General features: G+C 43.9%; 55 protein-coding genes (2 of these 55 cut by a window edge). 21 read left to right on the top strand and 34 right to left on the bottom strand.

The features are described 5' to 3' along the window. The 6 genes from ispH to murJ form a co-directional block, all read right to left on the bottom strand. Window positions 1-219, bottom strand: the 5' end (the start) of a protein-coding gene (gene ispH, locus HOP38_RS02280) for a 4-hydroxy-3-methylbut-2-enyl diphosphate reductase (protein WP_198557331.1). It extends 738 nt beyond the left edge of the window; the window shows 219 of its 957 coding nt (coding positions 1-219); its start codon is at window positions 217-219; its stop codon lies off the left edge, out of view. A gap of 29 nt (window positions 220-248) precedes the next feature. Further along, on the bottom strand, window positions 249-680 hold the full coding sequence (fkpB, locus tag HOP38_RS02275; RefSeq protein ID WP_038225509.1) for an FKBP-type peptidyl-prolyl cis-trans isomerase: 432 nt from the start codon (window positions 678-680) through the stop codon (window positions 249-251). Window positions 681-809: 129 nt separating this feature from the next. Then, window positions 810-1,313 carry a signal peptidase II gene (gene lspA, locus HOP38_RS02270; protein ID WP_031493672.1) on the bottom strand — a complete coding sequence of 168 codons (504 nt, stop codon included), beginning with the start codon at window positions 1,311-1,313 and terminating at the stop codon, window positions 810-812. 115 nt (window positions 1,314-1,428) lie between these two features. Continuing rightward, window positions 1,429-4,257: an isoleucine--tRNA ligase gene (gene ileS, locus HOP38_RS02265; RefSeq protein ID WP_006075371.1), complete on the bottom strand. Its 2,829-nt coding sequence runs from the start codon at window positions 4,255-4,257 to the stop codon at window positions 1,429-1,431. 62 nt (window positions 4,258-4,319) lie between these two features. After that, on the bottom strand, window positions 4,320-5,255 hold the full coding sequence (gene ribF, locus HOP38_RS02260) for a bifunctional riboflavin kinase/FAD synthetase (RefSeq protein ID WP_006075372.1): 936 nt from the start codon (window positions 5,253-5,255) through the stop codon (window positions 4,320-4,322). Between the two features lie 69 nt (window positions 5,256-5,324). Beyond that, window positions 5,325-6,887, bottom strand: coding sequence for a murein biosynthesis integral membrane protein MurJ (murJ, locus tag HOP38_RS02255; RefSeq protein ID WP_198557330.1), 1,563 nt, complete (start codon window positions 6,885-6,887; stop codon window positions 5,325-5,327). Window positions 6,888-7,145: 258 nt separating this feature from the next. Between murJ and rpsT the strand changes: the two genes are divergently transcribed. Then, the gene (gene rpsT / locus HOP38_RS02250; RefSeq protein WP_031493675.1) at window positions 7,146-7,406 is read left to right on the top strand and encodes a 30S ribosomal protein S20; all 261 of its coding nucleotides are present in this window, start codon (window positions 7,146-7,148) and stop codon (window positions 7,404-7,406) included. 64 nt (window positions 7,407-7,470) lie between these two features. On the opposite strand, the gene HOP38_RS02245 is transcribed toward rpsT, so the two are convergent. Further along, on the bottom strand, window positions 7,471-7,770 hold the full coding sequence (locus HOP38_RS02245; protein ID WP_006075375.1) for an ArsR/SmtB family transcription factor: 300 nt from the start codon (window positions 7,768-7,770) through the stop codon (window positions 7,471-7,473). Between the two features lie 177 nt (window positions 7,771-7,947). Continuing rightward, on the bottom strand, window positions 7,948-8,841 hold the full coding sequence (nhaR, locus tag HOP38_RS02240; protein ID WP_006075376.1) for a transcriptional activator NhaR: 894 nt from the start codon (window positions 8,839-8,841) through the stop codon (window positions 7,948-7,950). A gap of 406 nt (window positions 8,842-9,247) precedes the next feature. On the opposite strand from nhaR, the gene HOP38_RS02235 reads away from it, so the two are divergent. Beyond that, the gene (locus tag HOP38_RS02235) at window positions 9,248-10,393 is read left to right on the top strand and encodes a Na/Pi symporter (RefSeq protein ID WP_031493676.1); all 1,146 of its coding nucleotides are present in this window, start codon (window positions 9,248-9,250) and stop codon (window positions 10,391-10,393) included. Between the two features lie 60 nt (window positions 10,394-10,453). Here HOP38_RS02235 and HOP38_RS02230 read toward each other — a convergent pair whose 3' ends face one another. Next, window positions 10,454-11,023, bottom strand: coding sequence for a Slp family lipoprotein (locus HOP38_RS02230; protein WP_006075636.1), 570 nt, complete (start codon window positions 11,021-11,023; stop codon window positions 10,454-10,456). A 245-nt stretch (window positions 11,024-11,268) separates the two neighbouring features. On the opposite strand from HOP38_RS02230, the gene HOP38_RS02225 reads away from it, so the two are divergent. After that, window positions 11,269-11,592, top strand: a complete 324-nt coding sequence (locus tag HOP38_RS02225) for a hypothetical protein (RefSeq protein WP_006075637.1) — start codon at window positions 11,269-11,271, stop codon at window positions 11,590-11,592. A gap of 114 nt (window positions 11,593-11,706) precedes the next feature. Continuing rightward, complete coding sequence (locus tag HOP38_RS02220; protein ID WP_198557329.1) at window positions 11,707-12,447, top strand: SDR family NAD(P)-dependent oxidoreductase; 741 nt, start codon at window positions 11,707-11,709, stop codon at window positions 12,445-12,447. Between the two features lie 41 nt (window positions 12,448-12,488). Here the strand turns inward: HOP38_RS02220 and HOP38_RS02215 are convergent, their stop codons facing one another. The 5 genes from HOP38_RS02215 to rppH are packed head-to-tail and all read right to left on the bottom strand — an operon-like array spanning window position 12,489 to window position 17,784. Continuing rightward, the gene (locus HOP38_RS02215) at window positions 12,489-13,340 is read right to left on the bottom strand and encodes a thymidylate synthase (protein ID WP_006075639.1); all 852 of its coding nucleotides are present in this window, start codon (window positions 13,338-13,340) and stop codon (window positions 12,489-12,491) included. 11 nt (window positions 13,341-13,351) lie between these two features. Further along, complete coding sequence (lgt, locus tag HOP38_RS02210) at window positions 13,352-14,167, bottom strand: prolipoprotein diacylglyceryl transferase (protein ID WP_006075640.1); 816 nt, start codon at window positions 14,165-14,167, stop codon at window positions 13,352-13,354. A gap of 33 nt (window positions 14,168-14,200) precedes the next feature. After that, a complete protein-coding gene (locus HOP38_RS02205; RefSeq protein WP_006075641.1) occupies window positions 14,201-14,992 on the bottom strand; it encodes a sulfite exporter TauE/SafE family protein in 792 nt (263 codons plus the stop codon). Window positions 14,993-15,013: 21 nt separating this feature from the next. After that, the gene (gene ptsP, locus HOP38_RS02200) at window positions 15,014-17,263 is read right to left on the bottom strand and encodes a phosphoenolpyruvate--protein phosphotransferase (RefSeq protein WP_124940656.1); all 2,250 of its coding nucleotides are present in this window, start codon (window positions 17,261-17,263) and stop codon (window positions 15,014-15,016) included. A gap of 2 nt (window positions 17,264-17,265) precedes the next feature. Continuing rightward, complete coding sequence (gene rppH, locus HOP38_RS02195) at window positions 17,266-17,784, bottom strand: RNA pyrophosphohydrolase (RefSeq protein WP_038225527.1); 519 nt, start codon at window positions 17,782-17,784, stop codon at window positions 17,266-17,268. A gap of 628 nt (window positions 17,785-18,412) precedes the next feature. Between rppH and mutH the strand changes: the two genes are divergently transcribed. Continuing rightward, a complete protein-coding gene (gene mutH / locus HOP38_RS02190) occupies window positions 18,413-19,078 on the top strand; it encodes a DNA mismatch repair endonuclease MutH (RefSeq protein WP_031493629.1) in 666 nt (221 codons plus the stop codon). 20 nt (window positions 19,079-19,098) lie between these two features. Here mutH and HOP38_RS02185 read toward each other — a convergent pair whose 3' ends face one another. Further along, window positions 19,099-19,404, bottom strand: coding sequence for a DUF6482 family protein (locus HOP38_RS02185; protein WP_006075661.1), 306 nt, complete (start codon window positions 19,402-19,404; stop codon window positions 19,099-19,101). A 146-nt stretch (window positions 19,405-19,550) separates the two neighbouring features. On the opposite strand from HOP38_RS02185, the gene HOP38_RS02180 reads away from it, so the two are divergent. Continuing rightward, complete coding sequence (locus tag HOP38_RS02180) at window positions 19,551-20,585, top strand: NADP(H)-dependent aldo-keto reductase (protein WP_198557328.1); 1,035 nt, start codon at window positions 19,551-19,553, stop codon at window positions 20,583-20,585. Between the two features lie 52 nt (window positions 20,586-20,637). Here HOP38_RS02180 and HOP38_RS02175 read toward each other — a convergent pair whose 3' ends face one another. The 8 genes from HOP38_RS02175 to xerD form a co-directional block, all read right to left on the bottom strand. After that, complete coding sequence (locus tag HOP38_RS02175; protein ID WP_124940654.1) at window positions 20,638-20,889, bottom strand: DUF1127 domain-containing protein; 252 nt, start codon at window positions 20,887-20,889, stop codon at window positions 20,638-20,640. Between the two features lie 114 nt (window positions 20,890-21,003). Then, window positions 21,004-21,129 (bottom strand): hypothetical protein, encoded by a 126-nt coding sequence (locus HOP38_RS26130; RefSeq protein ID WP_256200709.1) that lies wholly within the window; start codon window positions 21,127-21,129, stop codon window positions 21,004-21,006. Window positions 21,130-21,477: 348 nt separating this feature from the next. Further along, a complete protein-coding gene (locus HOP38_RS02170; RefSeq protein ID WP_006075402.1) occupies window positions 21,478-22,806 on the bottom strand; it encodes a sigma-54-dependent transcriptional regulator in 1,329 nt (442 codons plus the stop codon). Between the two features lie 216 nt (window positions 22,807-23,022). Then, window positions 23,023-24,540, bottom strand: a complete 1,518-nt coding sequence (lysS, locus tag HOP38_RS02165) for a lysine--tRNA ligase (protein ID WP_124940653.1) — start codon at window positions 24,538-24,540, stop codon at window positions 23,023-23,025. A 34-nt stretch (window positions 24,541-24,574) separates the two neighbouring features. Continuing rightward, a protein-coding gene (prfB, locus tag HOP38_RS02160) for a peptide chain release factor 2 (RefSeq protein ID WP_096441785.1) occupies window positions 24,575-25,673 on the bottom strand; the annotation gives its coding sequence in 2 pieces (ribosomal slippage) (window positions 24,575-25,597 and window positions 25,599-25,673; 1,098 coding nt in all). 104 nt (window positions 25,674-25,777) lie between these two features. Further along, window positions 25,778-27,517, bottom strand: coding sequence for a single-stranded-DNA-specific exonuclease RecJ (gene recJ / locus HOP38_RS02155; protein ID WP_006075405.1), 1,740 nt, complete (start codon window positions 27,515-27,517; stop codon window positions 25,778-25,780). A gap of 42 nt (window positions 27,518-27,559) precedes the next feature. After that, window positions 27,560-28,345 (bottom strand): bifunctional protein-disulfide isomerase/oxidoreductase DsbC, encoded by a 786-nt coding sequence (gene dsbC / locus HOP38_RS02150; RefSeq protein ID WP_038225545.1) that lies wholly within the window; start codon window positions 28,343-28,345, stop codon window positions 27,560-27,562. A gap of 29 nt (window positions 28,346-28,374) precedes the next feature. Further along, window positions 28,375-29,283: a site-specific tyrosine recombinase XerD gene (gene xerD, locus HOP38_RS02145; RefSeq protein WP_423250078.1), complete on the bottom strand. Its 909-nt coding sequence runs from the start codon at window positions 29,281-29,283 to the stop codon at window positions 28,375-28,377. Between the two features lie 156 nt (window positions 29,284-29,439). Here xerD and fldB point away from each other — a divergent pair, with 156 nt between their 5' ends. Continuing rightward, a complete protein-coding gene (gene fldB, locus HOP38_RS02140) occupies window positions 29,440-29,958 on the top strand; it encodes a flavodoxin FldB (protein ID WP_171391544.1) in 519 nt (172 codons plus the stop codon). Between the two features lie 76 nt (window positions 29,959-30,034). Here fldB and brnQ read toward each other — a convergent pair whose 3' ends face one another. Next, window positions 30,035-31,345: a branched-chain amino acid transport system II carrier protein gene (brnQ, locus tag HOP38_RS02135; protein WP_006075410.1), complete on the bottom strand. Its 1,311-nt coding sequence runs from the start codon at window positions 31,343-31,345 to the stop codon at window positions 30,035-30,037. A 297-nt stretch (window positions 31,346-31,642) separates the two neighbouring features. On the opposite strand from brnQ, the gene HOP38_RS02130 reads away from it, so the two are divergent. Both HOP38_RS02130 and srmB read left to right on the top strand, forming a co-directional pair. Beyond that, on the top strand, window positions 31,643-32,365 hold the full coding sequence (locus tag HOP38_RS02130; protein ID WP_096441789.1) for a tRNA1(Val) (adenine(37)-N6)-methyltransferase: 723 nt from the start codon (window positions 31,643-31,645) through the stop codon (window positions 32,363-32,365). A 99-nt stretch (window positions 32,366-32,464) separates the two neighbouring features. Beyond that, window positions 32,465-33,688, top strand: coding sequence for an ATP-dependent RNA helicase SrmB (gene srmB / locus HOP38_RS02125; RefSeq protein WP_006075412.1), 1,224 nt, complete (start codon window positions 32,465-32,467; stop codon window positions 33,686-33,688). A gap of 99 nt (window positions 33,689-33,787) precedes the next feature. Here the strand turns inward: srmB and yaaA are convergent, their stop codons facing one another. Further along, window positions 33,788-34,561, bottom strand: coding sequence for a peroxide stress protein YaaA (gene yaaA / locus HOP38_RS02120; RefSeq protein ID WP_038225586.1), 774 nt, complete (start codon window positions 34,559-34,561; stop codon window positions 33,788-33,790). Between the two features lie 107 nt (window positions 34,562-34,668). Further along, window positions 34,669-36,105, bottom strand: coding sequence for an alanine/glycine:cation symporter family protein (locus tag HOP38_RS02115; protein WP_038225549.1), 1,437 nt, complete (start codon window positions 36,103-36,105; stop codon window positions 34,669-34,671). Between the two features lie 704 nt (window positions 36,106-36,809). On the opposite strand from HOP38_RS02115, the gene HOP38_RS02110 reads away from it, so the two are divergent. The 10 genes from HOP38_RS02110 (at window position 36,810) to HOP38_RS02065 (ending at window position 46,329) form a co-directional block, all read left to right on the top strand. Beyond that, window positions 36,810-36,995 (top strand): DUF3545 family protein, encoded by a 186-nt coding sequence (locus HOP38_RS02110; protein ID WP_006075440.1) that lies wholly within the window; start codon window positions 36,810-36,812, stop codon window positions 36,993-36,995. A 182-nt stretch (window positions 36,996-37,177) separates the two neighbouring features. Then, window positions 37,178-38,065 (top strand): helix-turn-helix domain-containing protein, encoded by an 888-nt coding sequence (locus HOP38_RS02105; protein ID WP_062456790.1) that lies wholly within the window; start codon window positions 37,178-37,180, stop codon window positions 38,063-38,065. A gap of 133 nt (window positions 38,066-38,198) precedes the next feature. Continuing rightward, window positions 38,199-40,343, top strand: coding sequence for a TonB-dependent siderophore receptor (locus tag HOP38_RS02100; RefSeq protein WP_198557327.1), 2,145 nt, complete (start codon window positions 38,199-38,201; stop codon window positions 40,341-40,343). 6 nt (window positions 40,344-40,349) lie between these two features. Next, window positions 40,350-41,090 carry a siderophore ferric iron reductase gene (locus tag HOP38_RS02095; RefSeq protein WP_198557326.1) on the top strand — a complete coding sequence of 247 codons (741 nt, stop codon included), beginning with the start codon at window positions 40,350-40,352 and terminating at the stop codon, window positions 41,088-41,090. Window positions 41,091-41,409: 319 nt separating this feature from the next. Beyond that, the gene (locus HOP38_RS02090; protein WP_088876712.1) at window positions 41,410-42,192 is read left to right on the top strand and encodes a DUF3450 domain-containing protein; all 783 of its coding nucleotides are present in this window, start codon (window positions 41,410-41,412) and stop codon (window positions 42,190-42,192) included. Next, a complete protein-coding gene (locus HOP38_RS02085; RefSeq protein WP_423250077.1) occupies window positions 42,192-43,550 on the top strand; it encodes a MotA/TolQ/ExbB proton channel family protein in 1,359 nt (452 codons plus the stop codon). The genes HOP38_RS02090 and HOP38_RS02085 overlap by 1 nt, the downstream gene beginning before the upstream one ends. Beyond that, window positions 43,540-44,118 (top strand): MotA/TolQ/ExbB proton channel family protein, encoded by a 579-nt coding sequence (locus tag HOP38_RS02080; protein ID WP_062456778.1) that lies wholly within the window; start codon window positions 43,540-43,542, stop codon window positions 44,116-44,118. Before HOP38_RS02085 ends, HOP38_RS02080 begins: the two co-directional genes overlap by 11 nt. Further along, window positions 44,115-44,519, top strand: a complete 405-nt coding sequence (locus HOP38_RS02075; protein ID WP_006075432.1) for an ExbD/TolR family protein — start codon at window positions 44,115-44,117, stop codon at window positions 44,517-44,519. The genes HOP38_RS02080 and HOP38_RS02075 overlap by 4 nt, the downstream gene beginning before the upstream one ends. Further along, the gene (locus HOP38_RS02070; protein ID WP_198557325.1) at window positions 44,519-45,145 is read left to right on the top strand and encodes an energy transducer TonB; all 627 of its coding nucleotides are present in this window, start codon (window positions 44,519-44,521) and stop codon (window positions 45,143-45,145) included. Before HOP38_RS02075 ends, HOP38_RS02070 begins: the two co-directional genes overlap by 1 nt. After that, window positions 45,142-46,329 (top strand): tetratricopeptide repeat protein, encoded by a 1,188-nt coding sequence (locus HOP38_RS02065; RefSeq protein ID WP_198557324.1) that lies wholly within the window; start codon window positions 45,142-45,144, stop codon window positions 46,327-46,329. The genes HOP38_RS02070 and HOP38_RS02065 overlap by 4 nt, the downstream gene beginning before the upstream one ends. 61 nt (window positions 46,330-46,390) lie before the next feature. Here the strand turns inward: HOP38_RS02065 and HOP38_RS02060 are convergent, their stop codons facing one another. The 3 genes from HOP38_RS02060 to nfo all read right to left on the bottom strand — a co-directional run bounded on the left by HOP38_RS02060 (window position 46,391) and on the right by nfo (window position 48,916). Then, window positions 46,391-46,942 carry a hemerythrin domain-containing protein gene (locus tag HOP38_RS02060; protein ID WP_006075429.1) on the bottom strand — a complete coding sequence of 184 codons (552 nt, stop codon included), beginning with the start codon at window positions 46,940-46,942 and terminating at the stop codon, window positions 46,391-46,393. A gap of 100 nt (window positions 46,943-47,042) precedes the next feature. After that, window positions 47,043-47,717 (bottom strand): uracil-DNA glycosylase, encoded by a 675-nt coding sequence (ung, locus tag HOP38_RS02055; protein WP_096441801.1) that lies wholly within the window; start codon window positions 47,715-47,717, stop codon window positions 47,043-47,045. Between the two features lie 347 nt (window positions 47,718-48,064). After that, the gene (gene nfo, locus HOP38_RS02050) at window positions 48,065-48,916 is read right to left on the bottom strand and encodes a deoxyribonuclease IV (protein WP_198557323.1); all 852 of its coding nucleotides are present in this window, start codon (window positions 48,914-48,916) and stop codon (window positions 48,065-48,067) included. Window positions 48,917-49,288: 372 nt separating this feature from the next. Between nfo and grcA the strand changes: the two genes are divergently transcribed. Further along, entirely contained in the window at window positions 49,289-49,666 is a 378-nt protein-coding gene (gene grcA / locus HOP38_RS02045) for an autonomous glycyl radical cofactor GrcA (RefSeq protein WP_031494358.1), read from the top strand. A gap of 252 nt (window positions 49,667-49,918) precedes the next feature. On the opposite strand, the gene tyrS is transcribed toward grcA, so the two are convergent. Further along, entirely contained in the window at window positions 49,919-51,106 is a 1,188-nt protein-coding gene (gene tyrS, locus HOP38_RS02040) for a tyrosine--tRNA ligase (protein WP_062456773.1), read from the bottom strand. 129 nt (window positions 51,107-51,235) lie between these two features. Between tyrS and HOP38_RS02035 the strand changes: the two genes are divergently transcribed. Then, the gene (locus HOP38_RS02035; protein WP_198557322.1) at window positions 51,236-52,525 is read left to right on the top strand and encodes a peptidoglycan DD-endopeptidase ShyC; all 1,290 of its coding nucleotides are present in this window, start codon (window positions 51,236-51,238) and stop codon (window positions 52,523-52,525) included. Between the two features lie 85 nt (window positions 52,526-52,610). Here HOP38_RS02035 and HOP38_RS02030 read toward each other — a convergent pair whose 3' ends face one another. The 4 genes from HOP38_RS02030 to HOP38_RS02015 form a co-directional block, all read right to left on the bottom strand. After that, the gene (locus tag HOP38_RS02030) at window positions 52,611-54,422 is read right to left on the bottom strand and encodes an AMP-dependent synthetase/ligase (protein ID WP_198557321.1); all 1,812 of its coding nucleotides are present in this window, start codon (window positions 54,420-54,422) and stop codon (window positions 52,611-52,613) included. 204 nt (window positions 54,423-54,626) lie between these two features. After that, a complete protein-coding gene (leuO, locus tag HOP38_RS02025) occupies window positions 54,627-55,586 on the bottom strand; it encodes a transcriptional regulator LeuO (protein WP_006074856.1) in 960 nt (319 codons plus the stop codon). Between the two features lie 521 nt (window positions 55,587-56,107). After that, window positions 56,108-57,151 (bottom strand): MJ1255/VC2487 family glycosyltransferase, encoded by a 1,044-nt coding sequence (locus HOP38_RS02020; protein ID WP_107306315.1) that lies wholly within the window; start codon window positions 57,149-57,151, stop codon window positions 56,108-56,110. A 12-nt stretch (window positions 57,152-57,163) separates the two neighbouring features. After that, window positions 57,164-57,671 carry the 3' portion of a phosphatase PAP2 family protein gene (locus tag HOP38_RS02015; protein ID WP_038229191.1) on the bottom strand. It continues 26 nt past the right edge of the window, so 508 of the gene's 534 nt are visible here — the last part of the coding sequence; its start codon lies off the right edge, out of view; its stop codon occupies window positions 57,164-57,166.

Here is a 57,671-nt window from a genome sequence, read left to right as displayed (position 1 = left end):
AACAATGTTATCGTCTGGCACTTCGCTGAGCTCTTCCACGAAAATCGCACCACGTTGTTTTAGACCTTCTACCACAAATCGGTTATGAACCACTTCATGACGAACATAAATTGGCGGCTGATACATTTCTAAAGCACGCTCCACAATACTGATTGCTCTGTCTACGCCGGCGCAAAAGCCTCGTGGGTTAGCTAATTTAATTTTCATTTCATTACTCATTGATCAACCGCTTCTACTTACTCTGCTTGCTATTCTACTTCGAGAATTTCCACTTCAAATGTCACGTCTTGTCCGGCCAACGGGTGATTAAAATCAACCGTTACAGAATCACCTGCAATATCGGTAATAATACCTGGAATTTCCATACCATCAGGACCAGAGAAGGCCATTATTGTACCGACTTCCACCTCAGAGTCACCCACAAACTTCGCTCTGTCCATATGATGAATATTGTCTGGATTCGGCATACCAAAAGCGTCTTCTGCTTTCAACTCGATAGCTTTGTTCTCGTTTACTGATAAACCGATCAGGCAACTTTCAAAGTTCTCACTTAAGCTTCCATCACCAATAATAAATTTAGCGGGCTTGCCCATATTATGGGTGCTATCTGCGACTGAGCCATCCTTCAATTTAATGGTAAAATGTAGAGTGACCGCACTATCTTGGGAAATTTTACTCACGTTACTGCTTCCTTTGCTCTCAAAGAGTCTTAGTATTGCTCTTTGTTATTTGTCGTTTCGTTATCGCTATTGTTATATAAAAAAGCGCCGTGCATATCAACGCACAGCGCTTAAGGTTATTGGCAATTATTACTTAGCCTCTTTGTTGCGAAAGCTATCGATGATAATCATACCGGCACCGATACAGATAGCCATATCAGCTAAATTGAAAGCTGGCCAATGGTATGTTCCCCAGTAAAAGTCTAGGTAATCAACAACAAAACCATGTACAACACGGTCAAAAACATTACCAACCGCCCCGCCAATGATCATGGCATACGCAATATTGTTCCACTTTTCTTTCGCTGGGAGCTTGCTCATCCAATAGGTTAATAGCCCCGTAACAATAAACGCAATACCAGTGAACAGCCAACGTTGCCATCCCGCTTGTTCGCTTAGAAAGCTAAACGCAGCGCCATAGTTGTGAACGTACAGTAAATTGAAAAATGGCAGGATTTCAATGCGATTTGCCCAGCCATATCCCATGTTGTCCATAACAACCAGCTTGATGCTAATGTCGGCAATAAAAATGACAATGGCTAACCAAAGCCAGCGCACACCCGATTGCTTAAAGGTAATTGTTGTTTCGCTCATTCCAATCCTTAAATTGTCATGCTTAAACAAGCATAAGAAAAGTACTAGCTAAAAATAGCCCCAGTAAAAACTGGGGCTGTCATATTAGTTAAAAGTTCCGTTGACTTACTGTCAATTAAGCAAACTTACGAACTTCACCTTCACCTGCGATGTTCGAAACACAGCGACCACAAATCTTCTCGTGACCTTCGATCGTGCCTACATCTGGAGTGTGGTGCCAACAACGGTCACATTTCTCGTTTTCCGTTGCCTTAACTTCAACAAACAGACCTTCAACTTCCGTCTCTTTCGCAGCGTCAGTTTTCTCTGATAGCGGCTTAACTGTTGCTGCTGAAGTAAGAAGCACAAAACGAAGCTCATCTTCAAGCTTGTTGATGGTTGCCGTCAGCGTATCGTCTGCATATAGAGTGACTTCTGCTTGCAGTGCACCACCGATGATCTTTTCTGCACGTGCAGATTCAAGTTGCTTGTTCACCGCGTTACGAACTGACTGGATTTCAGTCCAGAATTCGTTGCTTAGCTCTTCGCCTTCAGCAAGGCCAAATAGGCCATCGAACCACTCACCTGCAAACACAAACTTGTCACGTTGACCCGGCATTTCATTCCAGATTTCGTCTGCTGTGAACGACATGATTGGCGCCATCCAACGAACCAGTGCTTCTACGATGTAGTAAAGAGCAGTTTGACAGCTACGCTGTGCGTGACCACCAAGTTTCGCTGTATATTGACGGTCTTTGATCACGTCAAGATAGAAAGAGCCCATCTCGATAGAGCAGAACTGCATTAAACGCTGTGTTACGGCGTGCGTGTTGTACTCACCGTAAGCTTTCACAATCTCTTCTTGTGCAGCTAGCGCACGACCAACCGCCCAACGGTCAAGTGCTACCATTTCATCAGCAGGAACAAGATCCGTTTCTGGGTTGAAGCCATTTAGGTTCGCTAGGAAGAAACGGGCTGTGTTACGAATACGACGATAAGCATCAGCAGAACGCTTAAGGATTTCATCAGAAACCGCCACTTCACCAGTGTAGTCTGTTGAAGCTACCCACAGACGAAGGATATCCGCACCCAGTTTGTTGGTAACATCTTTTGGAGCTACAACGTTGCCGATAGATTTCGACATCTTACGGCCGTGACCATCAACCACAAAGCCATGAGTCAGCACTTGCTTGTATGGTGCTTCGTCTTTCATCGCAATAGACGTAATTAGCGACGATTGGAACCAACCACGGTGTTGGTCAGAACCTTCTAGATATAGGTCAGCACTATTGCCGTTATATTCTTCACGTGCATCCACAACAGAGTAGTGTGTCACACCTGAGTCGAACCATACGTCTAGTGTATCAAGCACTTTCTCGTAGTTGTCGGCTTCATCACCTAATAGTTCAGCAGGCTCAACATCCCACCAAGCTTGAATGCCTTTTTGTTCAACAAGCTGAGCTACTTTTTCGATAAGCTCTAGCGAATTCGGATGAAGCTCAGCAGTTTCTTTGTGAACAAACAAAGCAATTGGCACACCCCATGTACGCTGACGAGAGATACACCACTCAGGGCGACCTTCAATCATACCTTCGATACGGCTTTGGCCCCACTCAGGCATCCACTCAACACCTTTAATTGACTCTAGTGCTTTAGCACGAAGGCCAGCTTGGTCCATTGATACGAACCATTGTGGTGTTGCTCGGAAGATGATTGGCGTTTTATGACGCCAGCAGTGTGGGTAGCTGTGCTCGTAAGCATGATGATGCAGTAGCGCACCTTTTTCTTTAAGTACTTCTACCACAGCGTCGTTAGCTTTAAATACATGCTGACCAGCAAATAGCTCAGTGTCAGGTAGATAAACACCGTTAGAACCTACAGGGTTCGCAACTTCTAGACCATACTTTTGGCCTACTGCAAAGTCTTCTTGGCCGTGGCCAGGTGCTGTATGCACCACACCAGTACCAGAATCGGTAGTTACGTGATCACCAAGAATAGCTGGTACTGTAAAGTCATAGAATGGGTGGTTGAACTGAGATAACTCAAGATCTGCACCTTTCGCAAAACCTAGATTATGGAAGTGCTCGATACCAGCACGATCCATCACATCTTTTGCTAACTCAGACGCAACGATAATACGTTCTGGGTTGTCGCCTTCTGTTTGAATCAATACGTACTCTAAATCATCACGTAGACAGACTGCTCGGTTTGCTGGCAGAGTCCAAGGTGTTGTTGTCCAGATGATGATTGAAATATCACCTTGACCTTCATGACCTTCATTCAATGAGAATTTAGAGATAAGCGCGCTTTCATCAGCCGCTTTAAAACGTACATCAATAGAAGGAGAAACTTTATCTTTATATTCTACTTCTGCTTCTGCTAGTGCGCTGCCACAATCTGTACACCAGTGAACAGGCTTGAAGCCTTTCAATAGGTGACCTTTATCAGCAATTTTGCCAAGCGCACGAATAATGTTCGCTTCAGTATCAAAGTCCATTGTGCGATAAGGCTTATCCCACTCACCAAGAATACCTAGACGTTTGAAGCTCTCTTTTTGACCTTCAACTTGGCCTTCCGCATAAGTGCGACATTTTTCGCGGAATTCAGCAGCCGTTACCTTCTGACCTGGTTTGCCTACTTTCTTTTCTACCATTAATTCAATTGGTAGACCGTGGCAATCCCAACCAGGAATATAAGGGGCGTCAAAACCTGAAAGTGTTTTGGATTTAATAATAATGTCTTTAAGAATCTTATTTAGTGCGTGACCAATGTGAATGTCACCGTTCGCGTATGGAGGTCCATCGTGCAGCACGAAGGATTTTTTGCCTTTCTTAGCTTTACGGATCTCACCGTAAAGATCTTCTTTATACCAACGCTTAAGCATTTCTGGCTCACGATTTGCCAGATTGCCGCGCATAGGAAACCCTGTTTCAGGTAGGTTCAGGGTATCTTTATACTCACTCATCGATTCTTAATTCCGTTGTATTGGGCGAAAGTTAGACATTATGTTAGCGGTGGAATCTTCCGCTAACCCTTAAACTGACGTAGCCACACCCTTGCTACATCAGCATCCAATTCTATTTGCTGCTTAAGCAGCTCAAGTGACTCGAACTTTTTCTCATCACGAATTTTATGCAATAAAGCGACTTCAATTTGCTTGCCATAAAGGTTGCCTTCAAAGTCGAAAATATGCACTTCTAAATCTGGGGTAGTCCCTGCTACGGTTGGCTTTTTACCAACATTAGCAATGCCAGGTAACGGTTGACTATCAACCCCATACACCTGCACAGCGTATACACCACGAACAGGTGACACATAGCGTTTCAAAGAAATGTTAGCAGTTGGAAAACCAAAATCACGCGCCAATTTTTGACCGTGAGCCACTCTCCCAGACAGCGTATAATGACGCCCTAACATTTCTGCACTCTCATCAAGATGATCACTAGCTAGTGCTTGGCGAATCGCCGTACTGCTCACACGTGTGTCTTCTACACAGAAACTAGCGGTATTCACCACCTCAAAGCCGAACTCTTCACCGGCTTTTTTGAGCATATCGAAGTTGCCTTCTCGCCCTTTGCCAAAGCGAAAATCATCGCCGATAACAAGGAACTTAACACCCAATTTATTCACCAACAAGTCTTTGATAAAAGACTCCGGTGACATGCTGGCAAAGCGGCGGTTAAAGTTAACGCACAACAAACGATCCAAGTGCATTGCTTCAAGCAATTCAAACTTATCACGAAGACGAGTCAGTCTAGCCGGCGCTTTATCCTTAGCAAACAATTCCATCGGTTGCGGTTCAAAAGTCATTACTACAGCAGGCAAACCCAAAAGCAATGCTTTCTTCTTCACCTGTTCGAGTACACGTTGGTGCCCCAAATGCACACCATCGAAGTTTCCGATGGTTAACACACAGCCATGGTGCTGATTTTTTAGGTTATGTATGCCTCGAATGAGTTCCATGAAACGACTAAACCACCTGCTTAATGAAATAATACTAGTGTGAAACCGACGGATTATAACCAATCATTGTTAATCTGTCGCTGCTTTTAGATCTCGAGCACGAACACCAAGAACAAATAGGCTAACTAGATAACTCACAGCACCGATCAAAATCAATCCGATCAAGGTATACACACGCTCTGTTAAGCCCCAAGTCAACCATTGCTGCATATCTTGTAGCTGCCAACGAAGCACTAGCACCATAACAACGGCTGCCATCACTAAACGTGCCACAAAACCGATAGTCTGGCGACTAATCTGGTAAACACATTGTAGGTGTAGCCCTCGGTATAACAACGCCATATTGATAAATGCCGACAACGCGGTTGCCATCGCCAGTCCAACATAACCATAGAAGTAAGCAAAAATAGCATTGAAGACCATATTAGACACCATGGCTACAATGCCATACTTCACTGGTGTTTTGGTATCCTGACGCGAGTAGTAACCCGGAGCCAGCACCTTAATCAACATAAAGTTAAGCAGGCCAGATGCGTAAGCTAACAATGACAATGAGGCTTGATGAACGTCGTGAGGAGTAAACTCACCACGCATAAACAGGACCATCAACATCGGCTTGGCTAACACCATCAGTCCTAACATGGCTGGAAGACCTAACAGGATAACCATTCGAACTCCCCAATCCATCGTGCTAGCGAATCCTTCACTATGCGCATCTACATGTTTGCGTGACAGCGCAGGAAGAATAACCGTCGCGATAGCGATTCCAAACAAGCCCAAAGGGAACTCAAGTAGTCTATCGGAATAGTAAAGCCAACTGATCGACCCCGTGGCAAGAAAACTAGCAATAAAGGTGTCAAAAAGCAGGTTAATCTGGCTAACCGACACACCAAATAATGCTGGAATCATCAAAGTTCTGATTTTCACTACGCCAGGATCGCGCCAGCCCCACTTAGGTTTTACCAATACGCCCTCTTTTATTAAGAAAGGCAATTGAAAGGCAAACTGGACAAAACCACCTAAAAATACGCCAATGGCTAAGCCAATTTCCGGCTGGGCAAGGTTTGGAGAAATAAACCACGCACAGAGGATAATCATGACGTTTAGAAAAACAGGGGTAAAAGAAGAAACAGCAAACTTACCTAAGGTATTGAGAATAGCCCCAGATAACGCCACAAAGGTGATGAACCATAAGTAAGGAAAGGTAATCTTAAGCATCAAACTGGCAAGCTCAAACTTAGGCGCAGCAGGCCCATCATTCAGCCAATCTAAGAACCAACCAAAACCAAATAGTGCCGTGACAACACTTGACCCTATAACACCTAATAACGTCACTATTGTCACAATGACGCCTAAGGTACCTGACGCTTTCGCTATTAAATCACGAGTTTTATCTTTATCTCCTGATGCGTGATACTCCGTTAACACCGGAACAAATGCTTGGGAAAAAGCCCCCTCAGCAAACAGACGACGTAGAAAATTAGGAATCTTATTAGCAAAGAAGAAAACATCTGCGCTTGCACCTGCCCCCATAAGGTTGGCAACTACAACGTCTCGAACGAGTCCCAATACACGAGACACCAGCGTCATGGCACTAACAATCATGCCTGACTTAAGAAGGCGTTTACTCACAATAACCTCTGAATTACCTAGCCAATGCCTGCTATTTATCGGATTCAATAGCGTTTGTTATTGAAGAGAGGATTAGTATTAGCATTGGTCGAAAAATACTGTTAGAATCCCCGCCATCTTAACCGCGATAGCCCACAGATATCAAAAGTTGTTTTGTATCGTCGGGTTTTTGCACAAATCATTTGACAATTAAGCGCAAATGAGGGATATTCCTCGCCCTTAAATTGTCACCGAACTAAGTTTTTGGGAGTTAGACCCTTGGCAAACAGTAAATCTGCTAAGAAGCGCGCTATCCAAGCTGAGAAACGTCGTCAGCACAACGCTAGCCGTCGCTCTATGATGCGCACTTACATGAAGAAAACAATCGCAGCTATCGCAGCTGGCGATAAAGAAGCAGCAACTTCAGCATTTGCAGAAGTTACTCCAATCCTTGACCGCATGGCGACTAAAGGCCTTATTCATAAGAATAAAGCAGCTCGTCACAAGGCACGCTTCTCTGCTGCAATCAAAGCTCTATAATTTAGACTTTGTATTGTGTTAAAAAAACCGGCTAATGCCGGTTTTTTTGTATCTGTAAATCACACTATTCTGAGCTGCAATAAAGGCCGTGTAATAGTTCAATCAACTGACGAACTTCTTTACTACTTAATGTGTAGTAGACCGTTTGCGCTTCTTTTCTCGTCGACACTAAGCCATCTCGACGCAGCCAGGCCAAATGCTGTGACAATGCTGACTGACTGAGTTCTAATCGAGTACACAATTCCCCTACTGATAACTCTGTATTGTGGAGCATGCACAGAATTTGCAGGCGTCTCTCATTAGCCATCGCCTTAAGGAGAACTACCGCTTGTGATGCGTTTTTTTCCATCTCCTGCAAGTTCATACTTTACCTCTATATTTTATCCGTCTTTATTTACTTCTTTATCACTTAGACACTAACCATCTTTCTCGTAATAAATCCATAAATCTCATCACATTTTACATGGATAAAAATGTTGTTAGTAGCGCTTTGTTTAAAATAGTGTATTTCTCTTTACCAATTTGTTACCTAACACGAATCTTAGAACGCTAACAAATCGGTGAAATCTGCCTCACAAACACTCTTTACCGCCGGATGTTGAATCATTCGCTCAGCAAAAATAACGTAATATTCTTCTTTCAGATCTTCAATATCGCCGATCAGTTGAAGGTGGCGTTTGTCTCTCATCTCTGACATGTAAATACTTGGAGCAAGAAAAATGACATCCTCTTTATACATTGAGAAGGCTTTCATCAATGCGACATCATCAAATTCACCAAGAATATTCGGTTGAATACCCTGTTGATCAAACCACTGCAGTACTTTACGTCCCATCGAGGTACGACTACCGGGTATCAGCAAACGTCTTTGTTCAAGAATCTCAGGGAAACTCACATTATCGATATAGCCCGACGTAAAGAAACTCATGCGGCTTTCACCTAACTTCTTACTAAACAAACCAGGACTTTGACTTGAATCCACAGGACAGTCCGATAGGATCATATCCAATTTATGCTGAGCCAATTGTTCCAGCAACATTTCGTGAGTGGATTCAAAACAGCGTAGATGAATACTGTTGTCTGGCGGGATAGTGGTCATCAATATTTTACTGACCAGACGTTTAGAAAGAGCATCGGCCACACCAACATCGAACAGTACATTCGAACGCTGGCTATAGTTTACGATATCCAACATTTCATAGCTTAAACCAAACATGCGGTCAGCATACTTATATACCAACTGCCCTAACTCAGTTGGCTCAACGCTACGTCCATTTCGCTTAGTGAGCTTACCGTCCATTCTCTCTTCTAATGCTTTAATCTGCCCTGTTACTGTTTGAGGCGTTAAAAATAACGCATCGGCAGCTTTCGTAACTGAACCCTGTTTGCAGACCATCCAGAAATAATAGAGGTGATTATAGTTAAGGTGTGACATGCGATATCGCCTAAAATGAGTGTGTTTCATTTATAGCAAAATCTGCCTCAAGCGACAATATTCGATAAAACTTACGTTACAATTAAAATGCGATGATTTTTCCGAAAATTAAATTGTCACATTAGCCACCTAACTGTCATATAAGCATCATAACACTCGCTCTAAATCGAATTTATTCATTGATGACGGCAAATTAATCTCTTTTTCTCCCAAAGAAAACAGTTTTTAAAAATCAATAAGTTACACAAACAAAAAATACCAACAAATACAAAAACCAAGCAAACATCGCAGTTAATTAACACAGAAATAGAAACGTCATATTTCTGTAATATTTGAGATCTAATATCGCCTCAGATTCAACAACAGGCCAACTTACGAATTACACGGCCAAATGGAGAAAACTATGATGAACCAAGCAACAACAGCTGCGACTCCAATGTCGAATACGACGCGTTGGTTACGCTGGGCTAACTTGGCGTTCATGCTTTATTTATTGCTACTTGCTGTTTCAATGGTGGGTAGTGGCTTTAAAATGGCAACAGGTGAACATGCAAAAGTACTATTTGAATTTGCCTCACACCCTGTAGCTGGGTTAATGATTGGTCTAGTTGCTACTGCACTAATTCAGTCTTCTAGTACCGTCACTTCGATTATTGTTGGTTTGGTTGCTGGTGGTTTACCTGTAACGACAGCCATCCCTATGATCATGGGTGCAAACATTGGTACTACGGTTACCAATACACTAGTAAGTTTGGGTCACGTTCGTTGTAACACTGAGTTTAAACGTGCCTTTGCAAGTGCAACGATCCATGACTTCTTTAACCTGCTAGCCGTTGCTATCTTCCTTCCATTGGAGATGATGTTTGGCATTCTAGACAAAATCTCTAGCTGGCTTGTATCACCAATGCTAGCAACAGGTGACATGAGCATGAAAGGCCTGAACTTCATCAAGCCAATCACCAAGCCTGTAGTAAGTGCGATTCAGGAGCCATTAAGCTCATTTGGCAGCGTAACAGGTGGCGTACTACTGATTGTTCTTGGTATTGCAACTATCTTCGTGGCGATTACTGTTATGGGTAAGCTAATGAAGAGCTTGATGGTTGGCCGTGCACGTGAAATTTTGAAAAACGCTATTGGTCGTGGTCCGCTACATGGTATCGCATCAGGCTCTATCGTTACGATTCTTGTGCAATCTTCATCAACAACGACCAGCTTAATGGTGCCTCTCGTTGGCTCAGGTGCGCTGAAAGTTCGTGATGTTTACCCATTTACACTAGGTGCTAATATCGGTACGTGTATCACTGGCTTATTAGCAGCGACAGCAGTTTCTGGAGAATACGCAGTATTCGCATTGCAAATCGCGCTGGTGCACCTGGTATTTAATATCATGGCAACCGTCTTTATCTTCGGTATTCCATTCTTGAGAGAACTGCCAGTGAAAGGTGCAGACTATATCTCGGACATGGCTATCAAGAACAAAGCCGTCGTCGCTGGTTACCTCGCTTCTATCTTTGTTGTTATTCCAGGCACTATTCTAGCGCTAACAGCATAGACAGACGCTAAGCTCTACTAAAAAAAAGGCCCAGCTACATTTAGCTGGGCCTTTTACTATCTAGAAATCACCGTAGTCATAATCAAAGTCATCATAGTGCTCGATCAAATCGGCGTCATCGATATCATCCCAGTAATAATAGCTGTCGTAATAGTAGTTATAATATGGGTCACCAACATAATAAGTTTTAATGCGTTTATCTTCAGTCCAAAGATAGTAGTTTGAAGCTTTTAATACCGGAACCTTAAGCTCCTGTTGCCCAACCGTAATTGAAGTCATGCCTTCTATAACACCAACAAATGTCATTGATTTACCTTGAGTAAACACCTCAGGGTCTAAGAACCTATCGACATTGACGACAAATCGTTGACTGCCCTGTTGAGTATCATCAGGACGACCTTTTGAGTCCAATGCAAATTGACTAATTTGTAGCTCACTGGTGTTAGGGGTTAAATTGGTCAAATTTGCAATCACTCCACCCCATCTAGCTGGCTGGCCGACATACGGTGTCGCCTCTTTTACCGCTTGATTAAACTCAATCAATAACTTCTCATCAGCAACTTTGATTTCGTTGGGCGCACCGCTGCATCCTATTAATATAAGACTCAACGCCATCCCTAGTAATCGCATGTTCCGTCTCCACAGGTTCTTTTAGCTCAAGTATGAGTGACTTATTTACTATCTCGCAAGTACCTTATAACTCCTTCTCTGGATTTATTAACGATACTATCAGTGAGAAAAATCCGTTCCCTTCTGTTAATTACTCTCAACAATAAACACACTCTAAACTAACCAAGGTTTGACGAGATGTTACTTATAATAACTAATTCAATCACTTAGGCTAATAGGCAAACTCATCAATCGAGAAATAAACCATGAAACTCAAGTTCTTTGCCCTAGCTCTAATATTATCTTCACCGAGTTATGCCTATTACTGTGACCAAACCGCTGAAGGCGCTATTGATGGTGCAGTCGACGGGGCGATTACTGGCGCAGTCGTTGGCGGTATTGTAGATGGTGGTTCCGGCGCTGCTGCTGGAGCAGCTATTGGTGGCGGTGCTGGCGCAGTGGCGGGAACCATCGACGGTGCATACGATGAAGGAGCCTGTGAAGTGGCGACGGATGTCGTTGTAGAAGAAGAGATTATTGAAGAAGAAATCGTTGAAGAAGAAATTATCGAGGATGCCTATTACGACTAAGCATTACCATTGACAGCATAACGTATGGGACAGAGTAACATTCCCCTTGTTACTCCCCTTTTGATAGTCCCATCGATAGACTGGCCTAAATGTAGTCAACAAAAATGGTCAGTCATGCAGAAAATTGCCTTAGTCACCGGTGCTTATCAGGGTATCGGCTTAGCCACCTCTGAGTTATTAATGGAACAAGGCTTTCATGTCATCATGGCCGACATTCAATCCTGCTCAGCATTAGTTAATGATTTTCGCCAGAAAGGCTATACCGCCTCCCATCTTAAATTGGACCTTGCCATGTCATCGGTCTTTCCTGCGGTTGCTAATAAGATAGAAGAGCAGTTTGGTCGTCTTGATGTACTCGTTAATAATGCAGCTATCTTAGTCGATCTTGGTAGACATCCTTCTCTTATAGATGAGGATACCTACCGCCGAGTGATTGAGGTCAACCAGATTGGCCCTTTCTTACTGACTCGTGCTCTAACACCACTCCTCAAAAAGTCTCCTCAAGCCAGAATAGTCAATGTCTCCAGTCAAGCAGGTCAACTTGCTCAACTTTCTGACATGGCCTCGCCGATTAAAGACGATGTATGCGCGGCCTATCAATCCTCGAAGATTGGCGTAAATGCCAACACAGTATTGTTTGCAAAAGAGCTAGAGCCATTTGGAATTAAAGTAAATTCTTACTGTCCTGGATGGGTTGATTCAGGAATGAATTTGGATGAGCTGCCTGATTATGGTGAACATATTCGATTAAAGTCCCCTAAAGAAGGTGCAGATACAGCCATTTGGTTAGCAACGCTCGATGCCGATGGACCAACAGCGGGATTCTTTAGTGAAAGAGAGAAAATTAACTGGTAGCTCTCGTTAAAAATAAGGCCGAGCAATGCTCGGCCTTATTTTCAGACAGAAAATGGATAGCGAATAGGCTCGTGGCACTCGTAACCTTCTACTTCAAAGTCATCAAGCGTCACCCAGGTTTCTAAATCTTCAAGCGTCTTAATCTTTGGGTTGATACGGAACGTCGGAGCAGCCAGTGGTTCACGTTTTAGCTGAACATCTCGCATCAACTCCAGTTGATCTTCATAAATATGCGCATTTACGATTTTATGAAATGCTTGTCCCGGTTTTTTACCGGTAATCTGAGCCATAATCGCTAAGAACACATAGACTTGAACCATATTGAAGTTTAAACCAAGGGGTACGTCACACGAACGTTGCGTACTGTTCAAATACAGCGTATCACCTAATAGCGAAAAGTGATGACTGTACATGCATGGGCGCAAACACCCCATATGAAACTCGCCTGGGTTGTAGAAGTTTAAGATCTCACCACGATCATCGATCCCTTTGCTTAAGTCATCCACAATCTTACGAAGTTGATCTATATGCCCACCATCTGGCTTAGCCCATGCACGGCCCTGCACACCATAGACACGGCCCATATCATCTTCACCTTTACGGTAAGGATTGTTCAGCCACGCTTCATTTAAGTTCGCGTTAGCATCCCATGTTTTGGTTCCTAACTTGCGAAAGTCTTCCGCGTTATCGTAGCCACGAATATATCCCAATAGCTCAGCTACGGCTGCTTTCCAGAAGCTCTTTCTTGTAGTAACTAGAGGAAATGCGTTGTTGGCGACATCATAGGTCAGATCTGCGTTGATTACGGTTAAACAACGTTTACCCGTACGCTCATTTTCAATCCAAACGCCTTCGTCAACGATTCGCTGACATAAGTCTAAATACTGCTTCACGACAATTCCTATTACTTTGATACTTTTTGTAGTTTCGGTCCGTTGACTTTGTATGCCCATGCAATCATTAGTGCACCAAGGATAATCATTGGTGAAGACAAGATTTGGCCCATAGAAATAAAGCCACCAAACAGTCCTAATTGTGCATCCGGTTCACGTACGAACTCGACCAAGAATCTAAATGTACCATAACCCAGAAGGAATAAACCTGATACAGCCCCTTCTGGGCGAGGTTTCTTGATAAACCAATTCAAAATTAAGAACAGTACAACACCCTCTAAGGCAAATTCGTACAGTTGAGACGGGTGACGTGGAAAAGGCCCACCATTAGGGAAGATGATCGCCCATGGCACATCAGTCACTCGTCCCCAAAGCTCACTGTTCATAAAGTTACCTAGACGCCCCATACCTAGACCAAAAGGAACAAGAGGCGCAATGAAGTCTGCGACATTAAAAAACGTGCGTCCGTTCTTTCTGCCATACCAGAACATAGCGGTAATAACGCCTAACAAGCCACCATGGAACGACATACCACCGGTCCATACTTTGAACAAGTAGAGCGGGTCACGTAGCAGTTCATCAAAACCATAAAATAGGACGTATCCTATGCGGCCACCTAGCACCACCCCTAAGAAACCTGCAAACAGCAGATCTGATACTTGCTCGCGCGTCCATCCTGAGTTTGGCTTGTCGGCTCTACGATTAGCTAACCACATTGCGAATGCAAAGCCGACAAGATACATCAAGCCGTACCAACGAATAGAAATGGGACCTAATTCAACAAGAACTGGGTCGATATTAGGAAACTGGATATATCCCTGAGACATAAAACGCTCACTTATCAGGTTTGAGTATTGAGATTAAAACATCATTGAAAATGCAACGAATAATAAGAAGACTGCAAAAATCTTCTTTAGTTTCGGTGTTGGCATAGTTGTCGCCAATTTTGCACCAAATTTCGTTGTTAACATTGAGGTAGCAGCAATGGACAGTAAAGCCGGCAAGTAGACATAGCCGATACTGTATTCCGGTAGCCCTTGTACTTTAGCGCCATGCATAATAAAGCCAATCATACCTGCGATCGCGATCACGCAACCACATACTGACGAAGAGCCTACCGCTTTTCTCATCTCAACGCCATGTTTACTAAGAAAAGGAACCGACATTGATCCCCCACCAATCCCCGCTAAGCTCGATACCATACCGATCCCCGCGCCACAACATGTTGTGATAAAAGGACTAGGGAGATTACGCGTCACTTGCGATTTGATAGACAAAAACATCTGAATTGCTAGAAGCAGTACAATGACAGCAAACACCTTCGGTAGATAGTGAGAAGGAATCCACTCTGCGACATTGGAGCCCGCAAATCCGCCAATCACCACGCCGGGCATAAGCCATTTAATAACAAACAAATCAACGTTACCCAGTTTAAGATGGTTAACTGCCGAAGAGCCTGATGTAATAATGATAGAGGCTAAGGAAGTCGCCAGTGCAATATGCATAACCATATCACTCGCGATGCCAAATTTAGGTAGGATGAAAGCCAGCGCTGGGACAACAATAAGTCCCCCACCAATGCCGAGCAACCCGGACATAGTACCGACTACTGCGCCAAGACACAGTAGTAATAAGATCAGTTCGTAGTTCACATGTATTCCAAAAGGGTTGGTTTAAGACTTACCGGCACGGATGAAGCCAGCTAGTCCTTTATCCTCAAAGTAATCACGCATTTGATTATAAATGGTTTCACCATACGGTTGCATCAATGCTTTGTCAGCAAGTAATTTAAGCTCCTGCTGTGAGGTTTGTCTGAGTAAGTACTTCACTTTCGCGACGTTCGACGTGTTCATACTTAAAGTATCGTAACCAAGCCCCACCAGCAGCAATGCACCAATAGGGTCACCCGCCAGCTCACCACAAATACAAACAGGAAGATGATACGACTGACAAGTTTCAAAAATATGTTTCATTGCCGCCAATACGGAAGGATGCAGGGTTTCGTAAATATCGGCCACCTGAGCGTTGTTGCGGTCAACAGCCAATAAATATTGCGTTAAGTCGTTCGTTCCAACCGATACAAAATCCACCTTCTGTGCCATAAATGGTAAGAGATACAGCATAGAAGGTACTTCGATCATAACGCCAATTTCCGGGCGTTTTACCTTCGGATGTTCTGCGGATACTTCTTGATAAGCTTGCTCAATAAGCGCCGTCGCTCCGTCAAGTTCTTGTACCGACGACACCATAGGCAAAAGAATGCTTAAGTTATCTAATCCCTCGCTCGCACGAAGCATAGCGCGCAACTGAATCAAGAAAATATCAGGATGATCGAGAGTAAAGCGGATACCGCGCCAACCTAAGAAAGGATTGTCTTCATCAATAGGCAGATAAGGCAAAGGCTTGTCGCCTCCGATATCAAGCGTACGCATCACAACACGCTTCGTCGGATAAGCACCGAGCACCGAACGATACTGATGCACCTGTTCTTCTTCCGAAGGGAACTGCTGCTGAAGCAAGAAGGAAATTTCGGTTCGATATAACCCCACACCATCGACATTCTTATTCAAAGAAATACTAGTATCAGCGCTAAGTCCAGCATTCAGCATAATTTGGATGCGTTTACCATCATTTGTACTTGCTTCAAGATCAACGGTTTGTTCAACCATTCGAGACAACTCAGTCTCTTCTGTCACTAACTCTTGGTATTCAAGTAGTAATTCATTGCTAGGATCAGGGAAAATCTCACCGCTATACCCATCAACAATACCAACCTTGCCACTTAGGAGCTCAGGGTTAGTGTTCACTCCCATAACGGCAGGAATTCCCATCGCCCGGGATAAGATAGCCGCATGAGAGTTCGCCGCCCCCTCAAGAGACACCACAGCTAGTAGCTGTTCCTTGGGTACTGAAGCGAGAATGGACGCAGTAAGTTCACGCACAACAAGAATAACAGGCTCGTTGAATTCATGAATAGGCTGCTCAGTATTGTGCAAGAAAAACAGCAAACGTTGGCCAAGTTCTTTGACATCTTGAGCACGCTCGCGCATGTATACATCAGACATCTTGGCAAAACGGTTCGCATAACTTTCTACTACTTGGCGCAAAGCCCAGTCTGCTCGATCGCCTTTTTGTATCTGCGCTTTTAAATCATTGCGCAGCATAGGATCATTTAGTAAGTGAGTGAACAGATCAAATATTGCTAGTGCATCTTTATTTAATTCAAGATCCAACTTCTTACGCATGCGCTTAAAGTCAGCCAATGCATTTTCGATGGCGACTGATAACGTTTCGTGTTCACGCGCAATATCCAACGCGGAAGCTGGAAATACATTGCTTAAGTCAGGTTGAGTGTTGTCCCACCAGATTGGGCCAATAGCTACTCCCGATGATGCCCCAATCCCTTTAATCACCGCCGTTTTATTATCGTCAAAGAAGCCATGCCCTTGTGCAGTTGCATGTGCTATCAAAACCGCTATCTGAGCTGCGAGTGTGACTAAGAAAGACTCTTCCATCTCGCTAAACTGACGCGACGTTTTTTGCTGGATAACCAAAACGCCAAGGACCTGTTTACGATGAATAATCGGTGTACCGAGGAAAGAATGGTAGATATCTTCACCAAGTTCTGGGAAGAATTTAAATGCGGGATGTTTGGCAGCTTCTGCCAAGTTAATCGGTTCGGCAGTTCGTTTTACGAGGCCGACTAGACCTTCGTTAAAATCGATATGGATAGTGTCGCCCTTGAAGGTCAGGCCCTGTGTAGCCATTAACTCCAAACGCTGTTTATCGTTATTTGCCAAATAAATTGTGCAGCATTCAGTATGCATAGCTGCACAAGTTTGTTGAACAAGAATTTCGAGGGCGGCGTGCACATCTTCAACCTTTGAAACGTGCTCAACTATATCCCTTAGTTGCGATAGCATACTTACCCTCTTCGATGCTTTCTCTTGCCTTTAAATTTACGTTCCTTAAACGGCATTGCCAATGATGCAAACTCTTTCATCGCACGTCGATACACATCCCGTTTAAAAGAAACCACTTGCCTGACTGGATACCAATAACTTACCCAGCGCCAACCATCAAATTCAGGGGTATTACCACGCTGCATGTTGATCTTAGATTCATCACAATCTAAACGCAGTAAAAACCATTTCTGTTTTTGCCCAATACAGACTGGCTTCGAATCCCAGCGTACTAATCGCTTGGGTAACTTATATCTCAGCCAATGGCGACTAACTGCAACGATTTTGACGTCGTTCTTGGTTAATCCCACCTCTTCATAAAGTTCTCGATACATGGCTTGCTCAGGGGATTCACCATCGTCAATGCCGCCCTGAGGAAACTGCCATGAATGTTGTCCGTATCGCTTAGCCCAGAAGACCTGACCATGGTTGTTACAAATCACAATACCAACATTAAGTCGGTAACCATCGCCATCTATCACTGGCCAACCTCAATTAAATTTTCATTACCCTGATTTTTCCACATATCCCCAAGTTGAGCAAACTTAGTCGCCCGTAAATTTGAACAATTACCATTAAATACTGCCATACTGGATAAGTTTCGCGCAAAGCCTTAGTTATCAACACAACAATGAGACCCAGCCCACATTTATTCACCTTTTCTGTGAATAACCATGTGAAGAATCTATGATCTTTACGACTTTTTGGTTCTTTTTCTACCAAGCTGAATTTTTCCAAGATCGAAGTGGAAATATTAAACTTATAATTTTCATAAACTTAAAATCAAATCAATCAAGTAAAAGTCTCTAGTTTACTACAAATAAATACACACACTCAGATCGGTCAAAGATCAACCTATGGCTATTTTATCCACACTGAAACTGTCGGGTTTCAAACAAACCTCGATTTATCAAGTGTTAATCCGCGTTAAAACACTGATTATTCATACAGCACATGGCAAATTCAACTTAGAGAATAAATTTTCTGTGGATAAGTCATGAATAGATCAAATCTCAAACAGACTGATCTTTTTTTATACCGATAAATTCTTCATCGCCATGATAGAATAGTTAGCTCCCTATTGGGCCTAAATTAATCTGCAACGTATTTATGAAACCAACTCCAACCTCCGAAACAGAACTATTACAACGCGCTCGTGATATCGCAGGATTAACATTTGGCGAACTCGCTGCACAGGCAGGCATGTGTGTACCAGATAATCTTAAGCGCGATAAAGGTTGGGTAGGACAACTACTTGAGTGGCACTTAGGTGCAAAGGCCGGTAGTAAGCCAGTTCAAGACTTTCCCGACATTGGTATTGAGCTCAAGAGCCTCCCTATTAGCCATACTGGCAAGCCCTTAGAATCAACTTTCGTTTGTGTTGCACCGCTTACCGGCATTCATGGAGTAACGTGGGAAACTAGCCATATACGCAATAAGCTGTCTCGTGTCCTTTGGCTACCGGTTGAGGGTGAACGAGAGATCCCCGTTGCAGAGCGACATGTTGGCTCTCCATTAATCTGGAGCCCATCTCCAGAGGAAGAAACCATGTTGAAAAATGATTGGGAAGAATTGATGGAGCTTATTTCATTAGGTCAAATCAATCAGATCACGGCCCATACCGGCGAGGTGTTACAAATTCGCCCTAAAGCAGCCAATAGCCGCGTGAAAACAGAAGCTTACGGTACGTCAGGACAAAAAATACGTACCCTGCCCCGAGGTTTCTACCTCAGAGCACGCTTTACTGCTCATATACTTGAACAGTACTTTGTCTAAACAGAAGATTTTCGAACCAGTTAATGAAGTTTTAGTTCGATATCACAATAACGATTCATTTCTGCACTGCCACATTCATCGTAAGCGTTATGCAACCTAAGGTACGCTTTTTCGATACCTAGTCGATGCAACTCCTCTTTCACCGAGTCCAACGACTCAAAATGAATTGGCTCATCATCTTGTTTAATTGGTTCTAATTTATGTTTGTATTCCACTGCTAACAGATAGTGTGAAATATCAGCACAACCAATCACAAAAACTTTGGGTTGTTTATAAGTGTCTTTGTGATACCCATGTAGCCAACGATCGAGCTGATGTTTTTGCATATTCCACCCCCTTACTATTTTTGTGGATAATGCGTTACTGATAAAAGTCAGTTTAGTAAAAATAATCGCATTAGGTACTAAACAAGCAGATCTTTTACCAAAACGAGGTATAGTGGATAAAAACAACAACAAACAAGGAAGGCTCAATGAAATATCATAACCTCCCGCACTCTTCGCTAGAAATCAGCAAGATAGCTTTAGGGACAATGACGTTTGGTGAGCAAAACACCAAGCAGGAAGCATTCAGTCAGCTCGATTTTGCTCTAGAACACGGTGTTAATTTTATTGATACTGCAGAGATGTATCCCGTTCCTCCAAGTGCTAAGACTCAAGGAAAAACTGAACAATATATTGGCGATTGGCTTTCGCATTCAGATAAAAGACAAAAAGTAGTGTTAGCGACTAAAGTCGCTGGACCGCGAAATATTCCTTATATCCGCGACAATATGAGTCTAGATAGACGCAATATACATTTAGCAGTAGACGATAGTTTAAGCCGTTTAAAAACCGATTATATCGATTTATACCAATTGCACTGGCCACAAAGAAAAACCAATTGTTTTGGACAACTAAACTACCCTTACCCTGAAGGAAATGAAGAAGTTACACTAATCGAAACATTAGAGGCACTAAACGAACTCATCAAAGCTGGAAAAATACGCTATATCGGAGTCTCTAATGAAACGCCTTGGGGAGTTATGACGCTACTTAAACTGGCCGAAAAACATGATTTGCCAAGAATAGTCTCGATTCAAAACCCTTACAACCTACTCAACCGTAGCTTTGAAGTCGGACTTTCTGAAATTAGCCACCACGAAGGTGTGGAATTACTCGCTTACTCACCGCTCGCTTTCGGCTGTTTGAGCGGAAAATATCTCAATGGGCAACGTCCAGAGGGAGCGCGTTGCAGTCTATTTGAGCGATTTGTCCGTTACTTTACTCCACAAGGCATTGAAGCAACACAAGCATATGTGGACCTAGCTCGCGAGCATAACCTAGACCCCGCTCAGATGGCATTGGCATTTGTTAATCAACGTCCATTTGTCGCTTCTAATATTATTGGTGCAACCAATCTTAAGCAACTAGAAAGCAACATAAACAGCATCGATGTAGAACTCTCTGATGAACTCTTGAATGGACTTCAAGAAATAGGGGCTAAATATTCTAACCCATGCCCCTAAATAGGTTTTTCACACAGTATGGGCAGGTCGCGATAAGCGACCTGCCCTTTTTTTACGTAGCGATTCTAGAGTGTAATTCTCGACGAAGGTGACGAGTTTTACGTTTCGCTACAATGTGAGGTGGAGCAACTTGACCAAGTGGACGGCCATGTCTATCCAAACCAATGTCCTTTAACAAGTGCTCATTGTGAAGTGGCAAGTGGTGTGCATTGCGACGGTAACGTCGTCTCCACTCACGCTCTTCTTTTTGGATGTCTGCTTTAATAAGCCAAGTTGCAACAGTTAAGTAAATTGAAGTACGCATAGTTTTCTCCTAGAAAATAATTTGAGGAGAGAAATAGCGGTCAGGATATAAGGAGAAATATTGTGATTCCTCAGTTGACTGCTATTTCCGCAGCCTCTTGAGGTTACGGACTAATTAAGCGTGTGCTGTATCGATTGACGGTTTATCCGCTGCCATTGCAGTAGATAGATCAGTCGCGATTCGATCCGCATGAGTAAAACGGCCAGCACAAATATTGATAAAAGAAATACGATTCATCATTTTCTGTGCCTCCATACTCACTTAATAATCCGAAATAAATTTGAAAGGTTGAGCGTAGTGCTCAGGGGTAATTCTTATGCAAATTGATGATAATTTCAACAGACATGTAACAAGAAATGTAAAAACAAAGGAATATTTCAATATATTCCGTTGTAATAACTTATACCCAATGCATTGAACTGTAGAAATAGCTTATGTTAGTGATTCGTTTTATTTCCAAATAAAACAACTAGATATTGTATGACTCTGTAATCTTTCGATTCACATCACTTAATTAACAGTAATACCAAATATCCCGACAGAAACTAAAAAAGGCGCGACCGCGCCTTTTTTAATCATGAACAACGACTACACCGTCTCTTCAGTAATCAAATTATGCTTATTGAGCAAACGATACATCGTCGCCCTAGAAATGCCCAACTCTTTGGCAGCTAGTGTAACTTGTCCATTATGGCTATCTAGCACTAAGATCAACGCATCACGCTCAGAACGTTCTCGAATACTCTTCAAGCTGCGCTTGCCAGAGAAAGTACCGGGCAGCTCAAAATGCTTTTTAGTCAGCACTTCTTCTTCCGTCATCAGCACCGCACGTTTCACCTGATTCATCAGCTCTTTCACATTTCCAGGCCAATGGTAATACGTCAGCGTTTTCAGAGCATCATCATCGATAGATTTGACTGGAGAATTAAACTCTTTAGCAAACTGACCGATATGGTGACTGACCAGCAAACCAATGTCCGTCGCACGCTCTTTAAGGCTTGGTACATTGATACGAAGAACATTTATGCAATGGAATAGCTCTTCGTTGAACATGCCATCGCCTAGTGCTTTTTCAATATCAGATGTATCCGCTGCTAAAATACGCACATCAAATTCTTTGATGCCCTTAGCCGTCTCTATTTGACCATCTTGATAGAACTTAAGCAGGTTAAGTTGCTGTTTGGGAGGTAAGGTAAAAATGTCATTCAGAACAATGGTTCCGCCCGAGGCTTGATCTAAAAGCGATGCTCGGTCGGCATCATGCATGCCAAAGAATTCATTTTCAAAACGCGCGTCGGAAAATGCTCGACAGTTGACGGCGATGAAGGGTTTTTGAGAACGCGCAGAACAGCGATGAATGGCTTTAGCTACTGACTCCTTGCCTGATCCAACTTCGCCATGAATCATTATACTGACATCGGTGGGGCCGATACGTCTAATTTGATCACGCAACCGTCTCACTGGTAATGACTGACCAACCAAACCAAGGTCATTGTCATTTCCATTATGAGGCCACACTTTTTGTTCCAGTTTTAGCATTCCTAACTGGTGACCTATTGTGCTCATTAAACGCGAATCTGGAATAGGCGTAGTGAAAAAATCAATACAGAAGTTAACTATAAATTGGCAAATAGTATCCGAACTCAGCTGCGATTCACGGATAAACGCAATCCAACGAACTTGCTTGTGTGTACTTACAAGTTTCGCAATGCCATTAAGGCTAAAATCATCCCTCGTTAAGTCTACAATCCCAATACAAGGGCCTATTTCTGAAAACAAGGCATCGGCTTTTCGCAAGTCGGAACATTGCGTGCATCGCCATCCAGCCTGCTCCAATACAGATAGCCATGGCTCATAGGTTCCACCCACTACGACTAAAGAGCCGGGGATAGAATCCATCCGAAACTCGGTTCCCATTACATCATTCCTTATTATTGCTTTTAGATTCAACTTGTTAATTCTATTGAATTCGTCATAGCTATCAAATAGAACTATCGCAATTAACACAATCGCTACTGTCTCATAATTAAGACTAGTGCACGATTTATGACTTTTCTATAAACATTTTTAGAAATATGGCATGAAAAAAGCCTCTCAATGAGAGGCTTTGTAAGAATGAGTCACCGTTTCAGCTTATTGCTGTGGACGCATTGCTGGGAACAGAATCACGTCACGAATCGTGTGAGTGTTAGTAAACAGCATTGCCAGACGGTCAATACCAATACCTTGGCCTGCTGTTGGCGGTAGACCGTGCTCTAGAGCTGTGATGTAGTCTGCATCGTAATACATAGCTTCATCATCACCTGCGTCTTTTGCGTCAACTTGTGCTTTAAAGCGAGCGTCTTGGTCTTCTGCATCGTTAAGCTCAGAGAAACCGTTAGCTACTTCACGGCCACCGATAAAGAACTCGAAACGGTCCGTGAAGAATGGATTATCATCGCTACGACGAGCCAATGGAGAAATATCCGCTGGGTAACCCGTGATGAAGGTTGGCTGAATCAGTTTTGGTTCTGCCGTTTCACCAAAGATTTCCTCTAGAAGCTGACCACATGTCCAGAACGTTTCCACTTCAACGTGTACTGATTTCGCAATAGAAACCATAAGCTCACGATTAATTAGGTCTTCTTCTGTTAGCGCTTGAATTTGCTCATGCTCAGGGTTGTAGTGTTTGATCGCATCAAACATGCTCATACGAGCATATTTACCACCAAATTCTACCGTCTCATCACCGTAAGGCATTGAAGTAGAACCTAGAACATCCATCGCAACTGTGCTTAGCATTTCTTCAGTAAGATCCATCAAATCTTTGTAGTCTGCGTAAGCTTGGTAGAATTCCATCATTGTGAATTCTGGGTTGTGACGAGGAGAAAGACCTTCGTTACGGAAGTTACGGTTGATCTCGAATACGCGATCAAAACCGCCAACCACTAGACGCTTAAGGTATAGCTCAGGCGCAACACGTAGGTACATGTCGATATCCAGTGCATTATGGTGCGTGATGAATGGGCGAGCCGTCGCACCGCCTGGGATCACGTGCATCATTGGCGTTTCAACTTCTAGGTAACCTTTCGAGCTCATGAAGTTACGAATCGATGACACAAGCTTAGAACGTACAATAAACGCTTGGCGAGAATCTTCGTTTACGATCAGGTCAACATAACGCTGACGGTAGCGCATCTCTTGGTCAGTCAGACCGTGGAACTTCTCAGGAAGTGGACGAAGTGCTTTAGTTAGCAACTCATACTCTTCCATGTTTACGTAAAGATCGCCTTTACCTGATTTGTGAAGCGCGCCTTTCACACCGATGATGTCACCGATATCTAGACCTTGGTATTTTTCTTTAAGTTCTTTCTGAACGTCTTTTGCAGCATACGCTTGAATACGACCAGAAGTTTCTTGAATCACAAGGAATGGACCACGTTTCGCCATGATACGGCCAGCAATTGACACTACATGGTTTAGTGCTTCCAGCTCTTCCTTGCTCTTTTCACCAAATTCTTTTTGCAGATCACCAGCAAGCGCATCACGACGGAAATCGTTGGGATGTCCGTTCGCCTTGCAGCTCTTTCGGATTTGTTCCAATTTAGCGCGGCGCTCAGCAATCAGCTTGTTTTCTTCTTGTAGGTTTTCATTTTGAACATCATCAGTCATTTTCGATGTATCCCGTTTTAAATTGGTGAAAAGCTTAAAGGCCTGATTTAAGGCTAGCTTCGATAAACTTGTCTAGATCGCCATCAAGTACTGCTTGAGTGTTACGATTTTCGACACCTGTACGTAAGTCTTTGATGCGCGAGTCATCTAAAACGTACGAACGAATTTGGCTACCCCAGCCGATGTCAGATTTCGCATCTTCGTTCGCTTGCTTCTCAGCATTTTGCTTTTGAAGTTCAAATTCGAACAGTTTTGCGCGAAGCTGTTTCATCGCCTGGTCTTTGTTCTTGTGCTGAGAACGGTCATTCTGACACTGCACTACGATATTGGTTGGAACGTGAGTAATACGTACCGCAGATTCTGTCGTGTTGACGTGCTGACCACCTGCGCCCGAAGCGCGGTATACGTCAATACGAAGATCAGAAGGGTTAATATCGATTTGAATGTTGTCATCAATCTCAGGATAAACAAATGCAGAGGCAAATGAAGTATGACGACGACCACTAGAATCAAAAGGTGATTTACGAACTAAACGGTGTACACCCGTTTCAGTACGAAGCCAGCCATAAGCGTACTCACCAGAGATCTTTACTGTTGCGCCTTTTAGACCTGCGACTTCACCTTCAGATACTTCAATCACTTCGGTCTTGAAGCCTTTCGCTTCAGCCCAACGCAAGTACATGCGTAGCATCATGTTGGTCCAGTCTTGTGCTTCCGTACCACCAGAACCAGATTGCAAGTCGATATAGCAATCTGATGCGTCATGGTCACCCGAGAACATACGACGGAACTCTAGCTTAGCTAACTTGGCTTCCAGTTCAGCAAGTTCAGGTTCAATTTCGTCGAAGGTTTCTTGGTCTTCTTCTTCAACCGCAAGCTCTAGAAGGCCATCAACATCCTCAACACCTTGGTCAAGTTGGTCGATAGTCTCTACGACAGCTTCAAGTGATGCACGCTCTTTACCTAGCGCTTGAGCACGCTCAGGTTCATTCCATACATCCGGTTGCTCTAGTTCTGCATTAACTTCTTCTAGACGCTCTTTCTTGGCGTCATAGTCAAAGATACCCCCTCAGGATATTAGTGCGCTCGGTCACATCCTGTAGGCGGTTTTTAATTGGATTGATTTCAAACATATTTGCTCAGCATTTATGAGTAGAATTTAACCGAAGAATTCTACTCAAAAATGTGACGAAGATACAGAAAAATATCGAACTTCCTTGACCTAAAATATCCAGCTCTAGCGAGGTTCTATATGGTCTACCATCAACTGTAACGATTGGTTTCCGCGAAACTCGTTAATGTCCAATTTATATGCCAACGTAACCGTTTTCACTGAAGCATCTGGCCAGCGGCGTAAATCTACGTTGAAGGCTATTGCATCCAACATAATATTAGTGCCAAACCCTTTGTGCATTGGCTCAACCATCAGTTTTAGGTGTTTTTCGCCCACCAGCTTTTGATGGAGCACTTTAAATTCACCATCAAACAACGGATCGGGGAACGCTTGACCCCAAGGTCCACCGGCACGAAGCTGCTCCGCCGTGTGCATAGAAAACTCTTCAGGTGTTAACTCACCATCAGACAAAATAATGCCTTTTAGTGCGGTATCCCCTAACTCAGCACGAACCACTTCATCGAACAACTTACTGAAACGTTCGTAGTCTTTCTCCATGATAGTCAGACCGGCCGCCATCGCGTGCCCACCAAACTTCAAGATAAGTCCCGGATTTTGCGTATCGATTCGATCCAAAGCGTCTCGCATATGTAATCCTTGGATGGAACGGCAAGAGCCTTTGATGGTTCCTTCTCCGCCATCAGCAAACGCAATAACAGGTCGATGAAATTTATCTTTAATTCGAGATGCTAGAATTCCAATAACGCCTTGGTGCCAATCCCGCTGAAACAGGGCTAAGCCGTAAGGAAGCTCGGATTTATCACTGATTTGCAAACGCTCACAAAACGCCAGCGCCTCTTGCTTCATGCCTTCTTCAATGTCTTTACGAGTTTGGTTCAAACCATCAAGTTCACTCGCCATACGTCGTGCCGCATGAATGTTATCGGACATCAGCAATTCAACGCCAAACGACATATCATCAAGTCGTCCTGCGGCATTAATTCTTGGCCCTAACGCAAAACCAAAGTCTGATGCCACCAATTTACGCGCATCGCGTTTGGCGATTTCAATTAACGCTTGTATACCGGGACGAGCCTTACCAGCACGAATACGCTGCAAACCTTGATGCACCAAAATTCGGTTATTTTCATCCAATGGCACTACGTCTGCGACTGTACCAAGCGCAACTAAATCAATGAGCTCCATGAGCTTAGGTTCCGCCATACCTTGCTTGGCAAACCAACCTTGTTTACGCATGAACACGCAAAGCGCCATCATGAGGTAAAATGCAACGCCAACACCAGCTAATGCCTTAGAAGGGAAGCCGCATTCATTAAGGTTTGGGTTCACCATGGCATCCACATTGGGAAGTTCTGCCCCTGGTAAATGGTGGTCGGTGACCAACACTTGTAAGCCATTGTCTTTAGCGTATTGCACGCCAGAAATCGAAGACACACCATTATCAACGGTCATGATCACTTCGGCGCCAATTTCGATTGCTTGGTCCACTACTTCAGGGCTCAAACCGTAGCCATCTTCAAAGCGGTTTGGTACCAAATAATCGACATTTCGACTGCCTAGCATTCGCAGAGCTAGAACTGATAACGCGGAGCTCGTTGCGCCATCGGCATCAAAATCACCCACAACGATGATGCGTTTTTGTTGCTTAATCGCCTCAAACAGTAAAGCAACAGCCGCATCGATACCAGCCAATTGTTGGTATGAAATAAGGCCGCGTGCTGTTTTTTCTAGCTGAGCAACATCGGTAACACCTCGCGATAAATACAGGCGTCTTAGCAGCGAAGGAATAGAATCAGGTAAAGCGGAAATATCGACTTCAGGACGACGTTGAATTTCTATCATAAACAAAAATGGGCTCGTATTATCGAGCCCTTATCCTAATAGTTATTTGATTTGCTCTAGGCGCTTAAGAAGGTCAGCTGGTGGTAAGTAACCACCAACCATTTCACCGTTTGGTAGGAAAATAGCAGGTGTACCGCTAATGCCTAGCTCACGCCCTAAGTTGTAATGTTTAGCTATTGTTTCTTTGCACTGTTTTAGGTCGCCATCAAACTGAGGCTCTTGACGGTTGACTTTAGCATCATGCATTGCCGCTGCAGGGTCTTCTGAACACCAGATTTTCGCCATTTGCTCTGCTACTGGACCTGTTGCGCCTTGGCGTGGATAAGCAAGATAACGTACTGTGATACCTAGATCGTTATAACCCTGCATTTGACTGTGGAGACGAACGCAGTAGCCGCAAGTAATATCAGTAAAGATGGTCACAACGTATTTTTCGTCTTTGGCTTTGTACTCAATCATGCTATCGCTAAACTGCGCGATTTTTTCTGCATTGATTGGAGCCTGACGCTCAGCAATGACGTCTTTGTAGTTACCGTTTTCATCCAAAGAGTACAGTGTCCCAGCAATAAAGTGCTCACCGTTTGGCGAAGCAAACAGAACACCTCCAGCAGTGCGTATTTCAACCAAACCATTAATGTCTGAAGCAACAATCTCATCAACTTCAATACCGATCTTGGCAAATCGAGCCTTAATAGCAGCCTCATCAGCCTGCACGGCAGCAACCGCCATCGTTTCCGCTTTCTGAGGAGTCGCTTGTGTTTCTTCCGCACCGCAAGCAGTTACAAAAAGTGGAAGAGTAAGTAGAGTCAAACGGCGCATTACGCTCATTAAAATCACCTTTGTATAAAAACGTTAAGTTAAGCCCTTGGATGATGCTGGCTATGAATATTTTTCAATCGTTCTGTTGCTACGTGAGTATAAATTTGTGTGGTCGATAAGTCACTATGCCCTAACAACATCTGTACGACACGAAGATCAGCGCCATAGTTCAATAAGTGCGTCGCGAAAGCGTGGCGAAGAACATGCGGTGAAAGCAATTCGGTATCAATATCCGCCAATACGGCGTAAAACTTAATACGGTGCCAGAAGGTTTGTCGGGTCATTTGCCTTGCACGTTTACTTGGGAATACAACGTCAGAGGTTTTATCTCCGAGTAATGCCGGACGCCCTTTTTCAATAAACTCGCTAATCCAATCAATCGCATTTTCACCCATTGGCACCAAGCGCTCTTTATTGCCCTTACCAATCACTCGCACCACGCCTTGACGCAAACTGATGTTTTCCATAGTTAGACTAACCAGTTCAGTCACACGTAGCCCCGTAGCATACAACAGCTCCAGCATCGCCTTATCACGAAGTTCAATGGGGTCATTAGGATCTGGCGCTTCCAATAAAGCTGTCACCTGATCTTCCGTCAAATCTTTCGGTAATCGTTTGGGTAACTTAGGGCTCACCAATAGTGCCGTTGGGTCGTCGGAGCGCACCTTTTCACGATGAAGGTATTGAAACAAACGACGAATAGCAGAGAGCATTCTTGCCCGTGAGCTCTGCTGATAATTCTGATCCATTAACCACGTTTGATACTCCTGCAATCCCGACAGGCTAATAAAGTCTAGTCGGTAATTGTGCTCATTCATCCATTTCAATAGCTTAAAGAGATCATTGCGATACGAAGAAAGGGTATTCTCAGACAACCCTCGCTCCATCCACATGGAGTCTAAAAATTGCTCCACTAAGCCTTGATCTTGGGTATTTACGTCGCTCACAACCGCCTCTTGGATGTTTATACAGTACTTTCAACAGAGTATGCGAGAAGAAACGATAATGCCATAAAAAACCTATAGAAGATGAATAAGCGCTGCAAAGATGGTCAGATTAAGGGTAGAATCTCGAATCATATAGAACGACAGCAAGAAAGAATGATGAAAATAGGTTTGTTTTACGGTTCGTCAACCTGCTATACCGAAATGGCGTCGGAGAAAATTCGCGAGATTATAGGTCCAGACATCGTCGACATTTTCAACGTAAAAGATACGCCTATTTCTAATATGAGCGACTATGACCTGTTAATTCTTGGTATTTCGACTTGGGACTTTGGTGAAATTCAAGAAGACTGGGGCGCGATTTGGGATCAAGTTTCTGGCGTATCACTGCAAGGAAAAGTGGTTGCCCTATTCGGTCTTGGCGATCAAGAAGGCTATGGCGAATGGTACCTTGATGCAATGGGCATGCTTCACGATGAACTAAAGGTCACTGGAGCAAAATTCGTTGGCTACTGGCCTAATGTTGGGTACGAATTTGATGCGTCAAAAGCCTTAACGGAAGATGGCAGCCAGTTTGTTGGTTTAGCATTAGATGAAGACTCTCAATACGAGCTCAGTGACGAACGCATTGCAACTTGGTGTGAACAGATCTTAGTGGAATACCAAGCGCTGCTGTAAGTCCTACCTTGTACATTCTCACGCATAAAAAAATGGCGCTTCATAAGAAGCGCCATTTTTGTAATCAATCAGTAAACTACGCTGTTTCTTGCGTGAATTCTTGATCATTTCGACCAATAAAACACATACAGATAATAGCTGCAAATGTTGGCATTACCCAACCCATACCAACACTAAACAGTGGTAGCACGTTGAAGAACGATACATCGATACCCGATACTTTTGCAGCATCAATCAGTGCGAAGGTCAGTGCAACAAGTACCACCACACGATACGCCAGTTTAGGGTTTGCTAGTTTCTTGCGTGCAAACGTCAAGGCAACCAATGCAATAGCTACTGGGTAAAGTGCAAACAGAACCGGTACAGACAGCGAAATAAGCTGAGCTAGGCCGATGTTCGCCACGGTTGCACAAGCAACGCCGATAATGATGACCCACTTGTGATAGCTGATAGACGTGAGTGAGCTGAAGTAATCAGAACACGCAGAGATCAGGCCAATTGCTGTTGTTAAACAAGCCAGTAATACAATTACTGATAACACGATTTGACCGTATGGACCAAATAGCGCTTGAACATATTGACTTAGAATCGCACCGCCGTTGTCAGCTCCTGCTGCCACTGTCGCACTGGTCGCGCCTAAGTAGAATAGAGAGATATAAACAAACGCCAGACCAGCCGCAGCAATAAGCGCTGAGCTGATTAAATACTTAGTCGTTGCCGCTTGTTCCGTAATGCCTTTCTTGCGAAGCGCATCGACGATCAACATACCGAACATCAGTGAACCAAACGTATCCATGGTGTTATAACCTTCTAGGAAACCTTTAGTCAGAGGTTGAGTTAGATAATCGCCTACCGGTGCAATCATTTCACCTTGAGGATCAATGAATACCGCGCCAGCCAACACAATCAAACCAACAAACAGCACAGGCGTTAGCACTTTACCAATCACATCAATCAACTTGCCTTGAGACCAAGCAAATGCCATGGCGATAGCAAAGAACAGGATTGAGAACACTGTCAGGTGCATTTGAGCAGCGTCAGCAAAGAATGGACGAACGGCCATTTCATAAGCCACTAAGCCAGTACGTGGCGCTGCAAATGCAGGTCCAATAATGATAAAGATGAGTACAGCAATCAATGTTGCCGCTCGTTTAGGAAGATCCTTAGTCAAGTGCTCCCATGAGCCCCCAGCCACTGCAACGGCAATAATGGTAATAAGAGGAAGACCTACAGCAGTGAGAAGGAAGCCAGTCATTGCTGGTAATAAATGATCACCCGCTAATTGACCTGCCAATGGAGGGAAGATGATGTTTCCCGCGCCAAGGAAAAATGCAAACAGCATAAAGCCGACTGCTATAATATCTGTTGTTTTCAACGTCTGTTTCACAGATATGCCCTTACTTGTTATGTTGTGTGTTAGCCGGAAGAGTCTTTGCTCTACCGTAAAAATAAGGCGGGCATGATGACGAATCACTAGTCAATAAGCAATAGATATAGAAATAAACACTACATTAATTTGCTTTGACCTTTAAAAAGCAGTTAGATTCTCTAGATTAAAACAAATAAGCAATTATTTATACTAACCAAAAATTAAAACAAGTCGATCACAGACAGAACATATCACTACTCAATTATTTAACAATAGTGATATTTACTCAAAAGCAAACGATTAACAAAATAAACCATGACTTCTAGCACAACAAAAACCAAAGGCTTTCAGTTCAAACAGTTCTCCATCTTCGATGGTCATTCCGGTATGCCCGTGAGCACCGACGGAGTGTTATTAGGAGCGTGGGCACAATACCGCGATTCAACACATATTTTGGATATTGGAACGGGAACAGGTTTACTGTCCTTAATGATTGCTCAGCGATATAGCAACGCTCAAATCACCTCTATCGATATCGATGCAGTGGCGATTCAAGATGCGGAAATCAATATCAATCGCTCACCTTGGCATTCACGAGTCTCTCTTCTTCATAGTGATGTGTTAACTACACCATTTTCTGAGTCATTTAGTGGCATTATCTGCAACCCACCTTATTTTAATAGTGGTGAGCAATCTAAGAACCAGCACCGAGCAACAGCCCGCCACACTGATACACTCTCTCACGATCAATTACTCGACGCCTGTTTTAATCTGTTATCGGATGAGGGCGAAGCCAGTTTTGTTCTGCCTAAAGTAGAGGGCGAACAGTTTATTGATATCGCACAACAAAAAGGCTGGTATTTAAACCGAATTTGCCAAATCCAATCGACAACAAAAAAATCGTGTCATCGGCTGCTATTTACCCTTTGTAAACAGGCAATCTCATTAAATACAGAGCATTTGATCATTCATTCCGAGACTGGGGGCTATTCCAAAGACTTTATTGCCCTAACCAAAGACTTTTACCTTAAAATGTAAGTGCGCTCTGGCTCTGTTTGAGTATAATAGCCGCCCTACTTTTCCCCTGATTGCTGTTTTTTTGCTCAGGGCTAACTTACGTCTTGTGGAGACACCATAGTGATCAGAACCTTCGCTGAATTAGATTTAGATCCTGTCCTTTTAGAAGCGATAGAGGAAATGGGCTATAGCCGCCCTACAGAGATCCAAGCACAGGCTATCCCACAAGCACTTGATGCCAAAGACATCTTAGCCTCAGCGCCAACAGGGACTGGTAAAACGGCTTCCTTTGCTATTCCAGCGATTCAATATCTGCTGGATTTTCCACGCAAAAAAGCTGGCCCTGCACGTATTCTAGTTTTAACGCCAACGCGTGAACTAGCGATGCAAGTGGCTGAGCACACCAAAGCTCTGGCAAAACACACTCGTCTAAAGGTTGCGACCATTACTGGTGGCGTGACTTACGACACTCATGCTGACACGCTCGCTCAAACCCAAGATATCGTGGTAGCGACACCAGGACGTCTGATGGAATACATCGAATCAGAGCGTTTTGATTGCCGCGCGATTGAGTGGTTGGTATTGGACGAAGCAGACCGCATGCTCGACCTTGGTTTTGGGCCAACCGTAGACCGCTTGTCTGCAGAATGCCGATGGCGCAAGCAAACGTTACTGTTCTCTGCCACATTGGAAGGTCGTGGTGTAGAAGGCTTCACTGCCGATCTACTGAAAGCTCCTGCTGAGATTTCTGCAGAGCCATCAACGCGTGAACGTAAAAAAATCACTCAGTGGTATCACCGTGCCGACAATGCTGAGCACAAACTGGCATTGCTCAAGCATATACTCACTGAACAAGCTCAGCGCACTATCGTATTTTTAAAGACCCGTGAACGCTTAGGTGAACTTCGTCAGCAACTAGACAGTGCACAAATCCCATGCTCATGGATTCAAGGTGAAATGCCTCAAGATCGCCGTAACAATGCGATCAGCCGTTTCCGTGACGGTAGCGTGAATATCCTACTGGCAACTGATGTTGCTGCTCGTGGTATTGACCTTCCCGACGTTTCACACGTGATCAACTACGACCTACCACGCAGTGCTGATGTTTATCTGCACCGTATTGGCCGTACTGCACGTGCTGGTAAAAAAGGTACAGCAATCTCTATTGTGGAAGCTCACGACCAGCCAATGATGGATCGTGTAGGTCGTTACACTAAAGAGCTGATAAAAGAGCGCTTTATTGATGGCTTACGTCCTACACACAAAAAGCCTGTGTTTAAGAAAAAGAAGAAGAAAGAAGACAAGAAAAAAGCCGTGAAAAAGAAAAATGGCAAGAAGAAGTAAGTTAACTTTCTCTCAATAATCTAAAAGGCTCTAATGATGAAACATTAGAGCCTTTTTTCATTGTTGTAACCTGTAATCACGCGAAGCAGGAAAAGAAACTTACTGCTCTTCTCGCTTGAAAACTAGCTCTGTTGCCGTCGACTCTTCTTCAACAAAGTAGTAACCCGCCACATCAAATGCGGTGAGTTTTTCAATAGAGTCAATGCGGTTGTCAATGATATAACGAGCCATCATGCCTCGCGCCTTTTTAGCGTAGAAACTGATCACTTTATATTGACCGTTCTTACAGTCTTTAAAGACCGGAGTAATAACTTTGCCGTCTAACTGCTTAGGCTTTACCGCTTTAAAGTATTCGTTCGAGGCAAGATTGATCAACACATTATCACCTTGAGCATTCAAAGCTTCATTCAGCTTATCTGTAATAATATTGCCCCAGAACTGATAAAGGTTGGTCCCACGTGCGTTAGCGAGCTTGGTTCCCATCTCTAGACGATATGGCTGCATTAAGTCTAATGGCTTTAAAAGACCGTAAAGACCAGACAACATACGCAGGTGCTGCTGTGCGTAGTCAAAATCATCTTCAGATAACGTCTCTGCGGCTAAGCCCGTGTACACATCGCCTTTGAAAGCCAGAATGGCTGGACGAGCATTGTCGGTAGTGAATGTCGGAGACCATTGTTCAAATCGAGCCACATTCAGCCCTGCGATCTTATCGCTGACTTTCATCAATGCTGATACATCAGCAGGCGTTAGCTTGCGGCACACTTCGATAAGCTCCGCAGACTGCTCGACAAGTTCTGGTTGAGTGAATCGCTCAGTTGCGAGTGGTGACTCGTAATCTAAGGTCTTTGCTGGTGAAACAACGATAAGCATGACTGTACTCTTTTTAATAATGGTTTTACCCAGTATAAAAAAAGCCATGCACTTTCTTCAATCAAATAGTGCATGGCTTAATCTATTTTTGAGATAGGTAAAAGTGATTACTTGTTATCTGTCTCTTTGCTATACCAAATACCTTCCTCAAGTTGAGACTTAAGTTCAGGGTAGTCGTTAGCATCAAATGTAGGCACTTTGCCCGCTTTTAGCTGTCTGTTGTAATCTTTAGCAAGCTTAATCACGATGCCCGATAGTAAGATAATCGCAATCAAGTTAACGATAGCCATCAAGCCCATCGAAACATCGGCCAAAGCCCAAACCATTGGCAGCGTCGCCACTGAGCCAAACATTACCATACCTAATACGATAATACGGAACAGGCCAAGACCCGCTTTGTGGTTGTGCTCTAGGAAGATAAGGTTGGTTTCTGCATAAGAGTAGTTAGCAATGATTGATGTGAATGCGAAGAAGAAAATCGCCACAGCAACAAAAATGCCACCCCACTCACCCACTTGTGAACTCAAGGCACGTTGGGTCAGTTCAATACCTGTCACTTCACCGTGAGGCACGTACTCTCCTGACATCAGGATAATCGCTACTGTTGCACTACAAATTACGATGGTATCGGTAAACACACCAAGCATTTGCACATAACCTTGTGACGCAGGGTGTGGCGGATAAGGCGTAGCAGACGCTGCAGCATTAGGCGCAGAACCCATACCAGCTTCGTTTGAGAACAGACCTCGCTTGATACCTTGAATCATCGCTTGTGCAATAGCGTAGCCTAGACCACCAGCAGCGGCTTCTTGTAGACCGAAGGCACTCTTGAAGATATACGCAATAACTTCTGGCACTTTCTCAAGGTTCATTACCATTACAACAATCGCAAGCGCAAGATAAGCCAGCGCCATAATTGGAACGATAAGTTCAGCAGTACGAGCAATCTTGCGAACACCACCGAAAATAACGAACGCAGAGATAAGTACAATGGCAACGCCGACAATCATAGGGTCGAAGCCAAATGCCGTGTTCATTGCGTTTGCAATAGCATTCGCTTGTACGGCATTAAATACCAAACCAAAAGCAATAATCAGGAAGATTGAGAACAACACGCCCATCCAGCGCATGCCTAAACCTTTTTCCATGTAGTAAGCAGGACCACCACGGTAGTTGCCGTCGTCATCTTTGGTTTTGTATAACTGTGCAAGCGTACTTTCAGCAAATGATGTCGCCATACCTAGCATGGCAATGAGCCACATCCAGAAGATTGCACCTGGGCCACCTGCGGTTAGCGCAACGGCAACCCCTGCCATATTACCGGTGCCAACACGTGCTGCAAGACTGGTACAAAGAGCTTGGAAAGAAGAGATACCAGCGCTGTCTGCTTTGCGGCTGTTCTTTAGCACACTGAACATGTGACCAAAATGGCGGAACTGAATAAACCCTAGGCGTACTGTAAAGTAAATCCCCACACCTACGAGTAAGTAAACCAGAATCGATCCCCAAAGAAGATCATTCATTAGATTAATAACGTCTGTCACTTTAAACCTCACTTAAAGTTAGAGTACCGAGCTGCACATCCAAGTGCGTCCTAAATTGCGTGGTTATCCCATCCATGTGGTTTTGTTAATTTCACTGTTTTTCACTGCAACTTAGCTTGTATTTCTTACCCATTGGGAACGACACACAAGTCGGCTTATTTTTTGACGGGCGGATTTTGCAGTCATGGCGCGCAAAAATCAATACGCAACAAGTAGTATATTATTGTTATTTTTCACCATAAAATCACGAAAAGTTAACACTTTACAAAGCAACTTGGTCACTTACCGTTATCAAATTCGACTTGTTTTATTAACAATAGATAAGCATAGCAAGTAATCATCTTTGCATTCGCTTGTTTGCGGGCAAGCCTAGACATAGCAACGGATGAACGTTGTTTTACCAAATGGAATACTTTTTAGACATTATCACGCAATGAGAACCTTTCTCGTAGCACACGATTCGCTACCTACTCCCTTCTCAGCACACGGTATTAACAATCTCACTGAACAATTTCTTTTTCATAATGTGATTCAATCGGTTGTTTTTTAGACAAATGAGTTACTAAAAAGTGTGAGGTTGCATTCAAAATGGCATAAAAACTTCATACTTGCGAAACAAATGAGAAACAAATCAAAGTTAGTCTGCCTTGGAATGTGGTACTAAAAGGTCTCCGTGAGGAGAATAACAATAGTAGAGGTAGCTTATGGAAGGCTTTGAACTGGATGACATTGCGGAACTAGGTGCTCCACGTGCTCGCGCAGGACGCTCTAAACCGGTAAAAAGGAAATGGCGAGAAATTGAAGCCATTAAAGACAGGCAGCGCTTACAAAAAGAACTGAACGATATGGATATCGGACTCGACTTCTCACTTGATGACGTTGATCTCTAAACCACCACTGATTCAATCTCAATAAGAATTTTCGCTTATGAAGAGCCTGAAACTTCATGAGTGATAACATACAAAACCCTCTTTATAGAGGGTTTTGTTTTTTCTCGAACAGTACGTTGTATTCGACCTCCGGTGACAAAAGTGTCAAGATAGTGCGATGTTTAACCACATTGACTTCGGTTATGGTCTCAAAGCGAAAACCTATTCATCTAAATCGCGTCGAAAAGATCGTTGATTATATTCATCAGAATTTAGATAAACCGCTTACGGTCACTGAACTTGCCGATATAAGCTGCTGGTCTCGCTGGCAGTTACAACGTGTGTTTCAAGAGCAAACCAATCACAACCTTGCCCAGTACGTGCGAGAACAAAAGCTCAGCCGCGCAGCAGAGCAACTTTTAAAGAGTGACCAAAAGGTCACCGACATTGCGCTCGATTTTGGTTTTAATTCTGAAGTGAGCTTTAGCCGTGCCTTCAAGCAGCTTTTTGCCATCTCTCCAAGACAATATCGCCTAGTAGGCAAACTTAATGGTATCAGGCTACCTCTAGTCATGAGTCCAGAATTGCCTCTTGATCAAGCCGCAACGCAAGTCGTTCGAATAGAAAGCAAACCAGAAACTCAGTTTTGGGGAGTATATGGACCCATCGACTCCATCTATGCAGCGAACCCACAATTTAGTCAGCAAGTTCACGATATTTGGGGCACCTTTACTCAAATCGCGCTGCAACATTCGATAGCCCCAAATCACTTCTATTACGGAATTGTCGATACAGTGCGAGTATTGCCCAACTCACAGCTAGTGTATTGGGCGGCCAGTGATAACCCAGCATTTTCTCAAATTTCACAACTTGAACACATTACCATTCCTGCACAGATGTATGCCGTCATTACCCACGTAGGGCCTGCTGCTACGTTTCCAAAAACACTCGAGTGGGTACTACAAAGTTGGCTCCCAAGCTCAGGTTACATGGGTCTGGAGGGGTTTGAACTCGAGTGCTATCCAAGAGATTATCAACTGGAAAGCCAAGACGCTAAAATGGAGTTTTGGTTACCTATTCAATCGTTATAGCAGTACTTTCGACAAATCGTTTCCAAGAAAAAACTTGCACCAAATTGTTAAGTATCACAGAATCAAAATCCTTAGAATTGTAAATGAAAGTAATTATCAATAACATTTACATACTCTTTAAGAATCTTTTTCTATGATGTTAAAAACAAAACTTAGCCCAATAGCAGTGGCCGTAAGCATGCTAATCGCCGTGCCTACACTTTCAGTTGCAGAAGATAACCAGACAAGTCAAACACCTCAAACTGACGAGCAAATGACAGTACTGGGTAAGACTTATCGTAATACTGCCACTAAAACTTCATTGACGCCGGAAGAGACACCGCAAAGTATCTCGGTTATTGATCGAGAAACACTTGATCTGCGCGGCGTTAACTCCGTTGCTGAGGCTCTACGCTATACGCCAGGGGTACATACTCAGCTGCGTGGCGGCGCAGTAGGTCGTCTGGACCTATTTAACATACGCGGTTTTACCAACTACCAGAATTATTACGACGGTCTCCAACTCCAATACAATGCATGGAACCTTCAACCTCAAGTGGACGCGTTCGCTGTTGAGCAAATAGAAGTATTTAAAGGTCCAACATCCGTGCTCTATGGAGCGATGCCTCCTGGTGGTATGGTCAACTTAGTGGCCAAGAGACCAACACAAGAGCGCGCTACAGACATTAGCGTAGCGGGTGGTTCTCACGCTCACAAAGAGTTCACTATCGATTCTCGCGGCCAGATTGGTGATAGCAACTTTAATTACCGTTTCTTAGGAAAAGCTCTAAAAAGAGACGGTATGGCAGATACTTCCGAAGAAGAGCGTTACTTAATCGCACCCTCTGTCGATTGGAACGTCAGCGACAAAACACTGATTAACTTTAATGCCTACTATCAAAATGACCCTAAAGCGGGCATTTATACTTCTATGCCAGGCTACGGCACGGTGCTGCCTAATCCAAACGGTGATCTCAGCAAAAACCTCTTCACCGGCGATCAAAACTGGAACAAGTTTGAAAAAGAAGTCGGCCTCTACGGGGTTAAACTGAATCATGAATTCAGTAATGACTGGACCTTATTAGTAAATACTCGCTACATGGATGGCTCGGCTCTACAGCACAATACCTACGGTACTGGCTTAGCTGCCGACGGTCGAACCTTGAGTCGTAACGCCTATCTAACCGATGAAAAGTCCAAAGGTTGGGTGTCTGATGCACAGGTAAACGGTAATTTTAATACTGGCAACTTGATGCACAACTTGCTTATTGGTTTGGATTATCAGCAGCTAGATTCAAAAGTGGACTACTTTGACGTTGCCACATCAACCATTGATATCTATAACCCTGACAACAACCAACTAAGTGAAGAAGAGATCAAAAAGCAGATGGCCAGTGCAACGAATTACGGCAACCAAGTCGATTCGAAACAGCTGGGACTGTACTTACAAGATCAGATGCGTCTTAACCGCCTTGTTATGATCGCTGGTGTTCGATTTGACAATTACAAGAGCGATACAACAGCTAACTCAACAGGCGCGACAACTACCCTAGACCAAAATAACACCTCATATCGTGTTGGTGCTTTGTATGAGTTCGACAACGGTATATCGCCATACATCAACTACGCAGATAGCTTTGAACCTGTTGCTGGAACGGATAAAGACGGTAATGCCTTCAAACCATCCACAGGCCATCAATGGGAAACGGGTGTGAAGTACAACTCTGCCGACATGACCAAGATGCTAAATATTGCTGCGTTCCATATCACTAAGAAAGGTGCACTAGTCAAAGATCCAAATGGCTCGTTACCGCAGCATCAAATACAGGTCGGTGAAAGCGTTTCTAAAGGGGTTGAAGTTGAAAGTAAATGGTACGCGACGGATCGTTTAGATCTCGCGGCTAACTATACCTACCAAAATGTGGAAATTACGGAAGATACCGATCCGACTCAAATTGGTAAAAAACCGGTGTGGGTACCAGATCAAATGGCCAACTTATGGGCTAACTATAACTTCTACGGAACTGCGCTAGACGGTGCCATTCTTGGTGGTGGCGTGCGCTACATCGGTGAAACTCAGCTCGACGCGGCTAACTCTGGAACTATTCCGGGATACACTGTTGTCGACTTATCTTTAGGTTATGACCTAGGCACACTAGGAAGCAGTATGAAAGGGTCATCTGCATCCGTTGCGGTTACCAACTTGTTCAATAACGAAACATACACATGCTATGACTCATTAAACTGTTGGGCAAATGACGAACGTCGCATCGTTGCTAGGTTGAAATTTGGTTTTTAATGGTTAATGCAAACCTCACTCGCTAATCAACATGCGTCACGCCTTGAGGCGTTGACGCATGTCTCACAACAAGTCTCCCCTCTGTTAGTTGAACTGACAGAGGGAGCACACGTTATTGAACCCAATTCAACATCACGCCAAGAAGTACAGTCGCTTTATCAATACTGGAAGCAACACTATCCCGAAGCTGGTGCGGTCTACTGGCAAACACGTACTTGGACCATGTTAGTTTGGCAGCCAATTACCATCGCTTTAGTCACTACTTATTATGTCGAACACGTACCGCCAATCAGCACAATGAAACAAGCGGTAAATCTTGATAACGGTGTTGTTGGGCAGTTTGATTTTGCTGAACACAATTGGCAACTTGGCGACCAACATCAGCGCTTAGCCATTGCCGCCAAAGAGCTAAAATTACTTATTGCCGATCTAGCGCGACAACTCAGTGACGTATGCAGAATGAGCCCAGCCACTCAAGAGAAGCTGCTTGCTGACACTGTGATGGAAATGTTGCTTCGCGGACTCAATCATATGGTTAGCGTAAGTCTACTAACCAAAGAACAACTGCACCCTACCTTTGCTCATGAACTTCAGCATTGGCAACAGGCTCTGGAATTACCGCTTACTCGCTTTGGACGGCTAGATGTCTCCATCGACGGGGAATATTTCGTCCAACGACGCGCCTGCTGCATGCATTACCGACGTGCAGACGGTGATTATTGCCAAGGGTGTCCTCAAAACAAATAACATAACATTATTAAAGATATTGATTTATATGAGTTATTTATCCTTAACCAAAAACTGATGATATTTCGTTACAAGATATTGATTAAGAGATAACAAATGATAACTCATATCAATATCATTTAGACTGTATTTCTCCACGCAGTTGCAATACAATAACCGCGCTTCCAATGCAGACATGAAAACGGTAACACGACTCGTTTAATGCCATTCTTTCTGACTCGATTCACTGCGTTAACTCCGCAAATCAGTAGCAGACATTTGGAACCCGAATTCAACTAAATAACTGGTACTTTCTACTAGAAAGCAGAAGGCTCTTGAAATGAACAAAACGGCTCTTCGCCTGACCTTGTGTTCGCTCCCACTGCTGTCCGTAAGCAGCTTCGCGACCGCCAACGATCTTAATAGTGCTCGAAATGTCGAGGCGCAAACCATCACGCAAAGTGCACAAAGCCAAACTCGCATCAACAAAAGTAGCGATAAAGCATTTGAACTGAAGTCTGATATCGCGATGCTTGAGCAAGAAGTGGCGAACTTAGAAGTATACGAAAAGCACTTGCAAGCCGTTGTTGCTAATCAAGAAGAAGAGATGGCTAGTATTGATACTCAGTTAGAGCAAATCAGTGCAACTCGCCAAGGTGTTGTGCCATTGATGTATCAAATGCTTGCAGGGCTTGAAGCACATATTAAGCAGGACAAACCAATTCGAATTGATACACGTCTAGCGAGACTTGATGAGTTGAAGGCTTTGATGCCTCAAGCTGATGTCAGTGATGCTGAAAAGTACCGTCGTATTTTAGAAGCGTATCAGATTGAAATGGACTACGGCATTAAGCTAGGTAGTTACCGAGGCCTTATCCATGTTGGCAACGACATTGAAGCTGAGCAGCTTTATTTAGGCCGCCTTTCTCTGGTCGCTCGCAGTCTAGACAGAAACCAATATTGGTCATGGGATATCAACCAAAACCGCTGGGTTGCCGTTGATAGTGCGTTAGCCCCACAGATTGACAAAGCCTTTGCTATTGCTCACAAGCAAGCGTCTCCATCGCTTGTTGAACTTCCAGTATCATTGACCCCAGCGACTCAAACACAGGATCCTAGCTAATGCGTACGTTATCATTGCATAAATTTCCGCTTATGGTTGCGCTGCTAAGCCTTGGATTAGCACAACCTTCTTTAGCCGCAGAGAGTCTAACTTCAAAAGCCAAAACTGCTCAGCAACAAGAGAGTCAGCACAATGCAAACCGTGAAGCTGGGTTTAAGAAGCAAGAGCAGCAACTAGCGGCCCGTAAAGCTAAACTCGAGAAACGTAAAGCTCAACTGGACGCAAGCATTGAATCGCTCAGCACTGCATTTTCTGATAATGAACGCACCTTAGCAGAGCAACAAAAGAAGCTGCATTTAGAAACAGGCAGCTTAGGTGAACTGTTTGGCGTAGTCAGACAATCAGCCAAAGAGCTTCAAGTGGAACTCGATCATTCTGTCGCCAATACTGAGCAAGCTAAGCAAATCGCTGACATCAATGGTATCGTCGCAGCGAAAACATTGCCATCCATTCAGGAGCTGACGGGACTGTGGCGTGCTTATCAAGCCCAAATAGCCACCAGCGCGACCTACGTCAACGTCCAAGTTCCCTTTGTTGCGGGTAACGGTGAAATCACCCAACTCGATGCGGTTCGTTTAGGCAACTTTGCTTTACTGTCGGACCATGGTCCTATTGATTGGGATGGCAAGTTGGCCAGTGATTTCCCTCGCCTTCCTAAAAACGTTCCCACCTCAGCAGATGCTGCTGGTATTGTGACAGGCCAAACAGCCGCCCTTATCGACCCAAGCCGTGGTGATATCTACAAGCAGCTGGCGGATAACCCGACCTTAGCCGAGCGATTCGAACACGGTGGTATTGTCGGTAAGATCATTGCAGGGCTCTTTGCTCTAGGCATGATCATCGCTCTATATCGAGCAGCTGTTCTGATTACCACTGAGCAAAAGATCAACAAACAACTAAAATCACCGAGCACCCCTACTGATAACCCACTAGGTCGTGTTCTTAGCGTCTACAACAGCGAGAAACAGCTTCATGTTGAAGCACTTGAGCTACGACTGCTTGAGTCCATCATGGATGAGCAGCAGCACCTTGAACGTGGTCTGAGCATGCTTAAGCTATTGGCTGCTCTGGCACCAATGCTAGGTCTGTTAGGTACAGTTACCGGTATGATCGAAACCTTCCAAGTGATTACCCAGTTTGGTAATGCCGAGCCTCGTGTCATGGCGGGTGGTATCTCTATGGCATTGGTCACAACCGTACTCGGTCTGATTACTGCGATGCCACTACTTCTTGCTCACAACTTACTGAGTTCTAAGGCCGAAACGATTCGCAATATCCTAGAACGTCAGAGTGTTGGTCTTGTTGCAGAGCAAGCCGAAGTTCAAACCGTTGAGCATAAGGAAGCGTATGCCGCATAACCTATTCAGTTGGCTACCCGGTAGCGAGCATCTGAACCAGTTTATGACGCAAGGTGGGCCAGTATTATGGTGGCTCGCCGCGGTGGTGTTTATTTTTTGGTTAGTGGCCTTTGAGCGAGTGATCTATTTCGCCAAGGTCTTTCCTACCGAGAAAAAAAGCTGGGTTGAGAAATGGGTAGCACGCCAAGATCATTACTCTTGGTACGCTCAGTCACAGCGCAATGCCATGCTAAGTGAAGCAGAGAATAAGCTTAAGCAAAACTTAAACTTGCTGAAGTGCCTACTTAGCTTGTGTCCCATGCTAGGACTACTTGGAACTGTCACCGGTATGATCACAGTATTTGATACCCTGGCCGCTCAAGGTAGCGCGCAGCCTCGCTTAATGGCAGCTGGTATTTCAATGGCGACGATTCCGACTATGGCAGGCATGGTCGCCGCACTCTCAGGCATGCTCGCCTATTCACGTATTCAAAAATGGAGTAGCAAAAGCCTACTTCAACTTGAACAGTTACTTAGAAGTGAACGTCACTTGTCTTCCAATGCGGCTCACTCAGGAGACTCTCAATGAGATTAGGTCATCGTAGAAAACAGACCGAAGAAGCCAATATCGATATGACGTCAATGCTCGATATTGTATTTATCATGTTGATCTTCTTTATTGTCACCAGTTCATTCGTCCGTGAGTCTGGTGTTGATGTTAATCGACCACAAGCAAGCCACGCCGTTAGCCAGAAAGATGCAGGGATCTTTGTGGCCATTACTTCCGCTAACGATATCTACATTGATAAACGTCGCGTGGACGTGGAACGTGTGCAAGCAACAATTGAGAAACTGTTGTTAGAACAACCTAATGCTTCGATGGTAATTCAGGCTGACAAGCACGCTTTCAATGGCACTGTGGTAGAGGTGATGGACAGCGCTAAAGGAGCAGGTGTCACGAAAATTGCGTTGGCGACGGAGAGCCCATAATGGTTCGACTACTGGCTAGTGTCCCACTTGCAGCTGCGTTAGCTTTTGCCCTGTTCTTTTTTATGAGTTGGATGATCGATATTGGGCCTAAAGCTAAGCCTGATGATAAGCCAAGGCTGAGTTATGATTTAGTTATGGTGGAACCAGATAGTGAAACAGCAAGGCGCCAACGTGTGCTCCCTGAGCCACCCAAAATGCCTTCAACGCCTCCTTCGGCAGCGGTGGTAGAACAAAGCTCACAAGTATCAAGTGTACAAACACCAAGTACACCTCAACTACCTAACATCGCCATTTCAACTCAAGTGGCAGGCGTGGCGCTCAATGCTCCAACCGTTCCAGATATAGGTCAAAACCAGCAAGTCATGCCATTACACCGTAAGGAGCCTCGCTATCCGCGTCGTGCATTACAGCGTAATATCGAAGGTTATGTGGTGATGTCTTTTACTATCGATGAAAGTGGTCGCCCGACGGATGTTCAAGTGGTAGAAGCCAAACCAAGACGAATGTTTGAACGTGAGGCAATGGTGGCACTTAAACAATGGAAATATCAACCGATGATTGTGAATGGCAAAGCGACTCCGCGCATCGGCCAAACCGTCAAATTAGAGTTTAAGTTGAATCAATGATAAAGCGTCTATTTGTTATCTCCGCCCTAGCTCTGAGCAGCCTCTTAGTGACCACTAGCGTAGCTGCTGCCCCGCAACTTGGTATGCGAACAGCAACACAAGTTTCCAAGGCCTATGAGCTGGAGCAAGAGGATAAACTGAGCGAAGCCATTAATCTTTTAGAAGGACTAAAGCCGAGTGCCAATTACGACAAAGCGTATGTGGCACGCATGCTAGGCATCTATTATTGGCAAGCTGAACAAGCTGACAAAGCCGTCAAACAGCTACAAATAGCCGTGAATACGGGGGCATTCGAAGATGAACAAGGTTGGCAAACGGAACGTATGCTGGCAGAACTTTTACTCTCTGAAGATAAACCTGAACAGGCGTTAGTGCACTTCAATCAGCTGACCAAAACCGCTGAAGCAAACAACATCAGCAAAGACCAAATCACCGGAGTATGGCTCAATAAAGCGCGAACTCATTACTTATTGCAGCAATGGAAACCTTTATTGGCGGCAATTAATGAATATCACAGGCGTGACAATACCCCTAAATTACAGCCATTAAGTTTGCAATTAACGGGTGAGATGCAATTAAAACGCTTGAAGAATGCGATTTTAACGACACAAAAGTTATTGGCGTTACAGCCGGATAACCTAATGTGGTGGCAGCAGTTGAGCTCACTCTATATGCAAACTAGGCAGTACAAATTGGCACTGGCAACCTTAGTATCCGCCGAACGCGCTGGTATCGAGCTACCAGAGAATCTTCAGGTCAGTAAAGCTCAGCTTTATTCTCAGCAAGGTATTCCCGAGAAGGCTGCTGAGTCCTATGCCAATTTACAAGTTAAAGAGAGCGATATTGACACCATTATCAAGCAGGCAAGGCATTGGCAAATGGCTCGTGAGTGGTCCAACGCTCAAACGGCTTGGCTAGCTGCAGCAAGGCTTAATGGTAAGTACTATGAAGAGGTGGCAAGGTTGGAGCTTCAGCAAGGCGCATTCAATCAGGCGCTAAGTTCGCTCAATAAAGTCACTGGCATTAATCAACAAGAGAAACTGTTACTGCAAGTGAGAGCCTATGTGGGCCTGAAAGATTACGCCAAGGCGACCAAGGTAGCTCAAGCAGCGCATAGAGAAAAGCCAACCACACAAACCGCAGACTGGTTGCAGTATTTAGAACAAATGAGTCAACCTCGCTAACAATAAAAAACCCAAGCTCAGCTTGGGTTTTTTATTGTTCTTTCATTTCCAAATGTCAAAACTAAACACTTTCGACATCATTTTGCCTGACGCGAGCAGCTAGCTGTTTGTAACGGTCAGCTATCGTATCACCAAAGACCGGGTCGTCTTCAGTCACCGTCCATTGGCTTTCCACTACTTGCCAATCTTGGGTAGTAAACCGTTTTTCTATCAAAGGCAGCACAGATTGTTCTTCCAAATCAAGGTGGCGTTTTTGGTCTTGAATGAACTCCGATAAACGCCCCATGAATACTTCTTGAGGCACCACTGAGTCTTGGAGAATCATCTCGACAACATCTAGAAAAGCATGCGTCTTCTCTGATAGATCTAGATGGTCTGTCTCAAGGTTCTCTACTTGTTCTTGAGCACCGTATTTTTCGATAAAGTAGTGATAGAGAATGTCTTCTTTGGGGTGATGTATTTTTTCAGAATGATTGGCTAAGTAATCGACAATCTCTTTGACGATACTGTAGTTAATTGGCTGCTCTTTTTCTAGTAAGTGCAATTTTCGATTTAAAATCGCGAGCAATCGCACCATATAACCATGCTCCCGTCTAATCCTTTCGATCATCATGATCCTTCTCCCTAATTTTCCATACTCTTTGTAAGTGTATAAGAGAAAGTAGGATCATGTTTTGAGGATGCTCGAAAAACCACCAATTGACTAAGATTGCTTAATCTAGTCGTGGTTGCCAATCAACAGGTCGTTTGCCCATACTTTGAAGTATTTGATTTGTTTTAGAAAAGTGGCCGCTACCGAAGAAGCCTCTGTGTGCAGACAATGGGGAAGGATGAGGCGCAGTCAATACGTGATGTTTACTACGGTCTATCATCTTACCTTTCTTTTGAGCATGCGAACCCCATAGCAGGAAGACAATGCCTTCACCGTTCTGATTCAAAGCTTCTATAACTCGGTCAGTAAATGTCTCCCAACCTAATTTAGCATGAGAATGTGCCTGCCCTTGCTCCACAGTCAACACCGTGTTTAACATCAACACACCTTGCTCTGCCCAGCTCTTCAGATAACCATGCGCAGGTATCTCAAACCCCTCAATATCTTGAGCGAGCTCTTTATACATATTGACCAAAGAAGGTGGTGTCTTTACGCCTGGTAAGACGGAAAAACAAAGTCCGTGAGCCTGATTAGGTCCGTGATAGGGATCTTGCCCCAACATCACCACATTCACATCCGAGAACTCAGTAAATCGAAATGCATTAAATACATCTTGAGCAGGAGGGAAAATCGCCTTCCCTTGAGTACGCTGTGCTTCAACATACGCCATGGTTTGTTGAAAGTACTCTTGTTGCTTTTCATTACCGATTACGTCGTGCCATGTGAGTGTTGTCATTGTGGGTCCCTGAAGATGAATACTTCAGGTAGTCTATCACTCAACGAAGGGTCACCACTACTGTCAATTTGGCGTGTCGCCATGCACTTTTCCTCGCCAGAGGCAGTGCTTATTATATTATTTATCGCTCAATGATTAGGATGCTTTATTTGCGGTGTTCGGTAATGACCTTGACCATGAATATGTCGGTTTGGGGTCGGAAAGCGAGTAGAACGCGTAGCATTTGGTCTAGGAGTTACTGGACGAGTCATAATGGCACCTATCTTATCGAATCACACATTTATGCAACATGCATGTAACATAGTATGAAAGAAAGATGCCAAAATGCCATGTAGCACACGAAAAAATCAGCAATTTATTGAAAAATGTCTCAATTGTTGGATCTCATCAGGCCAAATAGTGGGCTCTATTGTTTCTAAAATCAGTGGGATAGAATCAAATCGTTGATCTTGCATGATGTACTCAAAGCACGCCCATCCAATCTCTCCTTTACCAAGCGAGTGATGCCTATCGACCTTACCTCCCAATGGGATCTTTGAATCATTAAGGTGCATGGCTCGCAAATAGTGCATGCCAACAATTCGGTCAAACTCTGCAAATGTGTGCTCGCATGCCTCTTTAGTTCGTAAGTCGTAGCCAGCTGTAAAGGTATGACAGGTATCAAGACATACGCCGACCCTCGATTTATCTTCTACCTTATCAATGATGTGAGCTAAGTGTTCGAAGCGCCAGCCAAGGTTAGTGCCCTGACCTGCGGTGTTTTCAATGACCGCGATGACATCCGGTACTTCTTGATGCGCTAAGTTAATGGACTCGGCAATACGGTCTAAACAATCACTCTCAGACAACTTTTTTAAATGACTGCCCGGATGAAAGTTAAGTAGTGTAAGCCCCAATTGTTGGCACCGCTCCATCTCATCGATAAAAGCAGCTCGAGACTTTTCAAGTTTATCCAACTCCGGCGCACCTAAGTTAATGAGATAAGAGTCATGTGGAAGAATTTGTTCCGCACGGAAGCCGTACTTTTGGCATTCCAATTTAAACCGTTGGATAACCTCTTCGGTCAACGGTTTTGCCACCCACTGTCGCTGATTCTTAGTAAAAAGAGCAAATGCGTTCGCACCGATTTCATTTGCCCTTTGTGGCACATTATCAACCCCACCAGCGGCGGAGACATGTGCACCAATAAATTTTTTCATATGATTGACTACCTGATCGAGTTCACAGTTTTTGAACTGTTATTTAGCGATCTTATACTTTCAGTTTTGGTTATGGAAGCCATTGATTTTACCTAGATAGCTAGCTTCTTACGGTGTTTTTGTTGTTTTATTACTACAAAATGGAAATTCAAATAATTTTTAATTATTAAAATATCATTTTAAAGCACCATTTTTAAAGGTTTGATTGACCTCAATCAAAAAATTAACCACAACTTCATTAATGTTTTTTGTTGTATTTTGATCCAAATCAATACTAGAATACCCATAACGGGTTATATATAAGCCAGCTCGACAAGAATTGAAAATTAACACCACAAAAATGCCACTCTGAAAGTGGATTAGGAGATAGTGATGATTCAAGGTATCCAAATTACTAAAGCAGCAAATGACGATCTACTAAACTCAATCTGGTTGATCGACGGTGACAAAAACGAAGCACGTTGCGTTGCAGCAAATGCTGGTTTTGAAGCTGACCAAGTTATCTCTGTTAGCGACTTAGGCGAATACGAAAGCCGCGAAGTAGCAATCGAAGCTGCACCTCGCATTGAAGGTGGCCAACACCTAAACGTAAACGTTCTTAAGCGTGAAACTCTAGAAGACGCTGTTGCTAACCCAGAGAACTACCCACAGCTAACTATCCGTGTTTCTGGTTACGCAGTACGTTTTAACTCGCTAACTCCAGAACAACAACGTGACGTTATCGCTCGTACATTTACTGAGTCTCTATAATTAGAGACGTGATGTAAGCAAATACAGAAAAACAGACGCGCAAGCGTCTGTTTTTTTATGTATGTAAAATGGTGTCCGACACATACAAAAAAACCTCCCGAAGGAGGTTTTCAAAGCACATCAAGCACACACTAATATTTCAATCATGCCATCCACCTTAGGCATGTCATCTATATTAGACATCTCCTCTATCTTAGAGATGTCATCCCTGCGCAGGCAGGGAGCTAACTAATGCGCTTACAATATCACCGATTATTTCAGTGTCACTCGAGCAAACTTACGTTTACCGACTTGGTAAACCGCTTGGCCCGCAGCTGGTACTAGCTTAGTATCTTCCACTTTCTCGCCATCGATCTTCACTGCGCCTTGACGAATCATGCGCATTGCATCCGATGTTGAGTTAACCAGTGCTGCTTCTTTTAAAAGGTTACCAATTGGAAGGCCTGCTTCGAATTCGAATTCTGGCATTTCATCCGGCATCGCACCTTTTTGGAAACGATTGATGAACTCTTGCTCAGCCGCATCGGCATCCGCTTCAGTATGGAAGCGTGCGATGATTTCCTTCGCAAGTAGAATCTTAATATCTCGAGGGTTTGCGCCACCCTCAACATCGGCTTTGAACTGTTCAATCTCGCCTAGAGGACGGAATGACAGCAGCTCATAGTAGCTCCACATTAGCTCATCAGAGATAGACATGATCTTACCAAACATCTCTGACGGCGCTTCGCTGACACCAATGTAGTTGTGTGCAGACTTGGACATCTTCTTCTCGCCGTCCAAACCTACTAGAAGCGGCATAGTCAGCACAACCTGTGGTTTCTGACCATGTGATTTTTGAAGCTCACGGCCCATTAATAGGTTGAACTTCTGGTCTGTACCACCAAGCTCTACATCCGTTTTCATCGCTACTGAATCGTAACCTTGTAGCAGTGGATACATAAACTCATGAATTGCGATTGGCTGGTTGTTGCCATAGCGCTTTTTAAAGTCATCACGCTCTAGCATACGAGCTACAGTTTGGTTAGCTGCAAGGCGAATCATGCCCTCAGCACCCAATTCTGATAGCCACTCAGAGTTAAATGCGATCGTCGTTTTCGCTGGATCTAGGATCTTAAACACTTGCTCTTTGTACGTTTCAGCGTTACGCAAAACGTCTTCACGAGTTAGCGGTGGACGCGTCGTGTTTTTGCCTGTTGGGTCACCAACCATACCAGTGAAGTCACCGATTAAGAAAGTCACATCATGACCTAGGTCTTGGAATGCACGTAACTTATTCAAAATTACTGTGTGGCCTAGGTGAATATCTGGTGCTGTAGGATCGGCACCCAGTTTGATGCGTAGAGGACGGTCCTCTTTTAACTTAGCAATCAGTTCTTCTTCTGGAATTAGCTCGTCAACACCACGTTTGATCTCAGCCAACGCTGCTTCAAGGTTCGCCATTCTTGTTCACTCCCACAGATTTGGCAAAAATATAATAGTTGGACATCTTACTTGAATAGCGATGTTTTTTGAAACCAGTTAGACTAATTGGTTTAGGAAATTTCAAAAATAATGTTGAATTGAACTCTCATGGTATCTGTTTTTAAGCGCCTGCCTTGGCTTCACCGTGCGCTCATCGCCTTTTTTACGGCACTAATCGTTATTGCCTTGTTCCTGCCAGACGTAACTGAGCTCGATGATGGGAATGACCGACTTGAAGTCGGCAAGCATTACGCCCTAACGATTGACAATAGCGCCTTTCCTATTGGTGATGCCATTCCACCAACCGTTGTACTCAATTGGGAAGAGCATACTGTTCGCTCTGGAGAAAGCGCTGCCATTCTCTTTCAACGTTTAGGACTGTCACCACGCTTGCTGCATGAGTTAATTTATACCAATAACGATATTAAACACCAGCTCTCGAAATTGAGACCGGGAGATAAGCTAACATTCGGATTCGACAAGAATAGCGACTTTATCCAGCTAAAACGTAGGATTAACGACTATGAAACGTTCAAGATCACTCGTACTGATGTCGGATTTACCTCGACTTGGGATAAAAAAGAGGTCGACTATCAATACAATTACGCACAAGCACAAATTTCATCTAACTTTTGGAACGCTGGGATTTCAGCTGGATTAACTGCTAATCAAATTATGGAGTTGGCCGGTATTTTTGGTTGGGATATCGACTTCGCGTTAGATATTCGCTCCGGTGACAGTTTTCAATTGCTATACCAAGAAAAAGTCGTGGAAGGAGAAGTGATCGGCCGTGGCAAAATTATCGCTGCGATTTTTAAAAACCAAGGCGATACCTTCAAGGCGATATTAGACGATAAGACGGGTAACTATTACGACGAAAATGGTCGCGCAATGAAGAAAGCGTTCTTGCGTTCCCCGCTCGATTTTCGCCGTGTAACATCAAACTTTAACCCAACTCGTCGCCACCCAGTGACCGGAAAAGTTCGCGCCCACCGAGGCACCGATTATGCCGCGCCAGTCGGTACACCAATTTGGGCTGCTGGTGACGGTATTGTCCAGAAATCCAGTTATAACCAGTTCAATGGTAATTATGTATTCATCAAACACAGCAATACGTATATCACCAAGTACTTGCACTTGACGAAGCGAACCGTAAAAACCGGACAACGAGTAAAACAAGGTCAAACTATTGGTACACTTGGCGGGACAGGTCGTGTAACCGGACCTCATCTTCACTATGAATTCTTAGTAAATGGCGTCCATAAGAACCCGAGAACGGTAAAACTGCCGCAATCTAAATCGTTAACAGGTAAAGCTAAGCAGACCTTCCTAGCCAATGCTGAGAACCGACTCAACACCTTAGATAGATACAGTGAATTGTTATACGCCAACAACTAAGTTCAAGAGCCGGAACACCAAAATAGAAAAACCCTAGCTATTCGCTAGGGTTTTTCTTTAACTACTGCAGCTTAATCGCTAGAGCTTAGTGTGGCTTATTTGGTGTATCGCGATACATCTCTTCAATTTCATCTTGGTAGCGATCGTTGATCACTTTACGGCGAAGCTTTTGCGTTGGCGTCAGCTCACCTTTATCCATAGAGAAACCCGTCGGCAGCAACTTGAACTTTTTCACCTGCTCAAACTTTGCCAGCTCTTTTTGCAGTTCAGTTATACGCTTCTCAAACATCTCAACCACTTCATTGTGCTTAATCAGCTCAAGACGATCATGATATTTAATATTAAGCTCTTTAGCGTACTCTTCTAACGTATCAAAACATGGCACGATCAGCGCCGACACGAATTTACGGGTATCGGCAATAACAGCAATTTGCTCGATGTAATGGTCTTTACCAATCGCACCTTCAATCGCTTGTGGGGCAATATACTTACCATTTGAGGTTTTCATTAGCTCTTTAATACGGTCAGTGATAAACAGATTACCTCGCTCATCAAATTGACCCGCATCACCAGTTTTTAGGAAACCATCGGCATCAAACGTCTGCGCTGTTTCTTCCGGCAATTTATAGTAGCCACGCATAACCATTGGTCCGCGAACTAATATTTCATTGTTCTCGCCAATTTTCACTTCCGCACCAGGCATCGGCATACCGATAGAGTCTGGGTTATAACAAGTATCGTCCCAGCACGAGACGGTTGCCGTTGTTTCGGTCATACCGTAGCCAAGCTTGACATTGATACCAATGGCTTGAAAAAAGCGACCAATGGTTTCATCAAGTTTAGCGCCGCCACAAGGCATAAAGTTAATACGTCCACCTAGTAGCTCACGTAACTTACTCAACACCAACTTGTCTGCCAATGCATGACTCTTCTTAAGAATCAATGAAGGCTCAACGTTGTCCTGACGGCATTGTGCCATTTTCGCCCCCATGTTGACCGCCCAGGTAAACATAATCTTGCGATGAACGGGCGCTTTAGAAACACGTTCATGAATAGCTGAGAAGATTTTTTCGTAGAAACGAGGCACCGCACTCATTACTGTAGGACGAATCTCACTCAATGCATCACGAACCTGCATTGTATCTTGTAGATAGCAGTTGGTGCCGCCTTGATACAATACATAGAACGTCCAAGCACGCTCGAACACGTGTGATAGCGGTAAGAAGCACAATGATACGTCTCGATCAGTAAGACTTAACCTTGCATCATGACCTTTCAACTGTGCTGCGATGTTAGCGTAATCTAGCATTACACCTTTAGGTTGACCTGTGGTACCAGACGTATAAATCAGCGTTAGCAGATCATCGTAATTGGCCTGTTCTAGTCGCTCTGATAGCGTGGACTGTTGTTCAATGCTGGCATCAGACATAAAGCTTTGCCAGCTCACACTGAAATCATTTTCAGCCAGAGCGATGTCATCACTCATCGCAACGATAAGCTCTAACTGACTGCACTCTTCATAAATAGATAAAGCCGCATCATACTGCGCTTGCTCTCCAACGAATAAGATACGAACGTCAGCGTTCTGAACGATATAGCTGGTTTGAGCTGGGGTATTTGTAGGGTATAGCGGTACGGTTACCGCGCGAATTTGCAATGCTGCTAAGTCAGCAATTGTCCACTTCGGCATGTTATTGGAAATGATACCGATTTTGTCTTGAGGTTGGATTCCTTTTCCAAGTAGAGCCAGAGATAACGCATCAACGTTTACCCCAAACTCCTTCCAGCTAATCCCTTGCCACACATTGTTGATTTTATGTCGTAAGGCGATCTTGTCGCCACCTTGTGCGATTCGGTCACGAATCTTCTTTACAATATGGAAATCTAAATTAGCCATGTTCTATCTTTACCTTTTAGCTTACACATGTAAGCTTTTTGAGCGCACAAGTGTACCTATGCTCGTAAAAAAGGCAACCGACCTATATCAAAGTTATCAATAATAGTTATCGGTTTAATCATTCAATGATAATAACTTTCTGTAAAAACTAAAAAAGCCCTGTACAGATACTGTTCAGGGCTTGCTCTAGAAAGTTGTAATAGACTATGACAACGCGACAACTTCGCCGCAGATAACCATCAACTGATCACGCAACCAGATGTGACCTTTATCTTTCTCACTCGACTCGTGCCAACTCAAGTAGCCGCTGATTTTGGTGTTTTCTAATGGCAGTGAAAGTACTTGTAGCTGCTCTTTATTAACCGCATTTTCTACCAACCAACGTGGTGCAATAGTCACAAGCTCAGATTGACCAACCACATAAAGCACGTTGCTTAGACTGGTTCCTTCATAAGATGCTTGGCACTCCAGTTCACGATATGCTTGCTCAGAGAAGCTGCGAACACCGTGTACTTTAGATAACTTAGCGTGCTTTTCATGTGCTAACTGAGCAGTGCTCACTACACCATGAATTCGTGGGTGATTCTTGGCAGCAACTACAACCAGTTCATCTTGGAAGATCTCTGTGCTTGAGAAGCCTTGCGCATCATAACGAGCGTAATCAATGACAAAATCAATTTCTTGATAACGCATGCGATCTGCCAGTTGACGGTCAGCTTCAGCGTCCAAGTGCAATTGAACGTGAGGCGCTTGCTCGGAAATAGTGTGCATGATTTTTGGAGCAAAACGCATATCACATGGAGAACAAATTGCCATTTTGAACAGGCGAGTTGATGTTTCTGGTGTAAAAATAGAACTCGGTAGTTCATTGCGAATCAACTGCAATGCTTGGCGCACAGGACCAAACAGCTGACGAGCACGTTGTGTTGGTTGAATACCACGGCCCTGACGCATAAATAGCTCATCGTTGAACATCACTTTAAGGCGCGCAACGGCATTACTAACTGCTGGTTGCGACATACCCAAATTGTGTGCCGCGCGAGTGATATTCTGCTCTTGCATCACTGCGTCGAAAACAGTCAATAGGTTTAGATCTACGCCGCGTAATGTGCTTTCCATGCGGTAGCTAGCGATAGCGCTCATAGCATCTTTTTTGTCTAACATTTAGTAAACCTCGTGTAATTTCAATCTCGAATATGTGAGTAAGGATTAATGATTAGCAACAGGAGTTATTTACTCGCTATCACTACGTACCTTACAACGTTCTATTAATCCTCTGCATAGTTCGAGGACAAAACAAACTATCTACTAATAACAAACCCAACACCAACAAGTTTGACAAAGAATCACCAAATTTTATCGATATAAATACATTATCCATTAACAACAATAAGTTACATTATATATAAAAAAGATAAATTACATTTTTAATAACTTTTGTCCGTTACAAATTCTAAAACCATAACTAGTAAGTATATCTTTCGAAATTTCCAACGCATTAGCTATATCTAACTACCATATAGAACCACTTTCAAAGTATTCGCATAATAGATACATCACATCTATCATTAAAAATGAATTGATACTTATGGCAAATACAACAACGACGTATTACAGGGCTTTAATCGCAAAAAAGCCGCTCAATGCGGCTTTTCGTTAAAGTGATAAAGGTGGCTAAACGATCGTTAAATGGAAGCGTAGCTCGGAAAATCAACTTTCTCCCATAAACGATGACGTAGTTGCTGGCTACAATCCCAGTTTCCAGCTATTAGCCACTCCGCAATCTCGTTAGCAACATCTGGATAGGTTACTCGTTCAGCTTGCTTTTCATCTAACCAAGCACGAATGACTGATGCATCAAGGAAGTCCATGGACTGAGCAAGCCCTAAGCTCTCTAGCGTTGCGGCATTACTTTGTTGTTCAAACTGACCATCAAGTGGTTTTACCAATAGCTTCTTACCTAAGCTCAGTGCTTCAGACGGCAACTCAAACCCACCATTGGCGATTACCCCTTGGCAACGGTGCAGATCGCGCTGAAACTGCTCATGACTCAGCGGCTTCATCAGAATGTTTTCGACTTGTTGCTGCTCAATAATCTCAGGGTGATAACAGATAAAGCGTTGATTTACGAAGCGCAATAGCACATCGATAATAGTTTGTGTGTTTTCAAAAGGCAGGTAAATTAATACGAAGTCTTCCGAGGTCACATCATGTCCGTTGGTATGAACAATAGGCGGTAAGATAGGTTGGCCAAAATGATACCAATGCAGACCTAGTTGATACTGAGAAGGTGCAAAATGTTGGATAACTGAGTCATCAATCCAGTTCGCCCCCTTTTGTGGTACATCAAATAGAAACGCATTTTGATGGCTGATGCTGACGGTTGGTACGTTTTGAGAGCGCGCTGCCCAAGCCGTGATTGGCTCAAAGTCGTTGATGACTAAGTCATAGTCCGAGACATCCATTTGTCTCACTTCACTAAAAAAGCTGGTTAAACTATTTTCCATTACTGTTTTCAAGTAATTAACCTTGCCATCCTCGGTCACAAAACTAAATCCCCGTCGGGTTTGGTAATCACCAAATTGCTCCATGGAAAAATACTTGTCTTTGTCGCGTCCGGAAAATAGGAAATCTACCTCAACATCATGAGACTTCAGTGCCTGAGACATCGCTCTCGCTCTGGCAATATGTCCATTTCCAGTCCCCTGAACACCGTAAAGAATCTTCATCAATATCACCTTTTAAACTAACTCAAGCACGTAACTGATCGATACATGTGCAGCGGATACACCTAAGACAGCACCAATAACCACATCAGTAAGAAAGTGAACCCCGAGCAGAATTCGTGACGCACCAATCAGCAACGCCCATATCAAAGCAGCGTCATACCAAGCTGGATAGAAGTGCCCGATTATTGTTGCCATTAGAAATGCCGCTGCGGTATGCCCTGAAGGCAGACTGTAACGATCAGAAGGTGTAATGAAGGCCTGAAGAAGATGAGAGAACTCTTCAGGACGGCGGCGTTTAAAACTGTTCTTCGTTAACCAATAAATAGGTAGCTCAATGGCGAAAGCCAGCAACGCAGCAGCAAAGAACAAACGCCCTGCCACATCGTCCATAAACCAAATCATCAATCCTAATATTAGGTAAAGATGACCATCTCCAGTTCTGGACACCCAACGGCTGATCTTAGCGACCGGAGCATTAAAGCGATGCTGCAAGCAAAACAATGAAAAGGCTAAATCCATT

It is taken from the genome of Vibrio mediterranei (genome assembly GCF_013364395.1).
Classification (GTDB): domain Bacteria; phylum Pseudomonadota; class Gammaproteobacteria; order Enterobacterales; family Vibrionaceae; genus Vibrio; species Vibrio mediterranei.
The sequence above is the reverse complement of the archived record's forward strand: the minus strand, read 5'-3'. Positions and strand labels throughout refer to the sequence as shown.

What these genes read in the sequence shown, in the direction of transcription:
- grcA (WP_031494358.1), top strand. Translation starts at nt 49,289, where the DNA reads ATGATTCAAGGTATCCAAATTACTAAAGCAGCAAATGACGATCTACTA.
- HOP38_RS02110 (WP_006075440.1), top strand. Translation starts at nt 36,810, where the DNA reads ATGGAAGGCTTTGAACTGGATGACATTGCGGAACTAGGTGCTCCACGT.
- fldB (WP_171391544.1), top strand. Translation starts at nt 29,440, where the DNA reads ATGAAAATAGGTTTGTTTTACGGTTCGTCAACCTGCTATACCGAAATG.
- HOP38_RS02180 (WP_198557328.1), top strand. Translation starts at nt 19,551, where the DNA reads ATGAAATATCATAACCTCCCGCACTCTTCGCTAGAAATCAGCAAGATA.
- dsbC (WP_038225545.1), bottom strand. Translation starts at nt 28,345, where the DNA reads ATGAGCGTAATGCGCCGTTTGACTCTACTTACTCTTCCACTTTTTGTA.
- HOP38_RS02035 (WP_198557322.1), top strand. Translation starts at nt 51,236, where the DNA reads ATGGTATCTGTTTTTAAGCGCCTGCCTTGGCTTCACCGTGCGCTCATC.
- ung (WP_096441801.1), bottom strand. Translation starts at nt 47,717, where the DNA reads ATGACAACACTCACATGGCACGACGTAATCGGTAATGAAAAGCAACAA.
- HOP38_RS26130 (WP_256200709.1), bottom strand. Translation starts at nt 21,129, where the DNA reads ATGATGAATCGTATTTCTTTTATCAATATTTGTGCTGGCCGTTTTACT.
- recJ (WP_006075405.1), bottom strand. Translation starts at nt 27,517, where the DNA reads ATGATAGAAATTCAACGTCGTCCTGAAGTCGATATTTCCGCTTTACCT.
- ribF (WP_006075372.1), bottom strand. Translation starts at nt 5,255, where the DNA reads ATGGAACTCATTCGAGGCATACATAACCTAAAAAATCAGCACCATGGC.
- HOP38_RS02185 (WP_006075661.1), bottom strand. Translation starts at nt 19,404, where the DNA reads ATGCAAAAACATCAGCTCGATCGTTGGCTACATGGGTATCACAAAGAC.
- lspA (WP_031493672.1), bottom strand. Translation starts at nt 1,313, where the DNA reads ATGAGCGAAACAACAATTACCTTTAAGCAATCGGGTGTGCGCTGGCTT.
- HOP38_RS02030 (WP_198557321.1), bottom strand. Translation starts at nt 54,422, where the DNA reads ATGGCTAATTTAGATTTCCATATTGTAAAGAAGATTCGTGACCGAATC.
- HOP38_RS02020 (WP_107306315.1), bottom strand. Translation starts at nt 57,151, where the DNA reads ATGAAGATTCTTTACGGTGTTCAGGGGACTGGAAATGGACATATTGCC.
- HOP38_RS02060 (WP_006075429.1), bottom strand. Translation starts at nt 46,942, where the DNA reads ATGATGATCGAAAGGATTAGACGGGAGCATGGTTATATGGTGCGATTG.
- HOP38_RS02170 (WP_006075402.1), bottom strand. Translation starts at nt 22,806, where the DNA reads ATGGGAACCGAGTTTCGGATGGATTCTATCCCCGGCTCTTTAGTCGTA.
- yaaA (WP_038225586.1), bottom strand. Translation starts at nt 34,561, where the DNA reads ATGCTTATCGTTGTTTCACCAGCAAAGACCTTAGATTACGAGTCACCA.
- ptsP (WP_124940656.1), bottom strand. Translation starts at nt 17,263, where the DNA reads ATGCTATCGCAACTAAGGGATATAGTTGAGCACGTTTCAAAGGTTGAA.
- HOP38_RS02235 (WP_031493676.1), top strand. Translation starts at nt 9,248, where the DNA reads ATGAACCAAGCAACAACAGCTGCGACTCCAATGTCGAATACGACGCGT.
- lgt (WP_006075640.1), bottom strand. Translation starts at nt 14,167, where the DNA reads ATGTCTCAGGGATATATCCAGTTTCCTAATATCGACCCAGTTCTTGTT.
- mutH (WP_031493629.1), top strand. Translation starts at nt 18,413, where the DNA reads ATGAAACCAACTCCAACCTCCGAAACAGAACTATTACAACGCGCTCGT.
- HOP38_RS02100 (WP_198557327.1), top strand. Translation starts at nt 38,199, where the DNA reads ATGATGTTAAAAACAAAACTTAGCCCAATAGCAGTGGCCGTAAGCATG.
- HOP38_RS02065 (WP_198557324.1), top strand. Translation starts at nt 45,142, where the DNA reads ATGATAAAGCGTCTATTTGTTATCTCCGCCCTAGCTCTGAGCAGCCTC.
- HOP38_RS02075 (WP_006075432.1), top strand. Translation starts at nt 44,115, where the DNA reads ATGAGATTAGGTCATCGTAGAAAACAGACCGAAGAAGCCAATATCGAT.
- tyrS (WP_062456773.1), bottom strand. Translation starts at nt 51,106, where the DNA reads ATGGCGAACCTTGAAGCAGCGTTGGCTGAGATCAAACGTGGTGTTGAC.
- HOP38_RS02105 (WP_062456790.1), top strand. Translation starts at nt 37,178, where the DNA reads ATGGTCTCAAAGCGAAAACCTATTCATCTAAATCGCGTCGAAAAGATC.
- HOP38_RS02230 (WP_006075636.1), bottom strand. Translation starts at nt 11,023, where the DNA reads ATGCGATTACTAGGGATGGCGTTGAGTCTTATATTAATAGGATGCAGC.
- ileS (WP_006075371.1), bottom strand. Translation starts at nt 4,257, where the DNA reads ATGAGTGAGTATAAAGATACCCTGAACCTACCTGAAACAGGGTTTCCT.
- HOP38_RS02085 (WP_423250077.1), top strand. Translation starts at nt 42,192, where the DNA reads ATGCGTACGTTATCATTGCATAAATTTCCGCTTATGGTTGCGCTGCTA.
- HOP38_RS02070 (WP_198557325.1), top strand. Translation starts at nt 44,519, where the DNA reads ATGGTTCGACTACTGGCTAGTGTCCCACTTGCAGCTGCGTTAGCTTTT.
- HOP38_RS02130 (WP_096441789.1), top strand. Translation starts at nt 31,643, where the DNA reads ATGACTTCTAGCACAACAAAAACCAAAGGCTTTCAGTTCAAACAGTTC.
- HOP38_RS02095 (WP_198557326.1), top strand. Translation starts at nt 40,350, where the DNA reads ATGCAAACCTCACTCGCTAATCAACATGCGTCACGCCTTGAGGCGTTG.
- HOP38_RS02245 (WP_006075375.1), bottom strand. Translation starts at nt 7,770, where the DNA reads ATGAACTTGCAGGAGATGGAAAAAAACGCATCACAAGCGGTAGTTCTC.
- nhaR (WP_006075376.1), bottom strand. Translation starts at nt 8,841, where the DNA reads ATGTCACACCTTAACTATAATCACCTCTATTATTTCTGGATGGTCTGC.
- lysS (WP_124940653.1), bottom strand. Translation starts at nt 24,540, where the DNA reads ATGACTGATGATGTTCAAAATGAAAACCTACAAGAAGAAAACAAGCTG.
- HOP38_RS02220 (WP_198557329.1), top strand. Translation starts at nt 11,707, where the DNA reads ATGCAGAAAATTGCCTTAGTCACCGGTGCTTATCAGGGTATCGGCTTA.
- HOP38_RS02090 (WP_088876712.1), top strand. Translation starts at nt 41,410, where the DNA reads ATGAACAAAACGGCTCTTCGCCTGACCTTGTGTTCGCTCCCACTGCTG.
- leuO (WP_006074856.1), bottom strand. Translation starts at nt 55,586, where the DNA reads ATGTTAGACAAAAAAGATGCTATGAGCGCTATCGCTAGCTACCGCATG.
- HOP38_RS02175 (WP_124940654.1), bottom strand. Translation starts at nt 20,889, where the DNA reads ATGCGTACTTCAATTTACTTAACTGTTGCAACTTGGCTTATTAAAGCA.
- HOP38_RS02225 (WP_006075637.1), top strand. Translation starts at nt 11,269, where the DNA reads ATGAAACTCAAGTTCTTTGCCCTAGCTCTAATATTATCTTCACCGAGT.
- HOP38_RS02080 (WP_062456778.1), top strand. Translation starts at nt 43,540, where the DNA reads ATGCCGCATAACCTATTCAGTTGGCTACCCGGTAGCGAGCATCTGAAC.
- nfo (WP_198557323.1), bottom strand. Translation starts at nt 48,916, where the DNA reads ATGAAAAAATTTATTGGTGCACATGTCTCCGCCGCTGGTGGGGTTGAT.